Raw genomic sequence first — 53,745 nt, 5'->3', positions numbered from 1 at the left:
GATGTACTTGACCGCGTGTCCGGGAGAAATCGGGCCAGAACCGATCGAGGAGCATCGCGGCGTCGCTCATCTGGGCAAGGATATCGGCGCCCACTACCTATTTCACCACGGCGGCGTCGCGCCGGACTACGCCATCGCCGCGGAGGGCTGCGATTTCGGCTGGACCTCGGTCGGCTGCGGCTATGCGGTGTTCCGGTTGCGCCTGTGGGGCGAGGGGACCTTCACGCCGCTATTGCGCGCTCCGGAAGCAGCGGCGGACCACCCCAATCCGATCTACCGCGTCGGCAAGCTGACGGACGCGATTCACGCCTGGACCCGCGACTGGGAGGCGATCAGCCGTTACGAGAGCGCTGGCGGAATCGCCGAACCCAAGGTTCAGCTGTGCGCGATCCGGGGCGGCGTGCCGTTCCAATTCGGCGATGGGACCGAGGTGGTCAGCCTGTATCTTGAGGTCGGCCTCAACCCGAACCAGAAGGCCGCCGACGTCCAGCACGCCCTGGAGGCCATGGTCCGGGCGGCGGGTGTCGGTCGGGTGGAGATCGAGCCGATGGTCGTGCGCCACGGCTTCGAGGCCGACGCGAGCGCGGTCGCGCCGCTGATTGGGGCGGTGGACGCGGCCACCCAGTTGGGCTTTGGGCATCCGGCGGCCCGCGCCAATTCGGTCTATTCCAGCATGTGGCGCGACCACAATGTCTTCAACATGCACCGCGTACCGGCGATCACCACGGGACCGAAGCGTTGGCGGCCGACGCCGAAGGACCTAGCCGACAGCGCCCTGATCTACGCCCTGACGGCATTGGAGATTTGTGGACGCGCGGAGGGCGGCGAAGGCCCGCGAGGTTCCTCGGTCTATCCGGACAATCCGTTTAGGGCGTAGACCCGCGCGGCTCATCGCCGCGCGAACGTCGTCTTCCAAGATCCAGAGGCGTCCCGACTCCCATGGACCGTTTCGTCGCCGGCCCCCGCGGCTGGGCGCGTCTCGCAGGCGAGCGGCGAGGGCGTGCCTCCGTGACGGCGGCTGGATGACATCTAGCGGCACGATTAATGTCAATATATGCTCAAGCCAACGACAAGGGAGGGGCGAATGAAGGCCTGGAAGGCGCTTCTGGCGATCGTCATCGTGCTGGTCGTGGCCGGTGCGGCGGCCTGGCGTCTCCGGTTCGACCTGATCATCCTCATCGCGCGGGCCCAGCAGCCGAAGATCGAAGCCAACCATCCAGTGATCTGGGCTTCGGGGCCAGCGTCGCCACCCTCGGGGCGGCGACCGCCGAACGTGGTGTTCATCCTGGCCGACGACCTCGGCTTCAATGACATCACCCTGAACGGCGGCGGCGTGGCCAACGGGGCGGTTCCAACGCCCGCCATCGACTCCATCGCCCATGGGGGCGTGACCTTCGCCAACGGCTACAGCGGCAACGCCACCTGCGCGCCGTCGCGGGCGGCGATCATGACCGGCCGCTACGCCACCCGGTTCGGCTTCGAGTTCACCCCGACGCCGGTGGCCTTCTCGCGGGTGGTCGGCGGCCACGGCGGCGATCCGCTGCACCCGTCGCGCTTCAACGCGTCCGAAGTGAAGAACGCGCCCGGGGACGACAACACCGAGGCCGTGCCTTCCACCGAGATCACCATCGCCGAAGCGCTGAAGACGCGCGGATATCACACGGTGCATCTAGGCAAATGGCACCTGGGCGGCGTCAAGGGCTCGCGGCCCGAGGACCAGGGCTTCGACGAGAGCCTCGGTTTCATGGCCGGCGCGTCTCTGTTCGCGCCCGTCGGCGATCCGTCGATCGAGGTGTCGCGCCAGGACTTCGACCCGATCGACAAGTTCCTGTGGGGCGCGCTGCCCTATTCGGTGCAGTTCAACGGGAGCAAGCCGTTCGCGCCCAACGCCTACATGACCGATTACCTGACCGACGAGGCGCTCAAGTCGATCGACGCCAACCGGAACCGGCCGTTCTTCCTCTATCTCGCCTACAACGCCGTCCATACGCCGCTGCAGGCGCCCAAGGCCGACTACGATGCGCTGTCGCAGATCAAGGACCATCGCCTGCGGGTTTACGGGGCGATGGTCCGCAACCTCGACCGCAACATCGGGCGAGTGCTGCAGGCGTTGAAGGACAAGGGTCTGGACGACAATACCCTGGTGATCTTCACCACCGACAACGGCGGGGCCAACTATATCGGTCTTCCCGACATCAATCGGCCCTATCGCGGCTGGAAGGCGACCTTCTTCGAGGGAGGCGTGCACGTGCCCTTCCTGCTGCGCTGGCCCTCGCAACTGCCGGCTGGGGCAGTCTATCGCAGCCCGGTGGGCCACGTGGACATCTTCGCCACCGCCGTCGGCGCGGCCGGAGCCAGTCCGCCGAAGGACCGTGTGATCGACGGCGTCGACCTTGTTCCGTTCGTGAAGGGCAGGGGGGGCGGCGATCCGCACAAGGCGATGTACTGGCGCTCGGGCCGTTACAAAATGGTGCTGGCGAGTGGCTGGAAGCTGCAGGTCGCGCAGGAGCCAAACCGGGTCTGGCTGTTCGACCTGTCGACCGATCCGACCGAGCGCCAGGACCTGGCCAAGGCCCGTCCAGACAAGGTTCGCGAGCTGCAGGCGACTCTGGCCCAGTTAGACGGCCAGATGGCCAAGCCGGCGTGGCCGTCGCTGCTGTCGGGCGCGATCTATATCGACCATCCGGGCGGTCAGCGCGCTAAGCCCAGCGACGAGTACATCTATTGGGACAACTGACGTCGCTTCCCGCGCGCTACGCCCTTTTTGTCGGCGACGCAGCGAAATCCGGCCTCGCCTGTTTTTGGGGAAGGCGGCGAGGTCGGACGATGCTCGGAGGACGGTTAGTTCACCGCGTCGGCCTGCTCCGGCCGCCACATGCGCATCTCGTCGCGCGCGCCGAGCGGCTCAAAGCCCGCCGCGGGGCGCGTGCGGATGTTCAGCTGGCCGGCTAAGCCCGCCTTGCGGTGGTGCTCGATGGCGTGCATCTCGGGCGAGATCGCCATCGCCTGGAAGGCGGCCAGCGACGGATATTCGGCCAGCGCCACGGCGTCCCACAACTCCTCGACCTCGCCGAGCAGAAGGCCGGTGACCGCGCCGCTGTAGCGTATCCGGCCGCCCAGCGCCTCGATCAGTCCGCTGACGACCGCGCCGTAGCGGATGTAGGCCTCGCGGCCCGGGAGATCGGCGTCCGAACCGTCGGCATACTCGGCCTTGGCCTTGAACTTCAGCAGGTTGACCATCACGAACGGGCCGTCGTCGGGCGCGCCGAAGAAGTCCTGGAACTGTTCAGATGTCGGGAAGACGGTGTTGACGACCTTCATTCGGCAAGCTCCCGCTGGGGTAAGGACGCGACGAGGCCGTCCAGCAGGGCGGCGATCTCGCCCGGACTGTCCTCCTGGATGAAGTGCGAACCCTTGAGCGTTGTATGGGCGACGTTTCTTGCCCCCGGCACGCGAGCCTGGAACACTGCCTCACCGCCCCGGGTGATCGGGTCGGCGTCGCTGAAGGCGGTGATGAAGGGCTTGTTGAACCGCTCCAGCACCTGCCAGGCGGCCTTGTTCTCGGCGACCGAGGCGTGCTCCGGCGTGATTGGCACCAGGACCGGGAACCGCCGGGCGCCTTCCTTGAAGCGTTCGTCGGGGAAGGGGGCGTCATAGGCGGCCCGCTCGGCGTCGGAAAGGTCGCGCGCGGCGCCGCCGTTCAGGATGAAGCCGATCGGCAGTTCAGGCGCGTTCTGGCTGAAGTTCAGCCAGGCTTCGAAACCCTCGGACTTGCCCGCGCCGACCGGCAAGCCGGTGTTGGAGACGACCACGGCCGCGAACCGCTCCGGGAAGGCGGCGACCAGGCGCAGGCCGATCAGCCCGCCCCAGTCTTGGCAGAACAGGACGATGTCGGTCAGTTCGTTGCGGACCAGCCAGTCTTTCATCCAGGTCACGTGGCCTTCGTAGGTGTAGTCGGTGCGCAGGGCAGGTTTGTCCGAGCGCCCGAAGCCGACGAGATCGGGCGCGATCACCCGGTGGCCGCGCTTCACAAGGTCGGCGATCACGTGGCGATAGAGATAAGCCCACGACGGTTCGCCATGCATCAGCAGGATGGGCCGCCGGTCCTTGGGACCTTCGTCGACATGGTGGATCCGCATCGCCGTTCCGTCGGCGCCGAACACCGGCGTGTAGCGCGGCGCGTAGGGCCAGTCGGCCAGGCCCTCGAACCGTTCGTCCGGCGTGCGCAACACGTCCACGGCGACCTCCCCATCCGTTGGTCGGATTTATATTGGCATTATGAGTGCCATTATGTGCTTTCAGGGTCAAGCTCTGGAGTGACATCAGGTCCTAGCCGAAGGTCCGCTCGGCGACCTCCCTGACAGTCTGCAGGTGGGCCTGAGCGTTCTGGCGTTTTGAGGTGGTCGTCGGTTCTCTGGCGGTCTAATCAGGCAGAGCAGCAGGGAGAAGTCGGGCCGTGAGTTCCGCCGTGCGTCAACGTCCGCAGGCCGCGATCGTCGAGCCCGAGGCGCCGGCCGCCGACGGTCGCCGCCGCCGCTCGCAGGACAGCCGCGCCCGCATCATCAGGGCCATGCTGGAGCTGGTCCGAGAAGGCGATCTCTCGCCCTCGGCCGAGCTGGTGGCGGCCCGCGCCGATGTCGGCCTGCGCACCGTCTTTCGCCACTTCAAGGATCTCGAGAGCCTGTATCGCGAGATGTCGGCGGTGATCGAGACCGAGCTGATGGCCCTGGTTCGGACGCCGTTCAAGAGCGTGACCTGGCGCGAGCGCGTGCTGGAGCTGGTCGAGCGGCGCAGCTGGGCCTACGAGCGGATCGGGCCATTCAAGCGTGCGTCCGAGGCCCATCGTCACCAGTCGCCGGCCCTGGCGCTGGACAACGCCAGGATGGTGCAGATTTCGCGCGAGATCCTGCGGGGGCAGCTGCCGCCTGAGCTCGCCAGGGACCGCGTGCGGTTCGAGGCCATCGATATGCTGCTGAGCTTCGACGCCTGGAACCGCCTGCGGCGCGACCAGGAGCTCACGCCCAGACGCGCGACGGAGGTGTTGCAGGCCATGATCGGCGGGCTTCTGGACGCGCCGCCAGAGGGCTGAGGTTTCGGGCAAATTTCCGGAAGGTCGCCGGTCGGAGCTGCTCATTTTCCCCGACCGGCAGGCTCGCCGACGGTAAGGGGCAGCCGGCGTCCTCCATTTGGTAGACGCCTCCGTGAATGGTCTCCCGCCAGGCGCCCGGCCGACGCGACCGCCCATTTTGGGTTTCGTCTGTTTCAGGCTTGTGGGTGGCCTCCTGACATATCTTGTCAGCAGAGCGGGTGGTCGCGCCTTGTCAGGAGAGGGTGGAACACCGAAGTTCCGGGAACGTTGTCGTCGCTCGGGCATCACCATGGCCCCGCTCGACCAGGAGACGCCCATGACCCCGGACGATCTGCCCGCGATGGAACTCGTGGATGCCTCGGTCGACGCGCTCGTCGATCGCTACCGCCGGGTGCGCCGGCGCACCGAGGTCCTGGCCGCTCCGCTGTCGCCCGAGGACCAGGCCGCCCAGTCGATGCCGGACGCCAGTCCGACCAAATGGCACCGGGCCCATACGACCTGGTTTTTCGAGACTTTTCTGCTGACGCCGTTCCTGCCCGGCTACGCGGTCTATGACCAAAGCTTCGGCTATCTGTTCAATTCGTACTATGAGGCGGTCGGTCCCCGGCAACCCCGGCCACAGCGCGGGCTGCTGACCCGGCCCTCGGTCCAGGCCGTCGGCGCCTATCGCGGGCATGTTGACGCGGCCATGACGCGTCTGCTGGCCGGCCCGCTGACGCCAGAGATTCGCGAGCGGCTCGAACTGGGTTTGGCCCATGAGGAGCAGCATCAGGAGCTCATCCTGATGGACATCCTGCACCTGTTCGCCCAGTCGCCGCTGAGCCCTGCCTATCAGGCGGGCGTGGTCACGCCGCGGTCGGATCCGGGTCCGCAACGCTTCCATCGCTTCGCGGGCGGCCTGGTCGAGATCGGGGCGTGCGAGGCGGGCTTCGCGTTCGATAACGAGCGGCCGCGGCACAAGACCTATGTCGCCCCGTTCCGCCTGGCCGACCGCCTGACGACCAACGGCGAGTGGCTCGCCTTCATCGAGGCCGGCGGCTACGCCAAGCCCGACCTCTGGCTCTCCGAGGGCTGGGCCAAGGTCAAGGAAGAGGGATGGGAGGCCCCGGCCTATTGGCGGCGCGAGGACGGCGTCTGGACCACCATGACGCTGCGTGGCCGCCATCCGGTCGATCCCAACGCCCCGGTCGTCCACGTTAGCTATTACGAGGCCGCGGCCTATGCCGCCTGGGCGGGCCGTCGCCTGCCGACCGAGGCCGAGTGGGAGGCCGCCGCCACCGCGAGCGGTGTTTCGACCCTGCGCCAGCTTTACGGTTCGGCCTGGCAGTGGACGGCCAGCGCCTATAGCCCCTATCCCGGCTTCAAGCCCGGACCTGGCGCGCTGGGTGAGTACAACGGCAAGTTCATGGTCAGCCAGATGACCCTGCGCGGGGGCTGCGAGGCCACGCCGCCCGAACACACGCGGGCGACCTACCGCAACTTCTTCCATCCCGGCAGCCGCTGGATGTTCGGCGGCGTGCGCTTGGCCGACGACGATCGCCTGGCCGAGGTGACGCCCGAGAACGGCTTCCTGAACGAGGTGATCGAGGGTTTGTCGGCCTCGCCCAAGACCCTGTCGGCCAAGTACTTTTATGACGCCGAGGGCTCGCGCCTGTTCGAGGCGATCTGCGAGTTGCCGGAATACTACTTGACCCGGACCGAGACGGCGCTGCTGCGCCGGATCGCGCCCGAGATCGCCGCGCGCATCCCGGCCGGCGCGGCCTTGGTCGAGTTCGGCAGCGGGGCTAGCACCAAGACCCGCATCGTGCTGGACGCCGCGCCGCAGATCGCCGTCTACACCCCGATCGACATCAGCCCCAGCGCCCTGGACGAGGCCGCCGCCAGTCTTCGGGAGGCCTATCCGGTCCTGACCGTCGCGCCGCTGGTCGGAGACTTCACCAAGGCCATCCACCTGCCGGATGGCGCCCAGGGCCATACGCCCGTCGGCTTTTTTCCGGGCTCGACGATCGGCAATTTCGCGCCGGACGAGGCCGAGACGCTGCTGCGCCAGGCGCGCGAACTGCTGGGCGAGGGATCGCTGTTCATCGTTGGGGCCGACGTCGCCAAGGACCCGGCGGTGCTGATCCCGGCCTATGACGACGCCCAGGGCGTGACGGCGGCCTTCAATCGCAACGTCCTCGTCCACATCAACCGCGAATTGGGCGGGACGTTCGATCCGGCGGCGTTCGCTCATAGGGCGGTGTGGAACGCGGACGAGAGCCGGATCGAGATGCATCTGGAAAGCACGCGCGACCAGATCGTCATGGTTGGCGACTACGGCTTTCGGTTCGCCGCCGGCGAGACCATTCATACCGAGAACTCGTACAAGTACCCGGCCGAGGCCTTCGAGGCGATCGCCCGTCGCGCTGGCTGGGCCGTGGCCCAGCGCTGGATCAGCGAGGATCCGACATTCGCGGTCTACGCTCTGACGGCCTGAGGTCGACCAGCGAACCTACAGACGCGAAAACGCGCCGGTTCCGAAGGTTAGGGACCGGCGCGTCTCGGGTCGGGAGCATTGCTCTTTTCTAGAGCACGCGTTCTCCGGGGCGACCGCCGCGCGAGGACGAACCGCCCTTGCGTCCGGCGTTCGCCGCGAGATCGCGATCCTTGGCGAAGCTGCGCTTTTCGCTGGGCACGCTAGCTCCGCCCTTCCTGGCGATCTCGCGTCGGCGTTCCGGGTCCATGGCGGCGAAACCGCGACGGCCGCGGGGACGTTCGCTATCGGTGTCCATGTGGGGCTCCTAGTCGGACAGGTCACAGGCGGTACGGGCGAGATCAGGCGCCATAGGGACGGTCGTCCCCTGGATCGACCGGCGGCGAGGTGGGGGGCTCCTCGACGGGAATGACGCCGGGCTCGTACTCGGGCGGTTTAGGCTCGGGCGGAGGCGGGGCGTCTGGGTCGGTCACTGGCGTCGTTTCCTGCGCGTTCCGGTGAAGTAACCAGTGAAGTCGCTTTCGGTTCACCGTGCGATGACACTAATTACACCGCACCGGGACAAGCCGGCCCCAGAGGAGTCGTCCGAGAATGCCCCGCAAGACCAAGCAGATGGTGGATCGCGCCGCGTTCCATTGGCGTTTGGCGGCCGGTTTGGCGACGGGAATCGCGGCCTGGACGGCCGCGAAATATTTCGGCGCGCCGCGCGGAGCGCACCTGTTGCTGGGCTGGGATTGCGGCGCGATCGTCTATCTGCTGACCACATGGTCGTTGTTCTTGAAGGCCGACGAGGCCGAGGTGCGCTCGCGCGCCGCCCGAGAGGACGAGGGCGTTCCGGTGCTGCTGTTGATCGTGCTGGCCGCCATCGTCGCCAGCCTCGGGGCGGTGGTCGACGCCATGATCGCCGCCAGGAGCGCGCCGGGCGCCGCGCGGACGTTCATCGCCACCTGCGCCGCCGCGACCCTGGTGCTGTCGTGGCTGGTGCTGCAGTCGGTATTCGTCCTTCACTACGCCCATCGCCATTTCGGCGACGGCAAGGGCAAGCCCGGCATCCAGTTTCCGGGCGAGCCACCCTCCAGCTACATGGACTTCGCCTATCTGGCATTCAGCGTGGGGGCGACTTTCCAGGTCTCGGACAACAGCATCCTGACCGCCAAGCTGCGCAAGCTGGTCACCGCCCACGCGGCCGTCGCCTACTTCTACAACACCGCCATCCTGGCGCTGGGCATCAACATCATCGCCAGCCTGATCGGCGACTGACGTCAGCCGGGCCGGCCCATGCCGCCGCCCCCGGGACCGCGACCACCACGACGGCCCATGCCGCCGCCTTCGCCGCCGCGGCCCTTGCCGGAGCGCAAGCCGGTCTGCATCGGCGTCTTGGGCAGCTCGTCCAGCTTGAGAACCCCATCCTTGTTGGTGTCGAGTAGGGCGAAGCGGGTCTTGGCGGCCTTGATCGCCTCATCCTTGGTGATCCTGCGATCGAAATTGCCGTCGGAAGCCATGACCGGCTCCGGCTCGGCGATCAGGCCGAACAGGGCCGCGCCCTGCAGGACGTTGGTTCCCTGCGAACGCTGGCGCGGAGTGTCGTCATCGCCGCCCTCCTGGCCCAGGCCGCGAGGCCCGCGCCGCATCGATCCCGGGGCCGCCCCGCCGATGATCTCGGGCGCGATGCGGGTCTCGTAGGCCGAGACCTCGAAGCCGTCGACAACGCCGTTGTGGTCGGCGTCGACCACGGTGAAGAAGCGCAGCGAGTCGGCGACGAACTCGTCGCGGGTCAGGAGGCCGTCGTGATCGATGTCGGCGCCGTCGAACCAGGCTGCGACGGGGTAGGGCGCGCCACCCGGAGCGCGAAACGGCTCGCCGGCCGGGCTGATGAACAGCTGGGGGCCTCCCACCGCCCCCCCATCTTTCCGGGCCGACCCACCTTCGCCGCGCGGCCCACGGAGATCATCGTGGCCTTCAGGCGGCGCACTGGCGCAGGCGGTGAGCGTGGCGGCGAGAACGGCGGTCAGGCCGAGCGAGCGAAACATCATCCAGGAGATCTCCAATCAGCCAAGCTTTGAAGCTCAGCCGGATTGCTCCGCGATGTCAGGTTCGCCCCCGTTTGGCCGTAAAGGGCGTCGAAGCGGCCGTTCGCGACTAGGCGGGCAAGCGCACGCAGGCGCGCAGACCGCCCTCGGCGCGATTATGCAGAGCGACGTCGCCGCCGTGGGCGCGGGCCAGGGAGCGGACGACCGCCAGGCCCAGGCCGATGCCTCCGGTCTCACGATTGCGCGACGGTTCGCCGCGATAGAAGGGTTCGAACACCCGCTCCAGTTCGCCCGGCGGGACGCCGGGGCCGTCATCGTCTACCTCGATGATGGCCATGCCCTCCTCTGCGTAGACGCGGCCGCGCGCTGCGGCGCCGTACTTCAGAGCGTTGTCGACGAGGTTGGAGACAAGGCGCTTCAATGCCACCGGATCGCCCTCGATCACCACCTTCTCGGACCGCTCGACCGTGGCCTCGCCGCCGGTCTCGGCCGCTTCGTCCATCACGCTTTCCAGCAGGGAGGACAGCTCCAGCTTGGTGCGCTCGGCTGGGCGCTGGGTGTCGCGCACGAAGCCCAGGGTGGCGGCGATCATCGCCTCCATCTGATCGATATCGGCGGCCAGCTTGGGCCGGATGTCGTCCGGCGCGGCCTCGATGCGGAACTTCAAACGGGTCAATGGCGTGCGCAGGTCGTGGGCGATCGCGCCGACCATGGCCGTGCGGTCCTCGACATAGCGGCGCAGGCGTTCCTGCATCATGTTGAAGGCCGTCGCGGCGGCGACCACTTCGCCCGAGCCCGAGATGCTGAGCGGTGGGGTGCGAGGATCCTTCCCCAGGCGCTCGGCGGCGTCGGCGAAGGCGGTGATCGGCTGAGCCAGCCGGCGGGCGAATAGCCACGCCAACGGCGTCACAGCGGCCACCGATAACAGGAGGATCAGCAGGATGCGTTGCTGCCAGCTGTCGAAGCGGAAGGTGGGCTTCGGCTCGACGACCAGCCAGTGGCCATCGCTCTGGCGCACGCCCAGCTTGAAGTCACCGAAGATCAGCGGCTCGTCCTTGCCCTGAGGGCGGGGAGCGCCGGGAGCGCCCGGGCCGCCGGCGCCCGGCTCGCGGGCGAAAGGCTCGCGAGGACCTCCGCCATTGGCGCGCGGGCCGTCGTCGCGGGTCTTGGGTGGGGTGACAGGCGTGCGGCGCACGAAGAAGCGCGGACCGTTGTCGATCTGCAGCTCGATGCGGTTGACCGGCACGTCGATCGCGCGGCTGATATTGGTCTTGAACTCCACCCGGCGTGGGCTGTCGGGGCCGATCGCGCGGACCGAGCCGCCCTGCTTGACCACCAGCAGGCGGCCGTCGCGCGGCTGGACCGACTGGCCCGACTTCAGGGCGCGCGCGATCTCGGTGGACCGGTAGAACTCCGGTGGGGGCGGGGGAAGGTTGAAGATGACCGCGATCGAGATCAGCTGAGCGGCCACCAGGGTGATGATGACCAGGCCGAGCGCCTGAACGAACAGCGGCGCGCCGCGCCGGAAGATGCTCATGGGGTGCGGACGACCTTGGCGGTGAACATGTAGCCTTCGCTGCGGATCGTGCGGATCAGTTCGCTGCCGCCGCCGTCGTCCAGCTTGCGACGCAGGCGGCTGATCTGGACGTCGATGGCGCGGTCGTAGGCGTCGCTGTCGCGGCCCCGGGCCAGGTCCAGCAGCTGATCGCGAGTCAGCACCCGCTGCGGCCGCTCGACGAAGGCGCGCAGCAGTGAGAACTCGCCGCTCGAGAGGTTCACTATCACCGACTGCGGCGAACGCAGTTCGCGGCGGACCAGGTCGAGGCGCCAGCCGGCGAACTCGCAGGCCGCGCCCATGGCGTCGTCGACGGCGCGGGGCTCCTGGCGGCGGCGCAGTACGGCGCGGACCCGGGCCAGGAGCTCGCGGGGATTGCAGGGCTTGGGTAAATAGTCGTCGGCGCCCAGCTCCAGGCCGACGATGCGATCGGTCTCTTCGCCCATGGCCGACAGCATGATGATCGCCGGGCCGTCGCTAGCGGCCGACAGCCGGCGGCAGATCGCCAGGCCGTCCTCGCCGGGCAGCATGACGTCCAGAACGATCAGGTCGATCGGTCCGCGCGCCAGGACCTGCTCCATCGTGCGGGCGTCCTGGGCGCTTTCGACGGCGTAGCCATGGCGGGTCAGGAAATCCGAGACGACATCGCGGATGCCCGGATCATCATCGACGATCAGGATGCGAGGCGCCGCGCCGCGAGGAGCGTCGAGGTCGCCTTGGCCAATGGTCCCTGGGGCGGTGTTCTGGACGTTTTCCATACGATTTTCCTGTCACGCCCCCGTCACGTTCAGATTTCACGCCTGAAACAGCGGCGCAACCCAGTCATGCGATCTGCTGTCGCACGACGGTTGGCGTTCCCCCATTTGCCAGCCGGCGGCGTACGGGGCCTGGCCTGCTTCTTTCCCCCCTTGGCGGGCTAGGCCCCGACGATTTCAACCGGGCGAATGGTTCTTGGGAACCTGGTAAGCGTCGCCCTGGGCCTGCATCGCCGCGATCACCCGGTCGCCGACGAACGGATTATTCCGCCGCTCGGCCGCGAAGGTCGACATCGGCCCGTGCCCGGGCACGAACCGCACGTCGCCGCCCAAGGGCCAGAGCTTCTGGGTGATCGAGTCTAGCAGATCTTGGTGGTTGCCCAGCGGGAAGTCGGTCCGGCCGATCGAGCCCTGGAACAGCACGTCCCCGACCTGGGCGAAGCGCGCCTCGCGGTGAAAGAACACGACGTGGCCCGGCGTGTGGCCCGGGCAGTGGAAGACCTCGAACGCGGTCTCGCCCAGGGTGACGGTGTCGCCGTCCTTCAGCCAGCGGTCGGTAACGAAGATCCGCGCCTCGGGCACACCGTACATCTCGCCGGTCTGCTGGATGCGGTCGATCCAGAACTGGTCGTCTTCGTGCGGACCTTCGATCGGGACGCCGGTGCGGGCCTTCAGTTCGGCCGCGCCGCCGGCGTGGTCCATGTGACCGTGGGTGATCCAAATCTTCTCCAGGATAAGGCCCTTGTCGGCGATCGCCTTGAGCAGACGATCGACCTCGCCGCCCGGATCGATGACGGCCGCCTTCAGGGTCTTGGCGCACCAGACGATCGTGCAGTTCTGCTGCAGAGGGGTGACCGGGGCGATCACGGCGCCGATCGGCATGGTCGAGGCGCCTGGGGCCTGGGACATCGGAGACGCTCCAAAAGGAAAGGGCGGGAGCCGAAGCGCCCGCCCTCTTTGACCTAAAGCCTATCGGCTGGAGATCAAGAACGCTCTTCCTTCGAACCCGGGGCCGGCGCGCCCGGCATCGGCGGAATGGCGGTGCCCGGAGCGTTCGCGTCGAGTTCGGCGACTTCGATCACGCCGCGGCCGACGTGGCTCTTGCGGAAGCCGTAGGCGAAATAGAACACCAGACCGATGCCGGCCCAGATCGGCAGCAGCAGCTTGGCCTTCATCGGCAGGTAGAAGAACAGCACCAGGCAGCCGACGATGGCCAGCGGGGCGATGATCCAGACCAGCGGCGTCCTGAACGGACGGCGACGGTCCGGATCCTTGATCCGCAGCATCATCACCGCGACCGCCACCATCAGGAAGGCGAACAGGGTGCCGGAGTTGGAGATGTCGGCCAGCTGACCGACCGGGAAGAAGGCCGCGGCCACCAGGACCAGGCCGCCAGTGACCATCGTCACGATGTGCGGCGTCTTGAACTTCGGGTGCACCTTGCTCAGCACGCTGGGCAGCAGGCCGTCGCGCGACATCACGAAGAAGATGCGGGTCTGGCCGTAGATCATCATCAGGATGACCGAGGGCAGGGCCAGGCCGGCAGCGAGGCCAAGCAGGTTGCCGACGGCCGGATGGCCGATCTCACGCAGGACGTGGGCCAAGGCTTCCTTGGAGCAGACCAGCGGCATGGCGCCGGCGGCCGAGATTTCCTTGCATCGGGCGGCCAGCTCGATCGAGCCGGGTGACAGGACTTCGTGATTCAGGCCGAAGACCGGTTGAGCGCCGTAGGCGCCGATCGCGCCGCCGGCGACCAGCAGATAGAAGATTGTGCAGATGACCAGCGAGCCGATCAGGCCGATCGGCACGTTGACCTGCGGGTTTCGCGTCTCCTCGGCGGCGGTCGACACGGCGTCGAAGCCGACATAGGCGAAGAAGATCGAGGCGCCCGCCCCGATGACGCCGGCGGTGGCCAACGGCGCGAAGGGGTGGAAGTTCTCCATCTTCATGACCGGCACGGCCAGGAAGACGAAGGCGGCCAGGGCGCTGATCTTGATGGCGACCAGGAAGCCGTTGACCGTGGCGCTCTCCTTGGTGCCCAGCACCAGCAGCCAGGTGACCAGCAGCGAGATCAGCACGGCCGGCAGGTTGATGAGGCCTCCGGCATAGGGACCGGCCGTCAGCATGTCGGGAATGTCGATGTGCGCCAGGTGCTCGATCAACCCGACCACGTATCCGGACCACCCCACGGCCACGGCGGAAGCCGCCACCGCGTATTCGAGGATGAGGGCCCAACCGACCAGCCAGGCGAAGAACTCGCCCAGGACGGCATAGGAGTACGTGTAGGCGGAGCCCGCGACGGGAACCATCGAGGCCAGTTCGGCGTAGCAGAGGGCGGCGACGGCGCAGACGGCGCCAGCGATGATGAACGAGATCATCATGCCTGGGCCGGCCTTTTGGGCCGCTTCGGCGGTCAGCACGAAGATACCGGTGCCGATGATGCCGCCGATGCCGAGCAAGGTCAGCTGCACAGGCCCAAGCGAGCGATGCAGCGATTTCTTCTCGGCGGTCGCTAGGATCGCATCGAGCGATTTAACGCGCCACATATTTCCTCCTGAATACGCACGACTCCCCCCGGGGGTCGTCCTTGGATAAATTTTGCGGACCGTGACCCGTTTATGAGCATGGGGTCAAGGCCAGGCCGCGAAGGGGCGTAAATGCTATCCGCAGCCGTGACTCGTCCAGCCCTGCTTGGCGCGCATCCTTCCGACCGCTAAAGCGGGCGCGATGTTGCCCATTTTCGAGGCCCTTCCGGCGCTGAAAGGCGCCCTGAGCACGCGGGAGACCGCCGTTCTCGTCGCGCCGCCCGGCGCGGGCAAGACGACCGCCGTTCCCCTGGCGCTGTTGGAAGAGCCATGGGTCCAGGGCCGCAAACTGATCGTGCTGGAGCCCCGCCGCCTGGCCGCGCGCGCCGCCGCGTCCCGGATGGCCGCCAATCTGGGCGAGGCGGTCGGCGAGACCGTCGGCTTCCGTGTTCGCCTGCAGTCCAAGGTCTCGGCCAAAACCCGGATCGAGGTCGTCACCGAGGGCGTCTTCACCCGGATGATTCTCGACGATCCCGGCCTGGATGGCGTCGCCGCCGTACTGTTCGACGAGTTTCACGAGCGCAGCCTGGACGCCGACCTGGGCCTGGCCTTCGCCCGGGACGTCCAGAGCGTGCTGCGCGATGACCTGCGCCTGTTGGTGATGTCGGCGACCTTGGACGGGGCCCGGATATCGTCGCTGCTGGACGACGCGCCGATCGTCGAGAGCCAGGGGCGGATGTTCCCAGTCGACACCTGCTATCTGGGCCGCGACGAACGCCAGCGGTTGGAAGAGCGCGTCGGGCGCGCCGTCGAGCGCGCCCTGGCGGAGGAGGCCGGCAGCGTGTTGGTCTTCCTGCCGGGCCAGGGCGAGATCCGCCGCGCCGAGAGCTGGCTGAACGAGCGTCTGCGCCGGCCAAACGTCGACGTCGCGCCGCTGTATGGCGCGCTGGATCCGGCGGTGCAGGATCGCGCCATCGGTCCGGCCCCCGCCGGCCGTCGCAAGGTGGTGCTGGCCACCTCGATCGCCGAGACTAGCCTGACCATCGAGGGCGTCCGGGTGGTGATCGACGCCGGCCTGGCCCGTATACCGCGTTATGACCCGGCCTCGGGCATCACGCGTCTCGACACTGTCCGGGTCAGCCGCGCCGCCGCCGACCAGCGCCGGGGCCGCGCCGGCCGTACCGAGCCTGGCGTATGCTATCGCTTGTGGGACGAGCCCGAGACCCGGTCGTTGCCGGCCTTCGCTCGGCCCGAGATCCTGGAGGCCGACCTGTCGCGCCTGGCCCTGGACCTGGCTCGCTGGGGCTCGCGCGATCCCTCGGGCCTGACCTTCCTGGACCCGCCGCCTTCCGCCGCCTTCGCCGAGGCGCGAACCTTGCTGACCCGTATCCAGGCGCTGGACGGGCAGGGGGATCTCACCGCCCACGGCAAGGCCCTGGCCGAGATGCCGCTACCGCCGCGTCTGGCGCACATGGTCGTGCGCGCCGCCGCCTCGGGTCAGGCCCGCGAGGCCGCCGAGATCGCCGCCGTCCTCACCGAACAGGGTCTGGGCGGCAAGGACATCGATCTGCGTCGGCGACTGGAAAACCTGCATCGCGATCGGTCGCCTCGCGCCCGGGACGCCATGGCCCTGGTCGAGCGCTGGAGCCGCGCGGCGGGCCGCCCCCCAAGCGCGAAGACTGGCGGCGCCAAGGCGCTCGAGATCGGCCTGATGCTGGCCGAGGCCTATCCCGAACGGGTGGCCAAGGCGCGGGGCAAGCCGGGCGAGTTTCAGCTGGCCGGCGGGCGCGGCGTCTATCTAGAGCCGACCGATCCCCTGGCCCGCGAGGCCTGGCTGGCTGTCGGCGAGTTGGGGGGCGGCGACAGTCGCGACCGCATCCTCCTGGCCGCGGCCGTCGACGAGGCCGACCTGCGCGAGACCTTCGCCGATCGCCTAGTGGCCGAAGACCGCCTGGAGACCGCCGGCGGCAAGGTTCGCGCCAAGCGCCTGCTGCGCCTGGGCAAGCTGGTCCTGGCCGAGCGGCTGATCGAGAACCCCGACCCAGCGATGATCGCCGGCGCGCTGATGGACCAGGTCCGCGCCGACGGCCTGTCGGGCCTCAGGCTGGGGCAGGGCATCGAGGGTTTTCGCAGTCGCGTCGCCTTCCTGCGGTCCCTGGACGGCGAGGCCTGGCCTGACCTCTCCGACGCCGCCCTGATCGCGCGTCTCGACGAGTGGCTGGCGCCGCTTCTGCCGGGGCGCGCCTCGTTGGCCAGCCTCGACGAGAACAGCCTGGACGGCGCGATCCGCGCGCTGGTTCCCTGGGACCTGCAGCAGAAGGTCGAGCAGATGCTGCCAGCTCGTTTCAAAGCGCCGACCGGCACCACCGTGGCCATCGACTACGCCGCCGAGGCCGGCCCGCGCATCGATATCCGCGTGCAGGAGCTGTTTGGCCTGACCGAACACCCCAGCATCGCGGGCGGCAAGGTCCCGCTGGTGCTGTCGCTGCTGTCGCCGGGCCACAAGCCAATCCAGATCACTCGCGACCTGCCCGGCTTCTGGAAGGGCTCGTGGCGCGAGGTGAAGGTCGAGATGAAGGGCCGCTATCCTCGCCACGTCTGGCCGGACGATCCGGCAAATACGGCGCCGACCACGCGGGCCAAGCCCAGAGGGACGTGAGGCTCTGGCCAAGGAAGCCGGCGTCGCCGAGCCAAAGAAGCCGGGTACGAAATAGAGCCGACCTCTACCCGGTCACCGTATAGATCATGATCCCCGTGGCCACCGACAGGTTCAGGCTGTCGGCGCGTCCCCGCATCGGGATCTTGACGTTGACGTCGCAAGCCGCCGCCAGCTCCGGGGGCAGACCCTGCTGCTCGTTGCCCATCAGGATCAGCGACGGCTTCACATAGTCGGCGGACTTGTGGTCAACCGTGGCGGTCAGCAGGGTGCCGACCACGCTGCCGGGCCAGGTTTCGCGCCAGGCCAGAAACTCGGCCACCGTGGCCTTGGCGATCTTCACGGCGAAGATCGAGCCCATGGTCGCGCGCACGCCCTCGACCGAATAGGGATCGACACAGTCGCCGACCAGGATCACTCCGCCGCAGCCGGCCGCGTCGGCGGTGCGGATCACGGTGCCGAGATTGCCGGGGTCGCGGACGGCCTGCATCGCCACCCAGCACGGCGCGCTCGCTGGCACGATGGCCAACAGCGGCGTGTAGAGCTGCTTGAACACCGCCACCACCGCCTGGGGGTTGTCGCGGCGCGAGACCTTCTCGAGGATTTCCCGATTGACCTCAATGACTTCGCCGCCGTCCTTCAGGCACGCGGCGACAGCCTTCTTCAACATCGGATGGTCGGCGGCGTCTGGGCCATACATGACGATCTTGGGCGCGTGGCCGCAGTCGATCGCCTCGATGACGATTTTCAAGCCCTCAGCCAGAAACAGGCCGCTCTCCTCGCGCTCCTTGCGCATGTGCAGGGCGCGGACGGCCTTGACGGTGTTGTTGGTCAGGGAAGTGACGGTCTTGGTGTTCATTGACCCTGCCCTTCAGACGACCAGCGGGCGAAGAATGACAGGCCGATCTGACGGTCGCCCTTTTCCTCGACCAAGGACAGCTCGCCCCAGTCGATGACGCCCCCCCGACCTTGCAGCTCCTGGGCCAGCAGGCCCGACATCGCCGCGCCCGAGACCCGGGCGGCATAAGCGTTCATCAGCAGGAACGAGGCGTCCTCCGAGAGCAACTCGGCGCAGTCCTTGGTCAGGGCCGCCAGATCCTCGAATAGACGCCAGACCTCGCCGTCGGCGCCGCGGCCGAACTTGGGTGGGTCCAGGATGATGCCGTCATAGCGGTTGCCGCGCCGAACCTCGCGGGCCACGAACTTGCGGGCGTCCTCGACAATCCAGCGGATCGGCTTGTCGGCGAGACCGGCGAAGGCCGCGTTCTCGCGAGCGAAGCCGACCGACTTCTTGGAGGCGTCCACGTGGGTCACGGCCGCGCCGGCGGCGGCGCAGACCAGCGAAGCCACGCCAGTATAGCCGAACAGGTTCAGGATCTTGGGTTGCGGCCCGGAACCTTTCGAGAAGGCGCGTACCCGCTCGTCCTGCCAGGCCCAGTTGGCCGCTTGCTCCGGGAAGAACGCCAAGTGCCGGAACGGCGTGAACTGACCGTGGAACCTGGCCTGACCCCAGGCCAGGTCGAATTTCTCGATCGGCTTGCCCTTGAAGCGCCAGCGGCCGGCTTCGTCCTCGTCGGTGGGATCGAAGACGGCGTCGGCCTCGTCCCAAGCCTTGGCCGGCAGGCGCGGCGTCCAGAAGCACTGCGGCTCGGGGCGCACGACGGTATAACGGCCGTAGCGCTCCAGCTTCTTGCCGTTTCCGCTATCCAGCAGGGCGTAGTCCGCCCAGCCAGTGGTGCGCATGACGAGGGGGGTGGGGGCGATCTTCGGGGCCATCGCCCGCCCATACCGCCTTACGGCCCGGGGCGTCCAGAGCGGGGCGCATGCCGGGTCTTGTCCCAGTGGTGCGGAGCGGTGACGAATTGGTGCAAGGCCTTCACCGCCGCCACACTCTGCAGCAGCCAATAGAACGCCATGCCGAACAGGTGCAGGAACTTCGGCTGTCCGCCGGCCCGCATCACGCCGCGCGCTCCGGCGATCGCCGCCGAACCCCAGCCGAGGGCGTAGAGCAGAAGGTCCAGGGGCGGAATAGCGAAGGCGCCGTCGGGCATGTAGTCGAGCGTCGCCGCGACGATGGCGACCAGCATCACCGGACCGTGCAGGTGCGACGAGGCCACCGACTGGGCAAGGGTCAAGACCAGGGACAGAGCGTTGCGCGGCTGGCGCGGGACGCGGCCGCGGGCATGGACGGCCAGGGTCTGCATGTGGCCCTTGATCCAGCGGGCCCGCTGCGGGAGCCATTGACCCCAGGCGGTGGGCGCGGTCTCCCAGGTCGGACGGTCGATCACGCCCAGGCGATGGCCGGCGGCGACCAGCCGGAAGCCGACATCGGCGTCCTCGGTGACGTTGTAGGGATCCCACGCGCCGATCTCGCGCAGGGCGGCGACCTTGAAGTGGTTGCTGGTGCCGCCCAGCGGAAAGGCCAAGCCCCAGCGGGCCAGCGCCGGCAACAGCACCTCGAAGTGCGCCGCGTATTCCAGGCGGAATTGCGAAGGAAGGAACAGCGAAAACCCCGGATCCTCGATCCGCAGCGGCGCCTGCAAACAGGCCAGGCGTGGGTCCGAGACCGCGAAGCGGGCCGCCGCCTCGCGCAGCTGTCCGGGGTCGGGCATGTCCTCGGCGTCGTAGATCACCACCAGTTCGCCGCGCGCGCGCTCCAAGGCATGGTTGCAGGCGCGGGGCTTGGTCTTGGGCGTTCCCGGCGGCGCGACCAACACCTGGACGAAGGCAGGCAGGGCGATGGCCCGCACCGCCGCCTTGGTGATCTCGTCGTCGGCCTCCAGTACGATCAGGACCTGGAGCCGGTCGCGCGGATAATCCAAGGCCACCAAGTTCTCGACCAGTTCAGCGACGACCTCGGCCTCGCGATAGAGCGGGGCGATGATCGTGTAAGCTGGTAGGTCCTCGTCGATCAGGCTTGGTGGGCTTCTGCTCGGGAGCGGCGTGCAGGCCGCCGCCAGCCGGGTGAAGCCGCCTAGCAGGAAGACGGCGAAGAACAGGTGATGGACCAGCGTCATCGCGCTGGACGGGTCCAGCACCACGCCGAGTCCGGCCAGTAGGCCGGCTACGGCGACGAACGCAGCCTGGGCGCGCGAGAGAGTCTGATGCGCCCCGTCTCGCGTCCCGTCTTCCACGCCAAGCGTGATCGCCGCCGGGATGTCTTGCTCGACGGACACAGGTCCGCCAGCCGGCGCGAACGCCGGATCCAACCGTCTTTCCTCGCGCGCCATGGAAGCCCCTGAACGCCGTCGCCCCAACGGACGCAGATAACGGAATCGCAACCATGAAGTGTCAAACGGAAAAATGTGCGTTCTACGCACAATTCTCGCGCGCGCGAGATCGCTCGGCGCCGCGCGCGCACTCGAATTCTCCTGCGACGCACGTTCTTGCGACGGCTGGGTGATTCCCGTTTAGTGTCTGCCGGGGAAATGCAGGGGAAGCCAAGTCCGTGACGGTCGTTCTGAAGAAGCCTCACAAGTCCGCGCGAAAGCCCAAGGGTGACGGGCACTTGCGTCGGGGCGAGATCCTGGCGGCGGCCGAGAAGATCTTCATCGCCGAAGGTTATTCCGGCGCGACGATCCGCAAGATCGCCGACGCGGTGGGCGTGTCTTCGACCGCGCTCTACATGCACTTCCGCGACAAGGACCAGATCCTGATGGAGATCAGCAACGACGCCATCGAGCGTTTGCTGACTCTGAACATCGAGATCGCCGGTCGGCCGATCGATCCAGTTTCACGCGTGCGGCTGATGTTGGAGGCGTACATGCAGTTCGCCCTCGACAACCCCAACACCTACCAGTTGGTGTTCTGCACCACCGGCGATCACATCTCGCAGGACAAGATCGCCGACACGATGGCGCTGGGCGACCGTTGCTTCGAGAAGTTCAGCGAACCGGTGCATGAGATCGCCGCCCAGGGCCGCCTGCGCTCGGGCTCGGCCGTCGAGGCCGCCGAGGTGTTGTGGAGCGGCTGCCACGGCCTGGTCTCGCTACTGATCACCAAGCCCTCGCGCAACTGGTCGGACCCCGACCATCTGATGAAGGTGATGCTGGACGGCTTGCTCCACGGCCTGGTCACGGACTGATTTGGTGAACGCCGCCAAGGCTTTGCGCGCGCTTTTGGCGGTGATGGCGTTCGCGCCGGGCGTGGCCCTGGCCGGGCCACGCGTGATGTCGCTGGACTCTTGCGCCGACCAGTACGTCCTGGCCCTTGCCCCGCGCGACAGCATCGTCGGCCTCTCGCATCGGGCCATCTCGCGCGATAGCTACCTGCGCCGCGACGCCGCCGGCCTGCCACTGCGGCGAGCAACCTTCGAGAGCCTGGTGGCCGCCCGGCCCGAAGTCGTCGTGCGCCTGTGGGGCGGCGACGCGCGGCTGTCCAAGGCTTTGGAGAAGAAGGGCGTAACGACCGTGGCGCTCGACGACGCGGCCGACTTCGACGGCGTGCGCGCCAATGTCCGCAAGGTCGCCGCCGCCCTGGACCGCCGGCCGCAGGGCGAGGCGATCATCACGCGAATGGACGCCCAGCTGGCCCGCGCGGCCGGCGCGGGGAAGGGCAGGCCAGTGCTCTACCTGACGCCCGGCGGCTACACGGCCGGCCCCAGCACGCTGATCGACGCCCTGCTGAAGGCGGCGGGTTACTCGAATGCCTCGACGGCGCCGTACTTCGCACCGGTCTCGCTGGAGAGCCTGGTGATGAAGCCGCCGGCGGCCGTGGTGCTCGGCTTCTTCGACGGGACCCGCGCCGGCGCCGACCGCTGGGGCCCCGGCCGCCACGCCGCCCTTCAGAAGGCGGTGAAGACCCGCACCGTGGCCTCGTTGCCGGGCACGATGATCGGCTGTCCCGGCTGGTTCGCCGCCGAGGCCAGCGCGATCCTGGCGGAGGCGGCGCGATGAGCCTTTCTCGCCTTTGCCTGCTGATGCTCCTGGTCCTGGCGCTCGCGGCGACCGTGGCCGTGTCGCTGGGCGAGACGCCGTTGTCCCTGGCCCAGTACGCCCAGGCTCTGGTCCATCCGGCGTCGCAGCCCGGCGAGGTGTTGTGGACCATCCGCGCGCCGCGTGTGGCGGTGGCGGCCCTGGTCGGCGCGGCGCTGGGCCTGGCCGGCGCGACTATGCAGGGCTTGTTGCGCAATCCATTGGCCGATCCCGGCGTGCTGGGCGTCTCGGCCGCCTCGGGCCTGGGCGCGGCCCTGGCGATCTCGGCGGGCTTGGCGGTGATCCCCGGAGCGATCGAGCTGTCGGCCCTGATCGGCGCCCTAGTCGCCGGCGGCCTGGTGGTGGTTCTGGCGGCGCGGTTCCGCGAGCCCGAGGCGCTGATCCTGTTCGGCGTGGCCCTGTCGGCCTTCGGCGGCGCCCTCACGGCGCTGGTCTTCAACCTGTCACCGTCGCCGGTGACCACCGCCGAGATCCTGGCCTGGCTGATGGGCTCGGTCGAAAACCGCGACGCCATGGACGCCGTGCGGGCGATTGTCCCGATGGCCCTCGGCGCGGTCCTGTGCGTCCGGGCCGGCGTCGGTCTGCGCATGCTGACCCTTGGCGAGGAGGCCGCGCAGATGTCCGGCCTGCCGATGGCGCGGCTGCGGGTCTATGCCGTGGCCGGCGCGGCCTTGCTGACCGGCGCGGCGGTGGCCGCGGCCGGCGTGATCGGTTTCGTGGGCCTGGCCGCGCCGCACCTGGTGCGGGCCCTGGTCAAGGACGACCCCAAGCGGATCCTGTGGCCCTCGGCCCTGGCGGGGGCGCTGCTGCTGGTGCTGGCCGACTTGGCGGCGCGCGTCGTCCCCACCGAGCAGGAGCTGAAGTTGGGTGTCGTCACGGCCCTGTTCGGCGCCCCGGCCTTCGCCCTGCTGGCCTGGCGGGCCTCGCGGAGCTGGCGGTCGTGAGCGCCCTCTGGACCCTGGCCAACCTCGCGGCTCGTCACGGGCGCAAGGCCGTTCTCGAAGAGGCGTCGCTCACCGTGGCGGCTGGCGAGGTGATCGGCGTGGTCGGCCCCAATGGCGCGGGCAAGACCAGCCTGCTCCGCGCGGGCCTCGGCCTGCTGCCTCTGGAGGCGGGCGAGGCGAAGCTCTCGAACCGGCCCTTGACCGCGCTGAAGCCGGACGAACGCGCCAGGCTGGTCGGCTACTTGCCGCAGGACCGCCGGGTGGCCTGGAACCTGCCGGCTCGTTTGGTCGCCGCCCTGGGCGCGATCGATCTGGCCGACACCGCCGCCGACGCGCTGGCGCTGGACTGCCTCGCGCGCGTCGGCGCGGCCGAGCTGGCCGATCGCGGCGTGCTGGACATGTCGGGCGGCGAGCGGGCGAGGGTGCTGCTGGCGCGCTTGCTGGCCACGCGCGCGCCACTGCTGGTGGCCGACGAACCGGTGGCGGGCTTGGACCCCGACGCCCAGCTCTTGACCCTGGATCTGCTGCGCGCCGAAGCCACTAAAGGCGCGGCGGTGGTCGTAACGCTTCACGACCTGGGCTTGGCCGCGCGGTCCTGCGACCGGATCGTGGTGGTCTCGCACGGCCGTATCGTCGCGGAAGGCCTGCCGCGCGAGGCGCTGTCGCGCTTCATCCTAGGCCACGTCTTCCGGCTGGACGGCGAATTGGTCGAGACCAACGCCGGCCCGGTGCTGGCGGCGAAGCGGATCTAGGGGTTCGCCGTCGGCGTATAGGCCGCGGCCACGGACGGCGTGTAGACGTAGCCGCCGCGCTTGAGATCGCTGGACAGTGTTAGCGGGGCTACGCCGCCGTTCAGGCGGGCGCGATAGACCATGGTCGTTTCCAGGGTCCGCATCACGTAGTTGCGGGTCTCCGAGAACGGGATGCACTCGATGAAGTCGAGCGGGTCGGTCTGCGCGCCGCGCGGGTCGCCGCACAGGCCCGCCCACTGGGCGGGGCGACCGGGGCCGGCGTTGTAGGCGGCGGCGGCCATGATGTACGAGCCGCTGAAGCTGTTGATCATGTCGCCCAAGTACACCGAGCCCAGGCGCATGTTGTACGAGGCTTCCGACAGGCGATCGATGCTGTGGGCCTCGCCTAGCTTGCGGGCGACGATGGACGCGGTGGCCGGCATCAGCTGCATCATGCCGCGCGCGCCGACGCCCGAACGAGCGGCAGGGTCGAAATTGCTCTCCTGGCGCGAGATCGAATAGACGAAGGCCGTCTCGGCCGCGCCCGGGCCTGGCGTGAAGTGATGGTCCAGCAGCGGATAGCCACGCTCCGGCATGATGAAGCCACGCTGGGCGGCGGTGCGCACGGCGCGCATCGCCAGGTCCTGGTCGCCGTAGCCGCGGGCCAGATCGACCAGTAGGGCGCTTTCCTCGGCGTTGGGCAGGGTGTCGTCGATATAGAGCACCAGGCTGCGGAATAGGTCGCGATTGCCGGTATCGGCCAGGATCCGTGCGGCGCGAACCTGCTCGCGGCCGTAGAAGCGCGCGCGGTCCGCCTGGGTGATCACGGGGTCGCGGTCCAGGCGCAGCTCCTTGAGGCCCGCCTTCTCGGCGGCCAGCTGGCCATAGAAGGTTGTGATGTGACGCGCGCCCTCGGAATAGAAGGCCTGGGCGGCGATCAGATCGCCTTGCGCCTCGGCCGCGCGGCCCTGCCAGTAAAGGGCGCGGCCTTTGGTGATCGGCGAGGCGCCGACGGCGGCGATCTGGGCGAAGTGGGCGGCGGCCGCATCGGGGTTTTTCAGGCGGGTCAGGGCGATCCAGCCGGCGTAGAACTCGCTCTCGGCGATATCGGCCGGGGCCAGGGCCTGAGTGTTGTCGGCGGCGGCGTAGGCGCCGGCGCTATTGCCGGCCTTCAGCGCCGAGACGATCAGTTGTTTGCGCTCCTTCCAGATGGCGGTCGAGGCTTCCTCGGTCGGCGGGACCGGGAAGTTGACCACCATCGGTAGCGCCAGGGTGTCCATGCCATTGCGGCGCAGATAGGCGGCGCGCTCGAACACCACGCCGGGCGAGGCTTGCTGGTCGGGAGTCAGGGCGTTGTAGAGGCTGTTGGCGCTGGCGGAGTTCTGGCGATAGGCCATGCGCACCCGAGCCGTGGCCTGTTGGGTTTCGGACAGCATGGCGACCAGATCGCGGGCTGCAGGGCCTTGCTGTCCGTACAGCAGGATGTCGGCGCGGCGGGCGTAGTCGTCGGGGGTCAGCATGCCGCCGAAGCGCGCGATCATGCTGCGTTGAGCGTCGGCCTCGAACACCTTGTCGCGGAAGGTGCGGCGGATCAGGTCGGTGGCGTCCTTGTTCCGGCCGATCGCCTGGTACGCGCTTGCCAGGGCCATGGCGCCGTCAGCCGTCGCCGGCTGGGCGCCGCCGAACCAGGCGACGATGCGGGTGGGGTCCAGGCCAGAAGTGGACAAGGCCTTCTCGGCGGCGGCGTCGCGACGGGCGCCGCGCGGCCAGCCGGCCAAGTCGCGGCGGGCGGCATCCAGCTCGAAGAAGCTCATCGCTTCGGCGTTGTTGTCCACCAAGGCCCATTGGGCGATCTTCTTGGCGATCGGGTCCTGCAGGCTGTCCATCGCCAGGCGCGCGCCCGAGACGTCGCCGCGCTTGGCGGCGGCCAGCGCGGTCTGCAGGTTGGCCGAGTCGGTATCCGAAAGAGCGGCGGAGACGGCGGTCGGCGGCGTGGTGATCAGGCCGGGCGCGCTCTGGGTAGGATAGGCCGACGTCGTCTGGGCGTCCGCGGCCCCCACGACCACGGCCACGACGCAAGCTCCCCCAAGCAGAATCCGACGCGCCACTGAAGCCAAAACGCTCTCCTTAACCAAGTCTCCAAAGAGCCTTGTACTCGAATCTGAGGTCACGCCCTATGCGACGATTCAGGCCTCAATAGGGTTTAAAGTCCGGTTGCCGGGCTTGACCGGACGGCCTTCGCCCCTCAAATCCGCACCCTGCCTCTCGAACCGCGCCGGGGCGCCGGTTGCGGAACCGCGAGGCTGGGACATATTGTCCGCCCCCATCATCCTGCCGCAACACCGCGCGGCGTCTGCTCACGGCAATTTGCAAGTCATGGTCCAGTCTCACTTCAAGGGCGTCATTCCGGCCCTCGTCACGCCGTTCCGCGACGGTGAGGTGGACGAAAAAGCGTTCGTCGCGCTCGTCGAGCGTCAGATCTCGGGCGGCGTCCACGGCCTGGTGCCGGTCGGCACCACCGGCGAGACCTCGACCCTGTCGCACGACGAGCACAAGCGCGTCGTCGAGCTGTGCGTGAAGACCGCCGCCGGCCGCGTGCCGGTGATCGCCGGGGCAGGGAGCAACTCGACCGACGAAGCCATCGAGCTGGCCCGCCACGCCAAGACCGTGGGCGCCGACGCCTGCCTGGTCGTGACGCCGTACTACAATCGCCCCAGCCAGGAGGGCATGTACCAGCACTACAAGGCGATCAACGACGCCGTTGAGCTGCCGGTGTTCGTCTACAACGTGCCGGGCCGCACGGGCGTCGATATCTCCAACGAGACCCTGGAGCGCCTGTCCAAGCTGCCCAACATCATCGGCATCAAGGACGCCACTGGCGACCTGACCCGGATCAGCTTCCAGCGCCTGATGTGCGGCCCCGACTGGGTGCTGCTGACCGGCGACGACCCCACGGCCCTGGGCTACATGGCCCATGGCGGCCACGGCGTGATCTCGGTGACGTCGAACGTCGCGCCGGACGCCTGCGCGGCGTTCATGAACGCGTGCATGCAAGGGCAATGGGAGACCGGCCTCTACTGGCAGGACCGCCTGGTGCGCTTGCACAAGGCCCTGTTCCTGGATTCCTCGCCGGCCCCGACCAAGTTCGCCCTGGCGCATCTGGGCCTGTGCTTGGAAGACGTTCGCCTGCCGATCACGCCGTGCGCGGACGCCGTGCGTCCGGTTATCTTGGAAGCCATGCGCGAGGCTGGCCTCGAGTAATGACCAAGCCGATCGCGGAAAACCGGCGCGCCCGGTACGACTACTTCATCGAGGAGACCTTCGAGGCCGGCATCATGCTGACCGGCACCGAGGTGAAGTCGCTGCGCGTCGGCCGGGCCAACATCGCCGAATCCTACGCCTCGGTCGAAGGGCGCGAGATCAAGCTGATCAACGCCGACATTCCGCCCTATGGCCATGCCAACCGCTTCAACCATGAGCCGCGCCGCCACCGGAAGCTGCTGCTGCATCGCAAGCAAATCGACAAGCTGATCGGCGCGGTGCAGCGCGATGGTCGGACGATGATCCCGCTGAAGCTCTATTGGAACGAGAAGGGCCTGGCCAAGCTTGAGATCGGCTTGGCCAAGGGCAAGAAGAACCACGACAAGCGCGAAACCGAAGCCGCCCGCGACTGGGCTCGCGACAAGGCCCGCTTGATGAAGGGCGACCGCGGGGACTGACCCTAGCGGAACCGCGCCGAGGGCGTGGAAATGGCGCCTAGCCGAGCAACAGCTCGACTAGCGGCGCGGCGTCCCACTCGGCGGCGCGCGGCGCCGCGACGATCGGCGTCGCTCGCTCGAAGGCTCGCAGCATTTCGATAGTCTGGTCGAGGTTTGGCGCGTCAAGGCTCTCGCTAGTCACGATCGCCGCCACGGCTAGGCCGCGTGCGCGCACCACCTCGAGCGCGGTCAGCAGATGGCTGGCCGTTCCGAGATAGCTGCCCGCGACCAACAGGACGGGCAGGCCCAGCGCGACCATCAGGTCGAGATTGGTGGCCTCGTCGGTCATCGGCGACATCACGCCACCGGCCCCCTCGACGAGGGCGAGGTCGACCGCGCGACTTCCGAGCCAGGTCCGACAGTCGGCGACGAGGTCGGCCATCCGCAGGATATCGCCTTCCGCGCGTGCGGCCAGGTTTGGGGCCAGCGGCGCGCGATACCGGCGAGGCGACACCCGCGCCCAGTCGTTCGGACGGCCCAGGGCGTCCGCGAGGCGCGCGGGATCGCTGACCTCCGGCGCGGCCGGATCGAAGCCGCTGACGACGGGCTTGAAGGCGTCCACGCTAAGGTCGCGCGCCCGGGCGGCGCGGAGCAGGGCGCAGGCGACGTGGGTCTTGCCCAGGTCCGTGCCGGTTCCGGCGATGAAGAACGCGTTCACGCCGCCAGCTTCCGCAGGGCGGCGACGGCGTCGGCCAGACGGATCACGTCGGCATCGTCATGTTCGGCGCTGAAGGCCACGCGCAGGCGGGCCGTGCCTTCGGGCACCGTCGGCGGGCGGATGGCGACGACCAAGAAGCCTTGAGCTTCCAGCGCGGCGGAGGCGGCGAGGGCGGCTTCCGCGCTGCCCAGCACCACCGGCGCGATCGGGCTGACGGCGTCGGGCAGGCCGAGACGGCGGGTGAACAGGCGGGCCTTGGCGACGGGCTGGACGGTCAATTCCGGCTGGGCTTCGATGATATCCAGCGCCGCCAGGGCGGCCGCGGCCGACGCCGGCGGCAGGCCGGTGGCGTAGATCAGGGTGCGGGCGCGGGTCTTCAAGAGGTCGATCACCGCCTGTGAACCGCAAAGATAGCCGCCATACGAGCCCAGCGCCTTGGATAGGGTGCCCATCTGCAGCGGAATGTCGGCGTTCGGGAACAGAGCGCCCGAACCCCGGCCTTCCGCCAACACCCCGACCCCGTGGGCGTCGTCGCTGAGCAGCCAGGCGTCGTGGCGCGCGCAGAGGTCCGACAGCACGTCCAGCGGGGCGATGTCGCCGTCCATCGAGAACACGCCGTCGGTGGCGACCAGGGCGCGGCGCGCGAGCGGGCGCTCGGCCGCCAGCAGACGTTCCAGGTCGGCGGTGTCGTTGTGGGCGAACTTGACGATCTTGGCTCCGGACAGCTGCGCGCCAGCCCAGATGCAGGCATGGGCCAAGGCGTCGACGAAGATCGCGTCGCCGGAGCCGACCAGGGTTGGGATGACGCCGGTATTGGCCAAGTAGCCCGAGCCGAAGACGCAGGCCGCCTCAGTTCCTTTCAGTCGCGCCAAACGCTTTTCCAGGTCGGAGAGCAGTGGGTGGTCGCCGGTGACCAGGCGCGAGGCCGCCGCGCCCGCGCCGTAGTTCAGCGCCGCCTCGGCCGCCGCCGCGCGGACGGCGGGATGTTGCGACAGGCCCAGATAGTCGTTGCACGAGAACGAGATCAGCCGCTTGCCGTCGCGCTCGACCACGGCGCCGTCGTGGCGGCGCGTGGGCTTGAGGCGCCGCAGCAGGCTCTTGGCGTCCAGGGCCGCCAGCTTCTCGCCGGCGAAGGCGTCGAGGCTCTGCATGTCGTTTCCCTTTGCCGTGGCTGGTGCGCGGGAATAGGCAAGGCGCCCCGAGTCCGCAAACGGAAAGCGCCGTCATGTCCGATCCGAACTGGCTCACCCAGGGCGCCCCGCATGTCTGGCGGCCCTATTGCCAGATGAAGACCGCGCGGCCGCCGTTGCCGGTCGTGGCGACCCACGGCTCGCGACTGGTGCTGGCCGACGGACGCGAGCTGGTCGACGGCTTAGCCTCGTGGTGGACGGCCTGCCACGGCTACAACCATCCCCACATCGCCGAGGCCTTGCGCGAGCAGATCGGAAAGATGCCGCACGTGATGTTCGGCGGCCTGGCGCACGAACCGGCTTATCGGCTGGCGGCGCGTCTGGCGAAAATGCTGCCAGGCGACCTGGACCAGGTGTTCTTCGCCGAGAGCGGCTCGGTCTCGGTCGAGATCGCCATGAAGATGGCGCTGCAGTTCCAGATCAATCGTGGCGTGGCGGGGAGGACCAAGTTCCTGGCGTTCCGGGGCGGCTATCACGGCGATACGCTGGCGACGATGACGGTCTGCGACCCAGAGGAGGGCATGCACAGCCTGTTCGCCGGCGTCATGCCCGACCAGGTGATCGCGGACTTGCCACGCGATGGGGCAGGCGAGGCGGCGCTGGACGCCCTGCTGGCGGCGCGCGGCCATGAGATCGCGGCGATCCTGGTCGAGCCGCTGGTCCAGGGCGCGGGCGGCATGCTCCTGCACCCGCCCGAAGTGCTCCGAACCCTGCGGCGTCTGGCCGATAAGCACGGCGTGCTGCTGATCTTCGACGAGATCTTCACGGGCTTTGGCCGCACCGGGACGCTGTTCGCCATGCAGGCGGCGGGGATCGAGCCCGACATCGTCACCCTGTCAAAGGCCCTGACCGGCGGGACCCTGCCGCTGTCGGCGGCGGTGGCGTCGCGCAAGGTGTTCGAGGCCTTCTGGTCCGACGATCCGGGCGCGGCCTTGATGCATGGGCCCACCTACATGGCCAATCCGCTGGCCTGCGCGGCGGCCAACGCCTCGTTGGATCTGTTCGAGGATGGCGGCTGGGCTCACGACGTAGCGCGCGTGTCGGCCGCCCTGGCCGAAGGGCTCGAGCCTTGCCGGGCGGGGAAGGGCGTCGTCGACGTCCGGGCTCTCGGCGCGATCGGTGTCGTCGAGTTCGACGCGCCGGTGGCGGTGGGCGATCTTTGCGCGCGTTTCGCCGCGCGCGGCGCCTGGATCCGGCCGATGGGCAAGGTCGTCTATCTGGCCCCGGCCTTCACAACGGCCGATGCGGATCTCGATCTGCTGACAGCCGCCGTCCGCGAGGTGGTCGGCGTCAATTGACCTTGGGGACGGGGTCTGGTCCAAGCACGGCCATGTCCTCCAAGTCGTCTCCGCTCACGGTCCTGGAATATCTCGCCATCCTGGCGATCATCCTGACCTGGGGGATCAACAACGCCGCCGCCAAGGTGGCGACGGCTTACCTGCCGCCGATGCTGATGGGGAGCTTGCGTTTCGCCTCGGCGTTGGCGTTCCTGTTTCCGTTCATCAAGCCGCCGTTTCCCGAGCCCCGGAAACTGCTGGCCATCGTGCTGCTGACGGGGCCGATCCATTTCGGCGTGATCTATGTGGCGTTCAGCATGGCCGACGCCCTGAGCCCCCTGGTGGTGGCCAGTCAGCTGTGGATTCCGTTCACGGCGATCTTCGCCTGGCGGATGCTGGGCGAGACCATGCGACCGCCCGCGGTAGCGGGTCTGGTCGTCGCCTTCGTGGGCGTGGCGTGGATGAGCCTGGATCCCCACGGGGCCAGTGACTTGCCGGCCATTCTGCTGATCGTCCTGGCCAGCGCCTGCTGGGCCGTGGCCACGGTGCTGGTGCGCAAGACGCCTGGCATTAAGCCGCTGAAGTTGCAGGGCATGACAGCCTTGGTCGCCGCCCCGACCTTGCTGGCCATGTCAGCCGTGTTCGAGACGGATCAGGTCGCGAAGATGCAGGCCGCGCCGCCGATCGCCTGGCTCTGCGTGCTGTTCGCCGGGGTCGTCTCGACGATCGGGGCCAGCGCCCTGCTGTTCTGGCTTGTCCAGCGGCGCGAGGCCGGGCGCGTGACGCCGTATTTCCTGCTGACTCCGCTGGTTTCGTGCACGATTGGCGTGCTGCTGCTGGGCGACAAGCTGACCCCGCAACTGCTGATCGGCGGGGCGGCGACCATGCTGGGCGTGGCCCTGGTCGCCCTGACCGAAAAGCGGGCCAAGGCCCAGCAGGCCTTGGCCGAGACGGTTTAGGTTACTTCACCCCCCCGCACGCCGCCCGCGCGCCGGCGCCGCCGATCGGCTGGCTCCTGTGGTCGTCGGGGCTGGCGTGGACGACGATGGCCGAACCGTCGGTGTCGAGCAGGGCTGGACGGCCGCCCGCGCCCTTCAGCGACACCAGCGTCGAATAGGCCTCGGCCGTCGCCGCGCCGTCCGCGCCCGCGAACACGTTCGGCAGGTCGCCGCTGTCGTTGGAAGCCGGGTTCAGCAGGCCGTGGACCGTCGTGGCGGCTGTGTGGACGTGGGCCCCGGCCGACTTGAAGTCCGGCGCGCCGCAGTCACCTTTCTCGTGGAAGTGGACGGCATGCCAGCCCGGCGTCAGGCCCTTCAGTTCAAGCTTCAGCAGCACACCATGCGGCGCCTCGGTCAGCGTCACCACGCCGGCGTCCTTGCCGTCCCCGGTCTTGACCACGGCGGTCGCGGAGGTCTGAGCCCAGGCCGATGTGGTGAAGGCGGGCGAGGCGGCTAGCAGGGCGGCGAGAGCGGCGCCGACGGCGGTGGGGAGGCGGATCATGCGTTTTTCCTTCGAATTCAAGCGAAGAGGCGGGATGAAACGGCTGGAAAGGTGGCGCCTCCCACCTCCCAATGCTAACAGTTTCAGACTGTTCCGTGTCCGATTCTGACGGCGAAAAATCCCCTTGAGCGACGAACACACCACGATCCCCGCCGACGGTTCTCGCGGGGATATCGCCCCGATCAATATCGAGGACGAACTCCGCCGCTCCTATCTCGACTACGCGATGAGCGTGATCGTCAGCCGCGCCCTGCCGGACGCGCGTGACGGTCTGAAACCCGTGCACCGCCGAGTGCTGTTCTCGATGCATGAGCAGGGCCAGACGCCGGAGCGTCCGTACGTCAAGTCGGCCCGCGTGGTCGGTGACGTTATGGGTAAGTATCACCCGCACGGCGACGCCTCGATCTACTTCACCCTGGTCCGCATGACCCAGTCGTTCTCGATGGGCCTCGTCCTGATCGACGGCCAGGGCAATTTCGGCTCGGTCGATGGCGATATGCCCGCGGCCATGCGCTACACGGAATGCCGCATGGCCCCGCCCGCCATGTCGCTGCTGGCCGACCTGGACAAGGACACGGTCGATTTCGCCGACAACTACGACGGCAAGGAGCAGGAACCGACCGTCCTGCCGTCGCGGATCCCGAACCTGCTGGTCAACGGCGCGGGCGGCATCGCCGTCGGCATGGCCACCAACATCCCGCCGCACAATCTGGGCGAAGTCATCGACGCCTGTCTGCTGCTAATCGACGACCCGGAGGTCACCACCGATCAACTGCTGGATCTGGTGCCTGGCCCCGACTTCCCGACCGGTGGCGAGATCATCGGCCGCTCGGGCCCGCGCCAGGCGCTGCTGACGGGGCGTGGCTCGGTGATCATGCGCGGCGTGGCCAGCGTCGAGGAGCTGCGCGCCGGCCGCGAGGCCATCATCATCACCGAGATCCCGTATCAGGTGAACAAAGCCAATCTGGTCGAGCACATCGCCGAGCTGGTCCGCGAGAAACGCATCGAGGGCGTCGCTGACATCCGCGACGAATCCAACCGCGACGGCATGCGCATCGTGGTCGAACTGAAGCGGGACGCCTCGGGTGAGGTGATCCTGAACCAGCTGTACCGCTTCACGGCGCTGCAGACCTCGTTCGGCGTCAACATGCTGGCCCTGAACCGCGGTCGCCCCGAGCAGATGGGCCTGCACCAGCTGGTCAAGCTGTTCGTCGACTTCCGCGAGGAAGTGGTCGTTCGCCGGACGAAGTTCGAGCTGGGCAAAGCCCGCGATCGCGGCCACGTGCTGGTCGGCCTGACCATCGCCGTCGCCAATATCGACGAGTTCATCCACATCATCCGCTCGTCCAAGGATCCGACCGAGGCCCGCGAGCGCCTGGTGGCCAAGTCCTGGCCGGCCGGCGACATGCTGCCGCTGGTCGAGCTGATCGCCGACCCGCGCACCCTGCAGGAAGAAGGCGGCCTGATCCGGCTGACCGACGAACAGGCCCGCGCCATCCTGGCCCTGACGCTGTCGCGTCTGACCGGCCTGGGCCGCGACGAGATCGGCAACGAGGCGACGGCCCTGGCCGACGCCATCCGCGGCTATCTCGAACTCCTGTCGGACCGCGCCAACATCATGGCCGTGGTTCGCGAGGAACTGGTCGAGGTCCGCGAGAAGTTCGCCATCCCGCGCCGCTGCCAGATCGTCGACGGCGACGCCGATGTCGAGGACGAGGACCTGATCGTCCGCGAGGACATGGTGATCACCGTCACCATGAGCGGCTACGTCAAGCGCACGCCCTTGGCCGCCTACCGCACCCAGCACCGGGGCGGCAAGGGCAAGTCGGGCATGGCCACCAAGACCGAGGATGCGGTCACCCGTGTGTTCTCGGCCTCGACCCACGCCCCCCTGCTGTTCTTCACCTCGGGCGGCAAGGTCTACAAGATGAAGGTGTGGCGCCTGCCGCAGGGCGTCGCCAATTCGCGCGGCAAGGCGTTCGTCAACCTGCTGCCGATCGAGCCGGGTGAGACCATCACCTCGATCCTGGCCCTGCCGGAGGACGAGGCCACCTGGAGCGGCCTGGACGTAATGTTCGCCACCCGCTCCGGCAGCGTGCGCCGCAACAAGCTCAGCGACTTCGTGGATGTCCGCCGCAACGGCAAGATCGCCATGAAGCTGGACGCCAACGAACTGGGCGGGCGCGACGGCATCGTCGGCGTCGCGGTCTGCAACGCCGATCAGGACGTGCTGCTGACCACCGCGGCTGGCCGCTGCATCCGCTTCTCGGTCGACGAGGTGCGGGTGTTCGCCAGCCGTGACTCCACGGGCGTCCGCGGCGTCAGGCTGGCCGAGGGCGACGAAGTCATCTCGATGGCTGTTCTACGCAGCGTCGACGCCACCCCGGCCGAACGCGCCGCCTACCTCAAGCACCAGCGCGCCATGCTGCGCGCCGCCGGCGAGGAGGGCGACGACGCCCCCGCGGCCGTGGACGACGGCGACGAGGACGGCGACGAGACCACCCTGACGCCGGAACGCATCGCCGAACTGGGCGCGGCCGAGGAAATCCTGCTGACTGTATCGTCGGAAGGCTTCGGCAAGCGCACCAGCGCCTATGATTTCCGCCGCACGGGCCGTGGCGGCCAAGGCCTCGCCGCCCAAGATCTCAGCAAGCGCGGCGGCCGCTTGGTGGGCTCATTCCCGATCGACGACAGCGACCAGATTCTGCTGGTGACCGACCAAGGCCAGCTCATCCGGGTGCCGGTTTCGCAAATTCGTGTTGCAGCGCGGAATACTCAAGGCGTAACCATCTTCCGCACCGCGCAGGACGAACACGTCGTCAGCGTCGAGCGCCTCGCCGATTCCGGCGGAGACGACAACCAGGGCGAGGACAGCGGGGCGGAGACCCCGTAACCCTCGATCCCTTAGGACAGGGGGTTGCATGCGGGTCGGGCTTTATCCAGGGACCTTCGATCCGGTCACCAACGGTCACCTCGACATCATCGGGCGGGCCGTGAAGCTGGTCGACAAGCTGGTGATCGGGGTGGCGGTGAACATCGGCAAAGGGCCGCTGTTCTCGCTGGAGGAACGGGTCGCCATCCTGGAGCGCGAGACGGCGCACCTGACCAAGATCGCCGAGATCGAGGTCCGGCCGTTCGAAAGCCTGCTGATGCACTTCGCCCGGGACGTGAACGCGCAGATGATCGTACGCGGCCTGCGAGCCGTGGCCGACTTCGAATACGAATTCCAGATGACCGCGATGAACCAGCAGTTGGACCGCGAGATCGAGACCGTCTTCCTGATGGCTGACCCGCGCCACCAAGCGATCGCCTCGCGCCTGGTCAAGGAAATCGCGGCGCTGGGCGGGGATATTTCCAAGTTCGTGCCGCCCGGCGTGGCCGAGCAGTTGGTAGCGAAGGTCAGGCGTCCCTAGGCCGCCCCGATCCGGCCGGAATCATGCGCTTCAACAGCCGACGCACTTGTCGGGGAGGTCGTGGCGTTCTACGCCCACCTCGACCTATCTGTTCGGGGAATTTGATGAAGCTCGCCATGTCCGCCGCCGTGCTGGCGCTCGCCGCCGTGTCGGCTCCCCTTCAGGCGGCTTCGGCCCAGACCGTTGCCGCGGGCTCGGACTGGCGCACGCCCGACCCCAACAACGTCATCGTCGTGGAGACCAACAAGGGCCGGATCATCGCCGAGCTCTACCCGCAGGCCGCGCTGAACCATGTCGAGCGCGTGCGCGGCCTGGTGAAGAGCGGCTTCTATGACGGCCTGACCTTCTTCCGCGTCATCAGCGACTTCATGGCCCAGACGGGCGATCCGCAGAACACCGGCATGGGCGGCTCGGACCAGCCGAACCTGGCGGCGGAGTTCACCTTTCGCCGCGGCGCGGACACGCCGGTGGCCCAGAGCTTCAAGGCCGGGACCAACGAGTCGGGCTGGGTCGGCGTCCTGCCGGTGACCAGCCAACCCTCGGCCCTGGCGGTGATGACCGCCGACCGCAAGGTGGCGACCTGGGGCAACTTCTGTTCCGGCGTGCTGGGCATGGCCCGGGCCGGAGACCCCGACAGCGCCAACAGCCAGTTCTTCTTCATGCGCCAGCCCAACGCCTCGCTGGACAAGACCTACACCGCCTTCGGCCGCGTGCTGCAGGGCCTGGATGTCGTGCGGAACATCAAGGTCGGCGAGCCGGCGCCGGATCCGCAGGACAAGATGTTGAGCGTCAAGCTTCTGGCCGACCTACCGGCCGACAAGCGCCCCTCGGTTCAGGTGATGGACACCCGATCGGCCGCCTTCAAGGCGCTGGTGGCCAAGCGCCAGGCGGAATTGGGCGGCAGCTTCACCAACTGCGACGTCGACGTTCCCGTGCAGGTGAAATGACATGACCCGCTCTCACGCGCTGCTGGCCGGGCTCTGCCTGGCGGCGATCTGTACGCCGGTCCTGGCGGCCGCTCCGGCTAAGCCGACTGAAGCGGACTGGCGCACGCCGGCGCCCGAGACGGTGATGATGATCGACACCAACAAGGGGCGCGTGCTGGTCGAGTTGATCCCCGAGGTCGCGCCAAACCATGTGGCCCGCCTGCAGGAGCTGACCCGCGCTGGCGTCTATGACGGCCGCACGTTCTTCCGGGTCATCGACAAGTTCATGGCCCAGACGGGCGACCCGACCAACACGGGCGAGGGCGGTTCGGACAAGCCCAATCTGAAAGCGGAGTTCACCTTCCGTCGAACCGGCGAAAGCGGTTTCGTGCCGATGGCCGCTCCCGCTGGGCTGGAAGTCGGATACCTCAAGTCGCTGCCGGTCGTCAGCCAAGCCTGGGCCTGGAGCGACATGACCAGCGACAAGAAGGTCTCGGCCTGGGGGACCTATTGCCCGGGCGTGCTCGGCATGGCGCGAGACGAGGACAACAACTCGGCCAACAGCCAGTTCTTTTTGATGCGCCAGCCCTATCCGTCGCTGGACAAGCGCTACACCGCTTTCGGCCGGGTGATCAGCGGCCTGGACGCCGTGCGCGCCATCAAGACCGGAGAACCGGTTCCCGCGCCCCAGGATTCGATGCAAAGGGTCCGTTTGCTCTCGGATATTCCCGAGGGCGAGCGCCCAAGGGTCCGGGTCATCGATCCCAAGGGGGGCTGGTTCGCCGCCGAGACCAAGCGCCTGCGGGCGCTGAGGGGCGCTGACTTTTCGGTGTGCGACATCGACCTCCCGGTCGACGTTCGCTGAGCAATTCCGGTTTCCGAGACGCAACTTGGTTCACAGGCGGGCGTAAAGCACGCTAGAAGCGCGGTCACACCTTTTCCATCCAAGGGAAGACCATGTCGGCCGACCTCGAAAACACCCTGATCCTCACCCTCGAGACCGGTCCGGTCACCATCAAGCTGCGCCCCGATCTGGCGCCGGGCCATGTCGCCCGGATCAAGGAGCTGGTGCGCGAGGGCTTCTACGACGGTGTCGTCTTCCACCGCGTGATCCCGGGCTTCATGGCCCAGGGCGGCGATCCGTCGGGCAGCGGCCGCGGCGGTTCGGACAAGCCGGACCTGAAGGCCGAGTTCAACGACGAGCCGCACGTCCGCGGCGTTTGCTCGATGGCTCGCACGCCCGATCCCAACTCGGCCAACAGCCAGTTCTTCATCGTGTTCGACGACGCCACCTTCCTGGACCGTCAGTACACGGTGTGGGGGCAGGTCATCGAAGGCATGGAAAACGTCGACGCCCTGCCCAAGGGCGAACCGCCGCGCCAGCCGGGTAAGATTGTCAGCGCCAAGATCGCCGCCGACGCGTAAGCGTGGCGACTGAACTAGAAGGGCCCCGGAGCGATCCGGGGCCTTTTCATTTCTGGGTTCGGCGCAAGGTCACCACCACCGGCCTGTGATCCGAGCCCAACGCCGGCCCGCGCTCGATCTTCACCGCATGCCATTGGCTGCCCGCATAGACGTGGTCGATCGGCAGGAATGGGGCTGGGGCGGCCATGACGCGCGAGAACTTGCCCGCCGGCCACGAGGGCAGGGCGCGAGTCCAGCGACGCAGACCCAAGGCCCTGTCTTGACGCTTCAGGGTGAACGACCAGGGCGTGGAGTTGAAATCGCCGGTGAGGATCAGGCTCTTCCTGTCGAAAGATTCCAAGGTCTTAGCCAGCTTACGGCCCTGCGCCTGCTGAGGACCCGCCGGGACGGGCCAGGTATAGTGGACGCCGGCGACCGTGAACGGGCCTTTGGAGTCCGCCAGAGTGACCCACGCGCCCGCGAGATAGGGCATCTCCGGCCCGGCGGCGCCGCGCGCCAGCATCTTCTTGCGGGAGAAAATCCAAGTGTCGCACATCCCGAGCCTGTCGCAAGACGCGAACGGATAGGCCGCTTTCAACGCCCTCACGACCTGGAGAGAGTTTCCCGCGCCTTCTTCCATCACCACGACGTCGGCGTCCTGGGCCAGCACCCAGGCTAGGCTCTTCTCGGGTGTGCGGTTATCGTGCCAGACATTGAACTGTACGACCTTGAGGTCACTAGCCGCCACTGTCGCCGGCTTGAAGCGCCAAGCGGCCCACAGATCTGGCCCCATCAGGACGGCGCAGGCCAGCACCGCCGCGACGCCCAAGCCCACCATCACCCACCGCTCGGCGTCACGCGCGAACAGGGACCCCAGGATCACCGCCCCCAAGCCCATCATCAGCCACAGCGGCGCGGCGTGGGTGAAGGCGTCCAAGCGGTCGCTCCAGGCGCCGCCAAGGCAGGCGATAGCCATGCCGGCGCCGACCAGGCCCAGCATCAGAGCCGTGCCGCGAACGAGAAGACTGAGAAGCTGGACGATCAGGCGCATAGGTCGCCCATAGCACGCCTCGGCGACGGGTGGGGGAGATCACTCGCCCGGGTGATAAAAGAAGCTGATGTTGCGGATTCGCTCGGCGCCGACCTGCAGGCTCCCAGTGAACACGATCTTGGGCGGCCCGCCATTCGGGCCTGCGGCCCTGGCGGCTTTCAATAGAGTCAGATCCGGCGTGAGCTCCAGCACGACCTCTCCGACGCGGGCGTCCTGGGCGCGGAACAGCAGTTGCTTGCCATCGATGCGATAACCGGCCGGCTCGAGGCGGAAATTGACCTTGTGATAGGTCTGGCCCAGCTCGTTTTCGGCCGTCGGGCTGGTGACGTCGTCGAACGACAGGAAGATGGGGCCGCCGGGGTCGGTCATGTGACCCGCTTCCCAAGTGTCGAACGCGGCGTTGTCGCGAATGGAGAGATCAACCAGCTTCCAGTTTCCGGTCTGGACGGGGGTCTCGGTGAAATAGTAGCCCTCAAGGTTCACCGCCGGATCGTGCCGGAATCCGGTGACCGCGTCCTCGGCGGCTGTCGGCGCGACCGACATCGCCACGGTTCGGGTTTCGGCCGGCTGGGCGGGCGCGGCAGGGGTGGCGGTCTTCTGCTCGCAAGCGATCAGCAGCAACAGCGGCGCGAGCGCCGGGACCAGCAGGCGGTTCATTGACGGACGTCCCCCGAAGAATCTCGTTCTCCGGAACCCTGCGATGATCCCGTCCAGGTTGTCCACCGCACTCGCGCGACGGCGTATGTCTTGACGTTCCGGGTCCATCGTGCGCTTGAAGCCCGCCCATGCGCCTTTCCGACTTCGATTTCGACCTTCCCGAGGACCGCATCGCCCTGCGCCCGGCCGAGCCGCGCGACGCCGCGCGCCTTCTGGTGGTCCGCCCGGGCGAGGCGCTCGCCGACCACGTCGTCCGCGAGCTGCCCGACTTTCTGCGTCCGGGCGACGCTTTGGTCTTCAACGACACCCGCGTGATCCCCGCGCGCCTTTCGGGTCTGCGCGAGGGCCGTACGACCGGTGGGGCCGACGGCACGCCGGTGGCCGTCGAGGCGACCCTGCACCGCCGCGTCTCGCCCAGCCGATGGAGCGCCTTCATGCGTCCAGGCAAGCGGCTGAAGATTGGTGATCGCGTAGCGTTCGGCTCTCGCGAAGATCGCGCCTGCGAGGGTGACCGCCTCGACGCCACCGTCGTGGAAAAGCACGAGGGCGGAGAGGTGGTGTTGGCTTTCGACACCTCGGGCCCCGACCTGGACATCGGCATCGCCAAGCACGGCGACATGCCACTGCCGCCCTATATCGCCGCCAAGCGGGGCGAGGACGAGCGCGATCGCGCCGACTACCAGACCGTCTATGCTCGCGAAGACGGCTCGGTGGCGGCGCCGACCGCCGGTCTTCATTTCACGCCGGACCTGCTGGAGCGTCTGAAGAGCAGAGGGATCTCGCTACATTTCGTGACCCTGCACGTCGGCGCGGGGACTTTCCTGCCGGTGAAGACCGACGAAGTCTCCGAGCACAGGATGCACGCCGAGTTCGGTGAGGTAAGCGCACAGGTCGCCGACGCCCTGAACGCTGTTCGCGCCGCCGGCGGCCGCATCGTCTGCGTCGGAACCACGTCCCTGCGCCTGCTGGAAAGCGCCACCGGCGAGGACGACGTCGTGCGGCCATTCGCCGACGAGACGGCGATCTTCATTACGCCCGGCTACCGTTTCCGCGCCGCCGACGTGCTGATGACGAACTTCCACCTGCCCAAGTCGACCCTGTTCATGCTGGTCAGCGCCTTCGCCGGCCAGAAGACAATGCGCGCGGCCTACGAGCACGCCATATCGACGGGCTACCGTTTCTATTCCTATGGCGACGGCAGCCTGCTGTTCCGCGACGAGACGCTCTGATGGCCTTCCCCTTCGAGATCAACGCCACCGATGGCAAGGCCCGCACGGGCGTCCTGAGGACCCCGCGCGGCGACATCCGCACGCCGGCGTTCATGCCGGTCGGCACCGCCGCGACGGTCAAGGCCATGACCGTCGACCAGGTGAAGGACACCGGCGCCGACATCATCCTGGGCAACACCTACCATCTGATGCTGCGGCCTTCGGCCGAACGGGTGAAGCGCCTGGGCGGTCTTCACAAGTTCATGCGCTGGGACAAGCCGATCCTGACGGATAGCGGCGGCTTCCAGGTCATGAGCCTGTCCGGCATCAGCAAGCTCACCGAGGAGGCCGTCACCTTTTCCAGCCACGTCGACGGCTCCAAACACGTTCTGACCCCTGAGCGCTCGATCGAGATCCAGGCCGACCTGCTGGGCAGCGACATCGTCATGCAGCTGGACGAGTGCGTCGCCTGGCCGGCCGAGGAGGCGAGAGCGCGCAAGGGTATGGAACTCTCGGCGCGCTGGGCCCAGCGTTCGAAGGCTGCGTTCGGGACGCGAGACAGCCAGGTCCTGTTCGGCATCCAACAGGGCTCGACCTTCGAGACCCTACGTCGCGAGTCGTCGGACCGCCTGCGCGAGATCGGCTTCGACGGCTACGCGATCGGCGGGCTGGCGGTCGGCGAGGGGCACCAGGCGATGTGCGAGGTGCTGGACTACGCGCCGGGCCTACTGCCGGAGGACCACCCGCGTTACTTGATGGGCGTCGGTAAGCCGATCGACCTGGTGGAAGCCGTGGCGCGCGGCGTCGACATGTTCGACTGCGTGCTACCGACCCGCTCGGGCCGCCACGGCCAGGCCTGGACCTGGGACGGACCGATCAACCTGAAGAACGCCAAGTTCGCCGAGGACGAGACGCCGCTGGACCCCGACAGCGACTGCCCAGCCAGCCGCGATTATTCGAAGGCCTATCTACGCCATCTGTTCAAAGCCGAGGAGATCCTGGGCCAGGTGCTGCTGTCCTGGCACAACATCGCCTTCTTCCAGGCCCTGACGGCGGCCATGCGCGCGGCGATCGCGGAAGGCCGGTTCGAACAGTTCCGCCGCGATTTCGCCGCACGGCACCTGTCTCAATAACGCGGCCCCTGCGGCACCGTCGGCGCTTCCTCCTTGTTGATCGGGAAACGCGGTTTGCGTGGGCCGTAGGGATCGCGCGGCGGCGGCATGCCCGGATCGACCACTGGCGGCTCGGCCGGCGGCTTGTGCTGGGGCGTGGCCGGCGGATTGCAACCGCGCGCCTCGCCCAGGCCTTTCAGATAAGCACGCCGCACCGCGCCGGAGGCGACGGCGCTCTGCACCAGGCGATCGTGGCGCTCGGCCCCGGTCAGTTTCCGCACCCAGCCGCGCATCGGAATCATGTCCTGCGCGGCGCTGGCCACCGCGCCCAAGGCCGCGCCGCCGGCCGCCTTGCGGCCTCGGTCCATCAGGTCTTCGTTCTCGGCCGGAGGCGTGCGGTCGATGTCCTCGCCCAGCGCGACGTCCAGCGGCTGGACCAAGGCGATCAGGCTCGCGCAGTCGGCGTTCTTGGGGCGCTGATAGGGATCGTCCATCGCCTCCAGCAGCACACGTGGAATCTTGGTGCGGACGATATTCACGTCGCGCAACGGCGCCTGCATGGCCCCGGTGATTCCCTCTCTATTGGCGTCGGAGGTCGACTTGATGCGCCCCTCGTCGGTCGGCTGAGCTGGCGAATCTTGCGGTGACCTTGGCGGCGCCTGCTGTTCCGCGAAGGCCGTTCCGGCCAGGGTCGCGCCGCAAAAGACCGCCAAAAGCAAGGTTCCACGCATGACTCACCCTAACCCGCCCACAGCTTAGGCGTCATCCACCGGAAAAACGGCGAAACCATGCTTGCGACGCGGAGGACCCCCGACTATGGTCCGCGCCGCTTCCACCGGTCCCCGCCGGATCGTGAGCGGGCCGGTAGCTCAGTGGTAGAGCATTCGACTTTTAATCGAATGGTCGTGGGTTCGAACCCCACCCGGCCTACCAATCGAACACCAGACCTTTCAAATGGTTAGGTGGTTCAGCGCGGAGAACAAACCGCGCCCGTTAGACCTTCGGTAGACCCACCCGTTAGACTTTTTGATCGCGGTCTGTTCACCGGGCGGCCCAGGCTTGCTTGCAGGCCTGCCGAATCCAGGCGGCGATCTTCCGCGCGTCGGCCGATCCCGCGACCTGCATGCCCGACAACATGAAGGCGTTGTCGACCACTTTGGCTGTGGATGGATGTTTGCCGAGGTCGGACATGAGCGATGCGACCGCCTGGGCGCCGTCGTTCGCGTCGACGAGATCCAGCGCTCTCTTCCGCGCCCACCAGACGTGAGCCTCCTGGGACAGTTCGGCGGCCACCTGCTCCGCCGGCGCAGCGCCGCCACCACGTCGCGATCGGGACCGCGACCCATCCGGGGAAGCCGGGATCAGGCCGCGCTTGGCTTGCGCGTTCCACGCGACCTGATTGTCTCGGGGCAGATAGACAGAGAGGATGTGCTCGATCGAGGCGACGCTGTGGCCCGTGATGGAGGCGATCTCGGGAACCGTCGCTCCGCTCCGTGCCAGCTGGACGACGCAGCTATGACGTAGGGCGCGCAGGACCAGGTGACGGGCGAACGCGGGCGCGGCCGCCTTGGCCAGGCTGCGGATCCGCTCGAATTCATGGGATGCGCGCTGGCCATTGAAGGGCCGGCCGGTGGCGGCGTCACGGAATAGATAGAAGCTCTCCGGATCCCACGTCTCCTCGAGCATGTCGCCGAGGCGCTCGCTGACGGGGATGGTGACGTAGCTTCCGGTCTTGGCCTGCCAAAACCTGAAGGCGCGTCCGCGAAAATCGTACTCGGCCGCCTTGGTGCCGGGCTTCCATGACCAGGTGCCTCGGAAGAGAAGCCCGTCGCTTAGGCGCTGGCCGACCTCCCACTCGGTGAGCATGAGCGCCGCCATGCCCGGCTGACCGCAGACGGCGGCGGCGAACATGTAGAACTCGAGGTCGCCTTCCTCCCAGATCCGCACGCGCGACTTCGGCGCGGCCATCTTGATCGTGTCGACCGGGTTCTTGATGATCCAGTCCAGGGCCAGGGCGTGGTCCAGGAGCATGCCCAGCACGATCTTCACATGCCGGCGAGTGGTTGGCCGGTTATCGTAAAGCGCCAGGTAAGCCTCGATCTTGTCGAGCTTCATGGTCGAGACGAGCGGATGCTTGCGGCTCTCCGACCAGGCCAGGATCAGCCCCGCATGATAGACGTACCCCTTCTGCGTCGCGGGCTTGGTTCGCTTGAAGCGCTGGGTCTGTTGCCAGGACCTCACCAGCGCCGGCATGTCTCGGCGCGTCTCGACCTGAACGCCGCGGCGATCGCCTTTGAGCTTGGCGAAAAGGGCGGCGGCGTCCGCCTGTATCCGCGCGACCTCGTCGAGGTCCTGCAGGTTACCAGTGCGCGTCCCGGTCACGGGCAGCGGGATTAGAGACAACCAGCCTTGGGGGCGCAGGCGAGCCGGCACTTGGAAGAACACGCGGAACGTCCCGTCGGCGCGCGGCCGCAGGGTCACGTATCGACCGAGATCGAGCGTCACGGATGGCATCAGGGTCGACGTCCCACGAGTCGTCGGGTTGTTCTTGTTGGGCGCCATCCTTGATCATCCCGAGGGCTTTGAATACGGCGTCGCGGTCGAAGATCCCTTCTCCCCCGCGATCAATAGGGTCGGGCATCCGGCCGGCCTGGCGTTCGCGCCACAGCTTGGTCTTGCCATAGCGCGCCAAACGACAGACTTCGGAGGTGAAGATCCGGGCGGGCAGGGCGGCGACCTGGTCGGCGGTGAAAGGCTCAGCCATCGCCAGGCCTTGTCCATGGCCTCCAGCCGATCGGCCTGTAGCCCTTTGGCGTATTGGCCCATGCGAAAACGCCGAGGACGCCGCGCTCGGGCGCGTCGCAGAGCGTCCACCATGCGCGCTCGACGCGCTGGCCATCCGCGTCGATCAGGGAGACGCTCTTCCCGTCGCGCGGCGCGGTGTCCATGGGGTTCCACCACGGACCGTCTTCCGAGGGGAAGACGCATGGTCCGGGGCCGCAGACAGCGCAATCGCCGTCGGCTTCGAGCACGCGATTGCAGGCCGACGGGCCGCATTGGGCGCGTTTTGGCTGGGACGTCATGCCGATATCCCTTCGCGCGGCCCGAAGATGTCGTCGCGGCCGGCTATCGGCGACAATTGGCCGTCAGCGAGAAGCAGCTCGCAGAGCGCGGGTGGAAAGTGCCCTCCGGTGCGTGTCACTGGCGTCCAGCGGACGCCAATCGAGCCGCCGATCTGCTCGCGCTGAAGGACGCCCTTTTCCCGGAGGAACTTCATCAGCGGTCTAGAGGCGGCCGGATCGAATCTCAGGCCAAGCCGGCGGGCCCGGCAACTCGCGGCGCCTCGCGTGACCCCCATGCGCTCGGCTGAGTCACGGGTCGACAAGCCAGCCGCCGCCAGCTGGCGCAATCGGTCATCCTGGTCGGCCGTCCAGCGCATCAGGCGGCGCTCCGTTCGGAAGCCTCGAGGAGGCGCGCACCGTCGAGTAGGGCCTGCTGGCGGCGTCGGTAGAACGTCGCCGCATCGCGAGCCCGGCCGGCGGCGAGGACATGTTCCTGACGCCGCGCGTCCGTCGGCTGCGTCGCAGCGTTGCGGTCGTGCATCTTGGCGCGCTCCTCAGCGGCGCCCGCCGAGCCATCGAGCTCGTGGGCCATCGCCTTGAGGATCTCGGCGTGCGACTTCTCAGCCGGCATCGATGACCTCCGCCCTGAAGACGCGAGGAGGCGCGGGATTCCGATAGCCGGCGACGCCGGCGCTGTTGAGACCGTGCTGGAAGTACAGGTGGTTCTTGAAGCGCTTTCGCGACTTCGAAGTGGCGCGGCAGACGGGACAGGTGTAGCGGCGCTTGAGCTCGGGGATCATTTGCTCGGCCCCTGCAGCAGCAGCGACGTCGGCATCGCGCCGCTCTCGTAGGCAATCTTGAGCTGAGGCTTCGCCCAGTCGCCAACGGTCGAGCCGTCTGGAAGCACCGTGTGGGCCAGGAACTCGTCCTCGATCGTCGAGATCTCGGCGGAGACAGCTTCGAGCTTGGCCTTGATGACCAGGGCCAGGGCTCGCCACTTCTGGCGGCAGGCCTGTTCCCAGAGCTTTTCGGCCGCGGCAGGCTCGCGCTGATAGCGCACCGATCCGCGCATGTAGGTCGCGAAGTCGTCGGCCTCGCGGTCGGGCATGGTGAGTTCGAACCTGATCATGCGGCCCTCGATCCGGAACATGATCGTGAGCAGGTCCTTGTCCTGGGCGTACATGAACGCGTCCGCCTTGTAGCGGCGGAGCGTGCGCTCGATTTCGTCGCGGGAGGCCGACGTCGAGACCGTGGTGTTCTCAGCGAACTTAGACACGCTGGCTCCTATTGGCGGGGTTGCTGGGATGCCGGGCCCAGGCGGCGGTGTGATCCGGGCAAAGGTCCTTGCCGTTCGCCGGGCTCGTGCTGCAGGTCGTGCAGATCTTGCGGTCGCAGGTGGCGTTCTCGGCCGGGGTGACGATCCAGTCGCAAAGCAGGCGCGCCAGCAGGCCAGACCCGCAAGGGCAGCGCTGAACGCGCGGCGCCGACGTGCAGATGAACCCGCGCCCGCGCCCATCGTTGAACGGGATGCAGGGCATCAGACGGCCGCGGCAGCTGCGTCAGATGACGCGGCGGCCTTGCCATGCAGCTCGATGCGCATCGCGTTGACCTGGTCGGCCGCCACCTCGCGCCAATTGTCGCCGTGCTCGAGCGCTAGGCGCAGCAGCCATCGCATCGTGAAGGCCTGTTCGGCCTCAACCTTCGGCGGGATCTCCGCTCCGGCGTCGCGATGCATGAACGCAATTGGGCCGGTGTGGAAGTTCATCAGCGACAGGATCTGCTCAACGGCCGGGCTAGCGAGGAAGGCTTCGATCGCCTCCCTGGGGCTAGGGGGCAGGTCGCGGCCAAGCGTGGCCACGAACCGATGCAGGCCGGTGATAGGATCGAAGTCCTCGATGACGGATCCGTCCGTTCGCCGCCGGCGGCGATAGACGAAGTCGCCTTCGTCGTTCCAGGCGCCGTTCTCGAGTAGATCGTTCAGAAGAGGGCGTAGGCGACCGAGGGCCGCGCTGATGGCGCGTTCTTCGGCCAACATGACCTTGACGTCAGCGCTGTCCTCTCGCGCGTGCCAGGCGCGTCGGCTGAGTGCGTAGGCCAGCTGCTTCTGCTCGGCGTCCGTCAAGTGGTCGGCGTCGGGCGTTTTTTTGGTGGGCCAGGCATCGAGGCGATCGGCCTGCTGCAGGGCCTGTTCGACGATCGCCGACGGCGCGCCGGCGGTCCTCGCGAGTGATGCCCAGGCGCGAACAGCGTCGCCGGCGACCGCATCCTGGCCGCGGATCAGGAAGTAGGGTTCACCTGGCTGGATCTGGCGGAAGCGGACCAGCTGGTCATAGTCGTGCCGACCGGCGTTGTCGTTCATCGGGAGCTACCTTTGGTGAAGAGGCGGAGCCGGCGTCGTGTCGGCGGGATGGGCGGCGTCGCGCGCAAGCGGATTCGGGTGGGCTTGCGACGCGGTGCTGGAGCTGGCGCTTCGAGCAGGACTTCCGCCGTCGGCAACGCCGCCAGGCGCTTTCCGCGACGGCCGGGAACGAAGGGCTTGCCCGGAGGCAACGGCTCGGCGCCAGCGAGGGCGATGATGTCCTGAAGCGTCAGGACGGTCTTGCCGGCGCGGCGGAGGCGGCGCGGCTTTGCCGGGCGATCAGGGTCACTGAAGGACAGTCCCGTGCGCTTGGCCCGCTTATGGACAACGGCGACATCCCGTCCCATGGCCAGGGCTAAGTCCGTCAGGCTGAGGCCGCGTGCCCAGGCAACATGGATCGCAAGGTCCTCTTCGGCCGTGAAGTCGCGAATGTAGCCGTGGCGCAGCTTCAGCTGGTTGGCTCGGCTCTGCATCGCCGCGAGCGTCCGCCTCAGTTCCTTGGCCAAGTCGGGGCTCGGCATCTTGCCGTAGTGGTCGCGCAGGAACTGCTCGTCCTGTTCGGACCACACCGGTTCGGTGCGCCAGCCCGCCTTCTTGACGTGGGTGCCCTGGAGCTCGAGATATTCGGCGCGCCACCTGATGGAGTGCTGGGAGCGACCAAGCCGCTGCCTGAGCGGAACAAGGCTCGCCCCGTCTCGGTAGGCGGCGTGCAAAAGGTCGTCCTCTTCCGAGGTCCACGGCCGGCCCCAGCCGCGGCCGTAACCGACCTTGCGGATCGTCAGGCCGAATCCAATCTTCGTCCGCCGAGGGAAGCCCTCTGCGACCAGCGTCTCGATGATGGCGAGGTAGCGGTGACCTTCGTGGGCAAGGTCGAGCGCGCGGGAGACTTCCTCGGCCGACCAACCGGCAGGGTGATTGGCGTGCCGGATGCCTTCGCGCGAGGCATAGGTGTTCACGGCGCGAAGTGTCCGGCCGATTAACTGCGCGACCTGAGCGACGGGGACGCCGGCGGCGTAGCCGGCGCGGACCTGAGCGTCTTCCCACGCTGTCCACACCGGGGCACTGGGCTCGCTAAGGCCCAGCAACTGCGCGCGCGCGTAGATGGCGCTGCAAGCCCGACCGAGATCTAGGGCGATTGCCGCCGCCGGCTCAATGCCGTAACGGCGCACCAGCTCGCCGTCATCGAGGTCGTTCCACGGCCTGGTCGAGTTGCGGCGTAGCCCAAGGTCGTGAAGCTTGGTGGAGACGCCGGCGCGGCCGCGACCAATGGCGACCGCTATGTCGTCGATCGACACGTCCTCGGCGAAGAGGCGGCGCACCAGGGCGATCTCTTCGGGCAGCCACGCGTCAGGGCGGAACGCGATTTCGCGGAGAGGCGCGCCGGGCGCCTCAGGCACGAAGGCGGCTAGTTCGACGACGTCGGCGTCCAGGTCGAAGGTAATCATCGACATCAGGCCAGGCCCACGACGGGCGCCTCGGCGGCGCGCAGGCGCAGCTTCGCCGAGAGACGAGCAATGCGGGCGTCGCCGCGCGGCATAGTGTCGACCGCGCCGACGGCTCCCAGGAGATCAAGGGCGCGATCGACTGCGTCCTGCTCGAGGCGAAGATGCTCGACCAGGTTGGAGGCAGTCGTGGCGTTGGGTGCGATCTTCCGCAGGCTCTCCACGATCTTCATGGCCGCGCCGGCGGCGGGATCCATCAGGAAGCTGTCGAGCATGCGGCCGCCGCGTTGACCCGCCAGGGCGGGCCTGGCGCTCGCGCCTGTCTCGCGCAGCGCGTCCAGGTCCAAGAGCGAACGCGACTCATCCTGAGTCGCGTCGGCCGGCCCGACCAGTTCGGGCGTGGCGCCGAGGTGGGCCGTGACCGTCGGACCGATCTTTGTCAGGCGCGGCATGACGCTCAGCGCTGGCCCAATGCCATAGAACTCGCCCGGTGCCAGGCGTCGCAACTCGGTCGCGCGATCCCCTGAGAAGCCGAGGAGGTCGGCTGCACGAACGAGATCTCGATCGAACACGGTCAGACCGACCAGGGCGTTGTGAAGCTCGGAGGTTACCGAGCCCGAGAGCTTGGCCAGGCGCTGGGTGGCGATGACCGATGCTATGCCGCGCTTGCGGCCGCGCGAACAGAGGTCGGTCAGAGTGGCCACACCCAGGCGGCGGGTCTCGGCGTCGCGCGCCGAAGCGGCCAGGTGCGGCGCCAACAGGTGGGCCTCGTCGATCGCGACGAGAACCGTGTTGCTCCAGTAAGCGCGCGGGCAGCCGAGTAAGCCCGCGAAGAAGGCGGCCGCCTTCACGATCCGCTCGTCCGGGGCGAGGTCTGTGAGGTCGAGGTGCAGCGGGAGGCGATGCTGCCGAGCCCGGGATGCCGCCGCGGTCAGGCCGTCGGCGGCTAATTCGGAGGCCCGCAGCGTGGTGGCGCCGATATGTGCGGCCAGGTTCCCGAATTCGCCTTCCGGATCAACGATCATCGTCGTGACGAACTCGAAGGCTTCCTCAACTAGGCGGCGCAGCGTGTGGCTCTTGCCGGCCCCAGAAGAGCCTTGGATCAGCAGGCGGCCGGCCAGCAGCTTGTCGAGGTCCACTAAGGTGGTCGCGCCGTTGTACGAGCCGATCTCCAGCTTGCTGGTGACGGGGGATCTGGGCTCGCTGAGGGCTGCAACGGTCATGAAGTGCTCCATCGGGCGATGGAGCGGCCGGCTGTGAGGTGGTCGGCCGCCCGGGTTACGGGAAGCGCCGGGCATTGGGCCCGGGCGCTAGCTATTGGATGGTCGGGAGGCTCTGGCCGAAGATGACGGCGCTGGCTGTGACGCAATTGGCGACGACGTCGGCCAGGTCCTGCGCCTTGGTCGGCGGCACACAAGCATAAGAGTACACCGCGCCGGTTTTGTCGTGCAGGCGGATCCAGACACTGCCGACCTCGTCCGTGACGACGGAGACACCGGCAGCCTGGGTCAGGTCCTCTCGGGCCATGGGGGTTTCGTGGGCATGGTCCATCACGCGGCCGCCGCGACTTCGATCGCGTTCGAGTCAGCGATCGCGAGCAAGATGTTCAGGACAGCGACCCTCTGGCGCGGGGTAGCGCTGACATAGGCTCGGGCGATCTCGAGGCCGCCGTGGACGTGGGTGAGCTGAACGAGCGGGTTCGGGCCCTGCTGCGCGTCGCGAAGGTCCTGCAGGGCGGCCAGGTCCTCGAAGAAGTAGTTCGGGGTCACTTTCAGGAAGGTGGCGACCTGCCACATCTTCGAGGCGCTAATGCGATTGGTGCCGTTCTCGTACTTCTGGACCTGTTGGAAGGTCAGACTGAGGGCGTCGGCGAGTTGTTCCTGCGAGACGCCCTTGAGCTTGCGCAGAACGCGGATACGCGCTCCGACGTGGGCGTCAACAGGATGAATGCGACGGCCGGCGGGGGGCGTCTCGGATTGGATCGACATAGGCTTGACCTCCAGTGGAAGTGGGCGACCGCGCTGAAGGCGGCAGCCGTGGCGAGAAGCAAGTAGAGGGCGCGGTTCGACCGCCTGCGGTCGGTCACGGGACGCCCGGGTCCCAGCGGCGCTTGGCCTCGTCGACGACGTGCTCGGCCGTCGCGGCCGGCGAAGTCAGGGCGTACTCGCTGGCCAGGACGCCGATGGCGGCCAGGCGCAGCAGCTCGGTGACGACGGCAGTTGGATCGGCCGAGCCCTGCTGGAAGGTGACGGTCGAGCTGAGCCCGCGCGTCGACTGCAGGATCAGGCCCTTCTGCAGGTGCAGGACGACCAAGCCGGCGATGTCTTCCGACTTCATGGCAGCCACCCGAACAGGCCGAACCCGAGATAGCCGAGCACCCCGAAGGTGAAGCCGATCGAGAAGCAGCAGAGGCCGCCCAGGGCGACGCCGCCGAGCTTGATTTCGCGAGGCGCGCTCATCCGTGCCCCCGCAGGTAGAAGCCGACGACGCCGACGGCGAAAAACAGGGCGACGCCGGCGGCGATCGCCAGCAGCAGGCGCAAGCCTAGACGCCCACTCCGACGGCGGAGGATAGGCTGGAACTGGACGATCATGCCGCCGCCTCGCGGGTCTGGGGGAACAGCGCCGCGCCGGCGGGGGTCAGGCCGTAGAGCCCTTCGATGCCGGCCGGGCCGCCGTCCACGCGCATGACCCACCCGTTCTGGCGGAGCTCCCAGAGAAGGGCGCCGAGGTTCTGGATCTGCGGCGCCCGGGCCTGGATGGCCTTCACCGTGTGGTGGCCGTCGTGCAGCAGCTCGAGCACGCGGTGCATCTTGGAGCCCGGCTCCGGAGCATGCTTGCGCGAGCGCTGGCGACGCGGTCGGCCCGAGACGGGGATCTCCTGGGTCGCCAGATCGAGGTCCACGCCTTCCTCGGCGGCGGCCTGGGCCGCTTCCTCGGGACAAAGATCGTTGAGGACCGCCCAGCAGAAGCGGCGCAGCTCGGACGGATCGACCCGAAAGTCTTCCTTGTAGCGGCCGTCCATGGGCGTGACAGAGAGGATGACGACGTCGCCGCGAAGGGCGTGGCGAAGGCGCGCGGTCGGCTTGCCGCGAGGGGTCATGGCTGTTGCACCGCTGCTATGACGATCGCCAGCCAGCACATGAGCGCCACGGCGATCAGGGAGGCCACGGCGCGAGCGCCGCGGTAGACGAGGGAAGCGCGGGCCCGGGCGTTCATCGCGAAGGCCTCCGGTCCCAGACGTCCAGGGCGAAGAACAGCGACTTCGCGCCGGGACCGTCGAAGTCGACGGTGGCGAAGAAGCGGCCGTGCCGGCGCAGCAGCTGCCCCGTGGGCTGTACCGGCGTGCCGCCTTGCACGCGCTTGATCACCAGCTGCTGGATGATCGACGACGCCGGCAGGGCCAGCAGCACCTCGAGGGGCACGGACCACATCCCCGCGTCCAAAGCCGGTGCAAACCGGCGCTGACGCTGCAGGGCAGGCGAGGGCACGTCGACGCCCGCGTCGATCGAGATGGCCGCGAGGGGCGCGCTCATGTTCGCGCCTTTCTCGGCTGACCGCCGCGCGCCGCCTGGCAGCCGACGCAATCGCAGTGGTTCTTCATCGCCCCGACGTGGACCGCCGCCATGATCTCGCCGGCGGCGACCGGGATGTGCTCGGCCGGCAGGCGCTGGACGGACATGCCGGCCTTGTGGCCGACCATCTGAGCGACGCCGACGACGATGTCCGACGTCATTCCGCCGCGGAGCGCGCTGATCCGGAGGATCGCGTCGGCCGAGGCGAAACCGACGATCCAGGCCAGGGCATTGGCGATCGCTTGATCCTGGACGCCTTGCATTCGCGGATCGGTCTCGGCATGGGCGATGAACCGGTCCAGGAGGCCGGCGACCGCCGCGTCGAGGTCGGCCTTGGTCTCAGGCGCCGTGGTGACGTTGTGGCCGCCGACCAGCATCAGAGGCCTCCCTGAAGGGCGTATAGGGTCAGGGCGTCGAAACCCTGATCGTCGTCGTCCCGCCGCAAGGCGATCACTTTGCGCACGACGTCCAGGTTCCAGCCGTTCGCGACGGCCATCTGTTCGATGCGCGCGACGATTGCGTGCTGGGCCTCGAGGATCTGGACGATGTCCTCGATCTGGCGGCGCGTGCCGGCCATGCCCTCGCGCTGGGTCCATGCGACGGTGGAGGGGACGTTGGTGTTCGCGACCGCCATCAGATCTCTCCGATGGCAGACAGGTAGAGATCGAAGATCGCGTCCTCTTCCTGGCGCTTTGCGCGGTCCTGCTTGCGGATCCGGACCACCTTCTTGAGGATCTTGACGTCGAAGCCGTTGCCCTTGGCCTCGGCGTAGACCTCCTTCATCTGCTCCGTGATCTCGGCCTTCTCGACCTCGAGCCGCTCGACGCGATCGATGATCGATTTCAGCTGGCCCTGGGCAGTGCTGTTCAGGACGTCGGCGTGGGGGATGGCTTCCTCGGTCACGACAGCCGATCCACGACGAGCGGGCCAACCCTCGGGCCAACGAAGCCGAAGCTATCGGCCTGGATGTCGGCGATTTTGATGCCGTCATGGTGGAGGACGAAGGCGGCGCGCAGCTGCTCGCGCCTCCGGATCTCCGCCTCGACCTGGGTGATGACCTCGCGCGCCCGCTTGCGGCGTTCGAACGCACTGGCCATCCGCGTCGCGGCCTCCTCGATCGTCACGTCGTAGACGCGGACCTGGGCTTGCAGGCTCTCCAGCGAGTCCTTCAGGACGGTCTGGATGGCGTCCGGCTTGGCGCTGCCGGTGGCGCCGGGGCCGGTCACGCGGCGGCCTCGTGGCAATCGTCATGAACCAGGGGGGTCATCAGAGCCGCGCAGTCGTCGAGCAGGGTCGCGGCGCTCGACGGCAGGCCGGCCAATTGCATCGCCCAGCGCGGCGCGGGCGCATTGATCCGGAACGCGACCTCAAGCGCCGCCATCGCCAGCATCCGTGCCATCCTGGGCGAGGCCGCGATGAGCAGCGCCACGTCGCCGTCGCCGGGCGCGAGTTGGGCGTAGGC

The 53,745-nt window shown here is 68.1% G+C and carries 62 protein-coding genes and 1 tRNA gene (2 of these 63 only partly in view); 22 read left to right on the top strand and 41 right to left on the bottom strand.

Annotation, left to right across the window (positions count from 1 at the left end; genetic code table 11):
• Positions 1-877: the 3' portion of a zinc-binding metallopeptidase family protein gene (locus tag ABIC66_RS13220; protein WP_354070743.1), read on the top strand. It extends 473 nt beyond the left edge of the window; only the last 877 of its 1,350 coding nucleotides appear in the window; the start codon falls outside the window, past its left edge; its stop codon occupies positions 875-877.
• A gap of 207 nt (positions 878-1,084) precedes the next feature.
• Entirely contained in the window at positions 1,085-2,737 is a 1,653-nt protein-coding gene (locus ABIC66_RS13215) for a sulfatase-like hydrolase/transferase (RefSeq protein WP_354070742.1), read from the top strand.
• 104 nt (positions 2,738-2,841) lie between these two features.
• Here the strand turns inward: ABIC66_RS13215 and ABIC66_RS13210 are convergent, their stop codons facing one another.
• Together ABIC66_RS13210 and ABIC66_RS13205 are read right to left on the bottom strand one after the other, a co-directional pair.
• Positions 2,842-3,321: a DUF1330 domain-containing protein gene (locus ABIC66_RS13210; protein ID WP_354070741.1), complete on the bottom strand. Its 480-nt coding sequence runs from the start codon at positions 3,319-3,321 to the stop codon at positions 2,842-2,844.
• Complete coding sequence (locus ABIC66_RS13205; protein ID WP_354070740.1) at positions 3,318-4,238, bottom strand: haloalkane dehalogenase; 921 nt, start codon at positions 4,236-4,238, stop codon at positions 3,318-3,320. Before ABIC66_RS13205 ends, ABIC66_RS13210 begins: the two co-directional genes overlap by 4 nt.
• Before the next feature lie 218 nt (positions 4,239-4,456).
• Here ABIC66_RS13205 and ABIC66_RS13200 point away from each other — a divergent pair, with 218 nt between their 5' ends.
• Positions 4,457-5,089: a TetR/AcrR family transcriptional regulator gene (locus ABIC66_RS13200; protein ID WP_354070739.1), complete on the top strand. Its 633-nt coding sequence runs from the start codon at positions 4,457-4,459 to the stop codon at positions 5,087-5,089.
• A gap of 316 nt (positions 5,090-5,405) precedes the next feature.
• Entirely contained in the window at positions 5,406-7,565 is a 2,160-nt protein-coding gene (gene egtB / locus ABIC66_RS13195; protein WP_354070738.1) for an ergothioneine biosynthesis protein EgtB, read from the top strand.
• 88 nt (positions 7,566-7,653) lie between these two features.
• On the opposite strand, the gene ABIC66_RS13190 is transcribed toward egtB, so the two are convergent.
• Both ABIC66_RS13190 and ABIC66_RS13185 read right to left on the bottom strand, forming a co-directional pair.
• Positions 7,654-7,860: a con-10 family general stress protein gene (locus tag ABIC66_RS13190; RefSeq protein ID WP_354070737.1), complete on the bottom strand. Its 207-nt coding sequence runs from the start codon at positions 7,858-7,860 to the stop codon at positions 7,654-7,656.
• Between the two features lie 43 nt (positions 7,861-7,903).
• On the bottom strand, positions 7,904-8,035 hold the full coding sequence (locus tag ABIC66_RS13185) for a hypothetical protein (protein ID WP_156396246.1): 132 nt from the start codon (positions 8,033-8,035) through the stop codon (positions 7,904-7,906).
• A gap of 118 nt (positions 8,036-8,153) precedes the next feature.
• Between ABIC66_RS13185 and ABIC66_RS13180 the strand changes: the two genes are divergently transcribed.
• A complete protein-coding gene (locus tag ABIC66_RS13180; RefSeq protein ID WP_354070736.1) occupies positions 8,154-8,822 on the top strand; it encodes a DUF1345 domain-containing protein in 669 nt (222 codons plus the stop codon).
• Between the two features lie 2 nt (positions 8,823-8,824).
• On the opposite strand, the gene ABIC66_RS13175 is transcribed toward ABIC66_RS13180, so the two are convergent.
• The 5 genes from ABIC66_RS13175 to ABIC66_RS13155 form a co-directional block, all read right to left on the bottom strand.
• Positions 8,825-9,595 (bottom strand): EF-hand domain-containing protein, encoded by a 771-nt coding sequence (locus ABIC66_RS13175; RefSeq protein ID WP_354070735.1) that lies wholly within the window; start codon positions 9,593-9,595, stop codon positions 8,825-8,827.
• A 106-nt stretch (positions 9,596-9,701) separates the two neighbouring features.
• Positions 9,702-11,129: an ATP-binding protein gene (locus ABIC66_RS13170; protein WP_354070734.1), complete on the bottom strand. Its 1,428-nt coding sequence runs from the start codon at positions 11,127-11,129 to the stop codon at positions 9,702-9,704.
• Positions 11,126-11,905 (bottom strand): response regulator, encoded by a 780-nt coding sequence (locus ABIC66_RS13165; protein ID WP_354070733.1) that lies wholly within the window; start codon positions 11,903-11,905, stop codon positions 11,126-11,128. Before ABIC66_RS13165 ends, ABIC66_RS13170 begins: the two co-directional genes overlap by 4 nt.
• Positions 11,906-12,079: 174 nt before the next feature.
• Positions 12,080-12,811: an MBL fold metallo-hydrolase gene (locus ABIC66_RS13160; RefSeq protein ID WP_354070732.1), complete on the bottom strand. Its 732-nt coding sequence runs from the start codon at positions 12,809-12,811 to the stop codon at positions 12,080-12,082.
• A 74-nt stretch (positions 12,812-12,885) separates the two neighbouring features.
• Positions 12,886-14,448, bottom strand: a complete 1,563-nt coding sequence (locus ABIC66_RS13155) for an amino acid permease (protein WP_354070731.1) — start codon at positions 14,446-14,448, stop codon at positions 12,886-12,888.
• Positions 14,449-14,629: 181 nt separating this feature from the next.
• Here ABIC66_RS13155 and hrpB point away from each other — a divergent pair, with 181 nt between their 5' ends.
• Positions 14,630-17,086, top strand: coding sequence for an ATP-dependent helicase HrpB (hrpB, locus tag ABIC66_RS13150; protein WP_354070730.1), 2,457 nt, complete (start codon positions 14,630-14,632; stop codon positions 17,084-17,086).
• A gap of 64 nt (positions 17,087-17,150) precedes the next feature.
• Here hrpB and ABIC66_RS13145 read toward each other — a convergent pair whose 3' ends face one another.
• From ABIC66_RS13145 to ABIC66_RS13135, 3 genes are read right to left on the bottom strand one after another with little or no spacing between them, the layout of a single operon-like run.
• Complete coding sequence (locus ABIC66_RS13145) at positions 17,151-17,942, bottom strand: TrmH family RNA methyltransferase (protein ID WP_354070729.1); 792 nt, start codon at positions 17,940-17,942, stop codon at positions 17,151-17,153.
• Positions 17,939-18,859, bottom strand: a complete 921-nt coding sequence (locus tag ABIC66_RS13140) for an RsmD family RNA methyltransferase (protein WP_354070728.1) — start codon at positions 18,857-18,859, stop codon at positions 17,939-17,941. The genes ABIC66_RS13145 and ABIC66_RS13140 overlap by 4 nt, the downstream gene beginning before the upstream one ends.
• Before the next feature lie 17 nt (positions 18,860-18,876).
• The gene (locus tag ABIC66_RS13135) at positions 18,877-20,313 is read right to left on the bottom strand and encodes a glycosyltransferase (RefSeq protein ID WP_354070727.1); all 1,437 of its coding nucleotides are present in this window, start codon (positions 20,311-20,313) and stop codon (positions 18,877-18,879) included.
• Positions 20,314-20,531: 218 nt separating this feature from the next.
• Between ABIC66_RS13135 and ABIC66_RS13130 the strand changes: the two genes are divergently transcribed.
• Genes ABIC66_RS13130 through ABIC66_RS13115 form a run of 4 tightly spaced genes read left to right on the top strand, consistent with a single transcriptional unit; the run spans position 20,532 to position 23,713 of the window.
• Positions 20,532-21,167 (top strand): TetR/AcrR family transcriptional regulator, encoded by a 636-nt coding sequence (locus ABIC66_RS13130; protein ID WP_354070726.1) that lies wholly within the window; start codon positions 20,532-20,534, stop codon positions 21,165-21,167.
• Positions 21,168-21,171: 4 nt separating this feature from the next.
• Positions 21,172-21,978: an ABC transporter substrate-binding protein gene (locus tag ABIC66_RS13125; RefSeq protein WP_354070725.1), complete on the top strand. Its 807-nt coding sequence runs from the start codon at positions 21,172-21,174 to the stop codon at positions 21,976-21,978.
• Positions 21,921-22,961 (top strand): FecCD family ABC transporter permease, encoded by a 1,041-nt coding sequence (locus ABIC66_RS13120; protein ID WP_354070846.1) that lies wholly within the window; start codon positions 21,921-21,923, stop codon positions 22,959-22,961. The genes ABIC66_RS13125 and ABIC66_RS13120 overlap by 58 nt, the downstream gene beginning before the upstream one ends.
• Entirely contained in the window at positions 22,958-23,713 is a 756-nt protein-coding gene (locus ABIC66_RS13115; RefSeq protein WP_354070724.1) for an ABC transporter ATP-binding protein, read from the top strand. The genes ABIC66_RS13120 and ABIC66_RS13115 overlap by 4 nt, the downstream gene beginning before the upstream one ends.
• Here the strand turns inward: ABIC66_RS13115 and ABIC66_RS13110 are convergent.
• The gene (locus tag ABIC66_RS13110) at positions 23,710-25,809 is read right to left on the bottom strand and encodes a lytic transglycosylase domain-containing protein (RefSeq protein WP_354070723.1); all 2,100 of its coding nucleotides are present in this window, start codon (positions 25,807-25,809) and stop codon (positions 23,710-23,712) included. The genes ABIC66_RS13115 and ABIC66_RS13110 overlap by 4 nt on opposite strands.
• A gap of 259 nt (positions 25,810-26,068) precedes the next feature.
• Here ABIC66_RS13110 and dapA point away from each other — a divergent pair, with 259 nt between their 5' ends.
• Positions 26,069-26,953 carry a 4-hydroxy-tetrahydrodipicolinate synthase gene (dapA, locus tag ABIC66_RS13105; RefSeq protein WP_354070722.1) on the top strand — a complete coding sequence of 295 codons (885 nt, stop codon included), beginning with the start codon at positions 26,069-26,071 and terminating at the stop codon, positions 26,951-26,953.
• Entirely contained in the window at positions 26,953-27,411 is a 459-nt protein-coding gene (smpB, locus tag ABIC66_RS13100) for an SsrA-binding protein SmpB (RefSeq protein ID WP_047413377.1), read from the top strand. The genes dapA and smpB overlap by 1 nt, the downstream gene beginning before the upstream one ends.
• A gap of 37 nt (positions 27,412-27,448) precedes the next feature.
• On the opposite strand, the gene bioD is transcribed toward smpB, so the two are convergent.
• Both bioD and bioF read right to left on the bottom strand, forming a co-directional pair.
• Positions 27,449-28,108 (bottom strand): dethiobiotin synthase, encoded by a 660-nt coding sequence (gene bioD / locus ABIC66_RS13095; protein ID WP_354070721.1) that lies wholly within the window; start codon positions 28,106-28,108, stop codon positions 27,449-27,451.
• The gene (gene bioF / locus ABIC66_RS13090; protein ID WP_354070720.1) at positions 28,105-29,259 is read right to left on the bottom strand and encodes an 8-amino-7-oxononanoate synthase; all 1,155 of its coding nucleotides are present in this window, start codon (positions 29,257-29,259) and stop codon (positions 28,105-28,107) included. Before bioF ends, bioD begins: the two co-directional genes overlap by 4 nt.
• Before the next feature lie 74 nt (positions 29,260-29,333).
• Between bioF and ABIC66_RS13085 the strand changes: the two genes are divergently transcribed.
• Positions 29,334-30,596 (top strand): adenosylmethionine--8-amino-7-oxononanoate transaminase, encoded by a 1,263-nt coding sequence (locus tag ABIC66_RS13085; RefSeq protein WP_354070719.1) that lies wholly within the window; start codon positions 29,334-29,336, stop codon positions 30,594-30,596.
• The gene (locus tag ABIC66_RS13080; RefSeq protein ID WP_354070718.1) at positions 30,593-31,534 is read left to right on the top strand and encodes a DMT family transporter; all 942 of its coding nucleotides are present in this window, start codon (positions 30,593-30,595) and stop codon (positions 31,532-31,534) included. The genes ABIC66_RS13085 and ABIC66_RS13080 overlap by 4 nt, the downstream gene beginning before the upstream one ends.
• Before the next feature lies 1 nt (position 31,535).
• On the opposite strand, the gene sodC is transcribed toward ABIC66_RS13080, so the two are convergent.
• Positions 31,536-32,075: a superoxide dismutase[Cu-Zn] gene (sodC, locus tag ABIC66_RS13075; protein WP_354070717.1), complete on the bottom strand. Its 540-nt coding sequence runs from the start codon at positions 32,073-32,075 to the stop codon at positions 31,536-31,538.
• Between the two features lie 124 nt (positions 32,076-32,199).
• Here sodC and gyrA point away from each other — a divergent pair, with 124 nt between their 5' ends.
• The 5 genes from gyrA to ABIC66_RS13050 all read left to right on the top strand — a co-directional run bounded on the left by gyrA (position 32,200) and on the right by ABIC66_RS13050 (position 37,839).
• Entirely contained in the window at positions 32,200-34,968 is a 2,769-nt protein-coding gene (gene gyrA / locus ABIC66_RS13070) for a DNA gyrase subunit A (RefSeq protein WP_354070716.1), read from the top strand.
• Between the two features lie 28 nt (positions 34,969-34,996).
• Complete coding sequence (gene coaD, locus ABIC66_RS13065) at positions 34,997-35,488, top strand: pantetheine-phosphate adenylyltransferase (protein ID WP_354070715.1); 492 nt, start codon at positions 34,997-34,999, stop codon at positions 35,486-35,488.
• A 104-nt stretch (positions 35,489-35,592) separates the two neighbouring features.
• Positions 35,593-36,435, top strand: a complete 843-nt coding sequence (locus ABIC66_RS13060) for a peptidylprolyl isomerase (protein WP_354070714.1) — start codon at positions 35,593-35,595, stop codon at positions 36,433-36,435.
• Position 36,436: 1 nt separating this feature from the next.
• Positions 36,437-37,279 (top strand): peptidylprolyl isomerase, encoded by an 843-nt coding sequence (locus tag ABIC66_RS13055; protein ID WP_354070713.1) that lies wholly within the window; start codon positions 36,437-36,439, stop codon positions 37,277-37,279.
• Between the two features lie 92 nt (positions 37,280-37,371).
• The gene (locus ABIC66_RS13050) at positions 37,372-37,839 is read left to right on the top strand and encodes a peptidylprolyl isomerase (protein ID WP_354070712.1); all 468 of its coding nucleotides are present in this window, start codon (positions 37,372-37,374) and stop codon (positions 37,837-37,839) included.
• A gap of 46 nt (positions 37,840-37,885) precedes the next feature.
• Here ABIC66_RS13050 and ABIC66_RS13045 read toward each other — a convergent pair whose 3' ends face one another.
• Complete coding sequence (locus ABIC66_RS13045) at positions 37,886-38,869, bottom strand: endonuclease/exonuclease/phosphatase family protein (RefSeq protein ID WP_354070711.1); 984 nt, start codon at positions 38,867-38,869, stop codon at positions 37,886-37,888.
• A gap of 39 nt (positions 38,870-38,908) precedes the next feature.
• Positions 38,909-39,526 (bottom strand): hypothetical protein, encoded by a 618-nt coding sequence (locus ABIC66_RS13040; protein WP_354070710.1) that lies wholly within the window; start codon positions 39,524-39,526, stop codon positions 38,909-38,911.
• A 128-nt stretch (positions 39,527-39,654) separates the two neighbouring features.
• Here ABIC66_RS13040 and queA point away from each other — a divergent pair, with 128 nt between their 5' ends.
• A complete protein-coding gene (gene queA, locus ABIC66_RS13035; protein WP_354070709.1) occupies positions 39,655-40,755 on the top strand; it encodes a tRNA preQ1(34) S-adenosylmethionine ribosyltransferase-isomerase QueA in 1,101 nt (366 codons plus the stop codon).
• A complete protein-coding gene (gene tgt / locus ABIC66_RS13030) occupies positions 40,752-41,867 on the top strand; it encodes a tRNA guanosine(34) transglycosylase Tgt (RefSeq protein WP_354070845.1) in 1,116 nt (371 codons plus the stop codon). Before queA ends, tgt begins: the two co-directional genes overlap by 4 nt.
• Here the strand turns inward: tgt and ABIC66_RS13025 are convergent.
• Positions 41,861-42,577 carry a hypothetical protein gene (locus ABIC66_RS13025; protein ID WP_354070708.1) on the bottom strand — a complete coding sequence of 239 codons (717 nt, stop codon included), beginning with the start codon at positions 42,575-42,577 and terminating at the stop codon, positions 41,861-41,863. The genes tgt and ABIC66_RS13025 overlap by 7 nt on opposite strands.
• Before the next feature lie 127 nt (positions 42,578-42,704).
• Between ABIC66_RS13025 and ABIC66_RS13020 the strand changes: the two genes are divergently transcribed.
• Positions 42,705-42,779, top strand: a tRNA-Lys gene (locus ABIC66_RS13020).
• Between the two features lie 108 nt (positions 42,780-42,887).
• Here ABIC66_RS13020 and ABIC66_RS13015 read toward each other — a convergent pair.
• From ABIC66_RS13015 to ABIC66_RS12910, 22 genes are all read right to left on the bottom strand, one after another.
• Complete coding sequence (locus ABIC66_RS13015; RefSeq protein ID WP_354070707.1) at positions 42,888-44,408, bottom strand: tyrosine-type recombinase/integrase; 1,521 nt, start codon at positions 44,406-44,408, stop codon at positions 42,888-42,890.
• Between the two features lie 194 nt (positions 44,409-44,602).
• Positions 44,603-44,794, bottom strand: a complete 192-nt coding sequence (locus tag ABIC66_RS13010) for a hypothetical protein (RefSeq protein ID WP_354070706.1) — start codon at positions 44,792-44,794, stop codon at positions 44,603-44,605.
• A gap of 131 nt (positions 44,795-44,925) precedes the next feature.
• Positions 44,926-45,285 (bottom strand): hypothetical protein, encoded by a 360-nt coding sequence (locus ABIC66_RS13005; RefSeq protein WP_354070705.1) that lies wholly within the window; start codon positions 45,283-45,285, stop codon positions 44,926-44,928.
• On the bottom strand, positions 45,285-45,539 hold the full coding sequence (locus ABIC66_RS13000; protein ID WP_354070704.1) for a hypothetical protein: 255 nt from the start codon (positions 45,537-45,539) through the stop codon (positions 45,285-45,287). Before ABIC66_RS13000 ends, ABIC66_RS13005 begins: the two co-directional genes overlap by 1 nt.
• Positions 45,529-45,708 (bottom strand): hypothetical protein, encoded by a 180-nt coding sequence (locus ABIC66_RS12995; protein WP_354070703.1) that lies wholly within the window; start codon positions 45,706-45,708, stop codon positions 45,529-45,531. The genes ABIC66_RS13000 and ABIC66_RS12995 overlap by 11 nt, the downstream gene beginning before the upstream one ends.
• The gene (locus ABIC66_RS12990; RefSeq protein ID WP_354070702.1) at positions 45,705-46,184 is read right to left on the bottom strand and encodes a hypothetical protein; all 480 of its coding nucleotides are present in this window, start codon (positions 46,182-46,184) and stop codon (positions 45,705-45,707) included. Before ABIC66_RS12990 ends, ABIC66_RS12995 begins: the two co-directional genes overlap by 4 nt.
• The gene (locus tag ABIC66_RS12985) at positions 46,177-46,446 is read right to left on the bottom strand and encodes a hypothetical protein (protein ID WP_354070701.1); all 270 of its coding nucleotides are present in this window, start codon (positions 46,444-46,446) and stop codon (positions 46,177-46,179) included. Before ABIC66_RS12985 ends, ABIC66_RS12990 begins: the two co-directional genes overlap by 8 nt.
• On the bottom strand, positions 46,446-47,267 hold the full coding sequence (locus ABIC66_RS12980) for a hypothetical protein (protein ID WP_354070700.1): 822 nt from the start codon (positions 47,265-47,267) through the stop codon (positions 46,446-46,448). Before ABIC66_RS12980 ends, ABIC66_RS12985 begins: the two co-directional genes overlap by 1 nt.
• Positions 47,264-48,718, bottom strand: a complete 1,455-nt coding sequence (locus ABIC66_RS12975; RefSeq protein ID WP_354070699.1) for a hypothetical protein — start codon at positions 48,716-48,718, stop codon at positions 47,264-47,266. The genes ABIC66_RS12980 and ABIC66_RS12975 overlap by 4 nt, the downstream gene beginning before the upstream one ends.
• Complete coding sequence (locus ABIC66_RS12970) at positions 48,718-49,932, bottom strand: helicase HerA domain-containing protein (RefSeq protein ID WP_354070698.1); 1,215 nt, start codon at positions 49,930-49,932, stop codon at positions 48,718-48,720. The genes ABIC66_RS12975 and ABIC66_RS12970 overlap by 1 nt, the downstream gene beginning before the upstream one ends.
• A 91-nt stretch (positions 49,933-50,023) precedes the next feature.
• Positions 50,024-50,236: a hypothetical protein gene (locus ABIC66_RS12965; RefSeq protein ID WP_354070697.1), complete on the bottom strand. Its 213-nt coding sequence runs from the start codon at positions 50,234-50,236 to the stop codon at positions 50,024-50,026.
• Positions 50,237-50,259: 23 nt separating this feature from the next.
• Complete coding sequence (locus ABIC66_RS12960; protein ID WP_354070696.1) at positions 50,260-50,697, bottom strand: helix-turn-helix domain-containing protein; 438 nt, start codon at positions 50,695-50,697, stop codon at positions 50,260-50,262.
• Between the two features lie 94 nt (positions 50,698-50,791).
• On the bottom strand, positions 50,792-51,046 hold the full coding sequence (locus ABIC66_RS12955; protein WP_354070695.1) for a hypothetical protein: 255 nt from the start codon (positions 51,044-51,046) through the stop codon (positions 50,792-50,794).
• Positions 51,043-51,168, bottom strand: a complete 126-nt coding sequence (locus ABIC66_RS12950) for a hypothetical protein (RefSeq protein WP_354070694.1) — start codon at positions 51,166-51,168, stop codon at positions 51,043-51,045. The genes ABIC66_RS12955 and ABIC66_RS12950 overlap by 4 nt, the downstream gene beginning before the upstream one ends.
• Positions 51,165-51,302: a hypothetical protein gene (locus ABIC66_RS12945; RefSeq protein WP_354070693.1), complete on the bottom strand. Its 138-nt coding sequence runs from the start codon at positions 51,300-51,302 to the stop codon at positions 51,165-51,167. The genes ABIC66_RS12950 and ABIC66_RS12945 overlap by 4 nt, the downstream gene beginning before the upstream one ends.
• Entirely contained in the window at positions 51,299-51,811 is a 513-nt protein-coding gene (locus tag ABIC66_RS12940) for a hypothetical protein (RefSeq protein ID WP_354070692.1), read from the bottom strand. Before ABIC66_RS12940 ends, ABIC66_RS12945 begins: the two co-directional genes overlap by 4 nt.
• 112 nt (positions 51,812-51,923) lie before the next feature.
• Positions 51,924-52,244, bottom strand: coding sequence for a hypothetical protein (locus ABIC66_RS12935; RefSeq protein WP_354070691.1), 321 nt, complete (start codon positions 52,242-52,244; stop codon positions 51,924-51,926).
• Positions 52,241-52,660: a hypothetical protein gene (locus tag ABIC66_RS12930; protein WP_354070690.1), complete on the bottom strand. Its 420-nt coding sequence runs from the start codon at positions 52,658-52,660 to the stop codon at positions 52,241-52,243. The genes ABIC66_RS12935 and ABIC66_RS12930 overlap by 4 nt, the downstream gene beginning before the upstream one ends.
• Positions 52,660-52,917 (bottom strand): hypothetical protein, encoded by a 258-nt coding sequence (locus tag ABIC66_RS12925; RefSeq protein ID WP_354070689.1) that lies wholly within the window; start codon positions 52,915-52,917, stop codon positions 52,660-52,662. The genes ABIC66_RS12930 and ABIC66_RS12925 overlap by 1 nt, the downstream gene beginning before the upstream one ends.
• Positions 52,917-53,186 (bottom strand): nucleoid-associated protein GapR, encoded by a 270-nt coding sequence (gene gapR / locus ABIC66_RS12920; RefSeq protein ID WP_354070688.1) that lies wholly within the window; start codon positions 53,184-53,186, stop codon positions 52,917-52,919. Before gapR ends, ABIC66_RS12925 begins: the two co-directional genes overlap by 1 nt.
• Positions 53,183-53,509, bottom strand: a complete 327-nt coding sequence (locus ABIC66_RS12915; protein WP_354070687.1) for a hypothetical protein — start codon at positions 53,507-53,509, stop codon at positions 53,183-53,185. Before ABIC66_RS12915 ends, gapR begins: the two co-directional genes overlap by 4 nt.
• Positions 53,506-53,745, bottom strand: partial view of a hypothetical protein gene (locus ABIC66_RS12910; protein ID WP_354070686.1) — the 3' portion only. 93 nt of this gene lie beyond the right edge of the window; the window shows 240 of its 333 coding nt (coding positions 94-333); its start codon lies off the right edge, out of view; the stop codon is at positions 53,506-53,508. The genes ABIC66_RS12915 and ABIC66_RS12910 overlap by 4 nt, the downstream gene beginning before the upstream one ends.

This window comes from Caulobacter sp. 1776, from assembly GCF_040545685.1.
In the GTDB taxonomy this organism is placed as follows: Bacteria; Pseudomonadota; Alphaproteobacteria; order Caulobacterales; family Caulobacteraceae; genus Caulobacter.
Note: the sequence above shows the minus strand (reverse complement) of the source record. Positions and strands in the feature narration are given on the sequence as shown.

Coding starts and splice junctions, on each gene's coding strand:
- ABIC66_RS13215 (WP_354070742.1), top strand. CDS start 1,085: ATGAAGGCCTGGAAGGCGCTTCTGGCGATCGTCATCGTGCTGGTCGTG.
- ABIC66_RS13210 (WP_354070741.1), bottom strand. CDS start 3,321: ATGAAGGTCGTCAACACCGTCTTCCCGACATCTGAACAGTTCCAGGAC.
- egtB (WP_354070738.1), top strand. CDS start 5,406: ATGACCCCGGACGATCTGCCCGCGATGGAACTCGTGGATGCCTCGGTC.
- ABIC66_RS13190 (WP_354070737.1), bottom strand. CDS start 7,860: ATGGACACCGATAGCGAACGTCCCCGCGGCCGTCGCGGTTTCGCCGCC.
- ABIC66_RS13180 (WP_354070736.1), top strand. CDS start 8,154: ATGCCCCGCAAGACCAAGCAGATGGTGGATCGCGCCGCGTTCCATTGG.
- ABIC66_RS13175 (WP_354070735.1), bottom strand. CDS start 9,595: ATGATGTTTCGCTCGCTCGGCCTGACCGCCGTTCTCGCCGCCACGCTC.
- ABIC66_RS13170 (WP_354070734.1), bottom strand. CDS start 11,129: ATGAGCATCTTCCGGCGCGGCGCGCCGCTGTTCGTTCAGGCGCTCGGC.
- ABIC66_RS13165 (WP_354070733.1), bottom strand. CDS start 11,905: ATGGAAAACGTCCAGAACACCGCCCCAGGGACCATTGGCCAAGGCGAC.
- ABIC66_RS13160 (WP_354070732.1), bottom strand. CDS start 12,811: ATGTCCCAGGCCCCAGGCGCCTCGACCATGCCGATCGGCGCCGTGATC.
- ABIC66_RS13155 (WP_354070731.1), bottom strand. CDS start 14,448: ATGTGGCGCGTTAAATCGCTCGATGCGATCCTAGCGACCGCCGAGAAG.
- hrpB (WP_354070730.1), top strand. CDS start 14,630: ATGTTGCCCATTTTCGAGGCCCTTCCGGCGCTGAAAGGCGCCCTGAGC.
- ABIC66_RS13145 (WP_354070729.1), bottom strand. CDS start 17,942: ATGAACACCAAGACCGTCACTTCCCTGACCAACAACACCGTCAAGGCC.
- ABIC66_RS13140 (WP_354070728.1), bottom strand. CDS start 18,859: ATGGCCCCGAAGATCGCCCCCACCCCCCTCGTCATGCGCACCACTGGC.
- ABIC66_RS13135 (WP_354070727.1), bottom strand. CDS start 20,313: ATGGCGCGCGAGGAAAGACGGTTGGATCCGGCGTTCGCGCCGGCTGGC.
- dapA (WP_354070722.1), top strand. CDS start 26,069: ATGGTCCAGTCTCACTTCAAGGGCGTCATTCCGGCCCTCGTCACGCCG.
- smpB (WP_047413377.1), top strand. CDS start 26,953: ATGACCAAGCCGATCGCGGAAAACCGGCGCGCCCGGTACGACTACTTC.
- bioF (WP_354070720.1), bottom strand. CDS start 29,259: ATGCAGAGCCTCGACGCCTTCGCCGGCGAGAAGCTGGCGGCCCTGGAC.
- ABIC66_RS13085 (WP_354070719.1), top strand. CDS start 29,334: ATGTCCGATCCGAACTGGCTCACCCAGGGCGCCCCGCATGTCTGGCGG.
- sodC (WP_354070717.1), bottom strand. CDS start 32,075: ATGATCCGCCTCCCCACCGCCGTCGGCGCCGCTCTCGCCGCCCTGCTA.
- coaD (WP_354070715.1), top strand. CDS start 34,997: ATGCGGGTCGGGCTTTATCCAGGGACCTTCGATCCGGTCACCAACGGT.
- ABIC66_RS13060 (WP_354070714.1), top strand. CDS start 35,593: ATGAAGCTCGCCATGTCCGCCGCCGTGCTGGCGCTCGCCGCCGTGTCG.
- ABIC66_RS13055 (WP_354070713.1), top strand. CDS start 36,437: ATGACCCGCTCTCACGCGCTGCTGGCCGGGCTCTGCCTGGCGGCGATC.
- ABIC66_RS13050 (WP_354070712.1), top strand. CDS start 37,372: ATGTCGGCCGACCTCGAAAACACCCTGATCCTCACCCTCGAGACCGGT.
- ABIC66_RS13045 (WP_354070711.1), bottom strand. CDS start 38,869: ATGCGCCTGATCGTCCAGCTTCTCAGTCTTCTCGTTCGCGGCACGGCT.
- ABIC66_RS13040 (WP_354070710.1), bottom strand. CDS start 39,526: ATGAACCGCCTGCTGGTCCCGGCGCTCGCGCCGCTGTTGCTGCTGATC.
- queA (WP_354070709.1), top strand. CDS start 39,655: ATGCGCCTTTCCGACTTCGATTTCGACCTTCCCGAGGACCGCATCGCC.
- ABIC66_RS13025 (WP_354070708.1), bottom strand. CDS start 42,577: ATGCGTGGAACCTTGCTTTTGGCGGTCTTTTGCGGCGCGACCCTGGCC.
- ABIC66_RS13015 (WP_354070707.1), bottom strand. CDS start 44,408: ATGGCGCCCAACAAGAACAACCCGACGACTCGTGGGACGTCGACCCTG.
- ABIC66_RS13010 (WP_354070706.1), bottom strand. CDS start 44,794: ATGGACACCGCGCCGCGCGACGGGAAGAGCGTCTCCCTGATCGACGCG.
- ABIC66_RS13005 (WP_354070705.1), bottom strand. CDS start 45,285: ATGCGCTGGACGGCCGACCAGGATGACCGATTGCGCCAGCTGGCGGCG.
- ABIC66_RS13000 (WP_354070704.1), bottom strand. CDS start 45,539: ATGCCGGCTGAGAAGTCGCACGCCGAGATCCTCAAGGCGATGGCCCAC.
- ABIC66_RS12995 (WP_354070703.1), bottom strand. CDS start 45,708: ATGATCCCCGAGCTCAAGCGCCGCTACACCTGTCCCGTCTGCCGCGCC.
- ABIC66_RS12985 (WP_354070701.1), bottom strand. CDS start 46,446: ATGCCCTGCATCCCGTTCAACGATGGGCGCGGGCGCGGGTTCATCTGC.
- ABIC66_RS12980 (WP_354070700.1), bottom strand. CDS start 47,267: ATGAACGACAACGCCGGTCGGCACGACTATGACCAGCTGGTCCGCTTC.
- ABIC66_RS12975 (WP_354070699.1), bottom strand. CDS start 48,718: ATGTCGATGATTACCTTCGACCTGGACGCCGACGTCGTCGAACTAGCC.
- ABIC66_RS12970 (WP_354070698.1), bottom strand. CDS start 49,932: ATGACCGTTGCAGCCCTCAGCGAGCCCAGATCCCCCGTCACCAGCAAG.
- ABIC66_RS12965 (WP_354070697.1), bottom strand. CDS start 50,236: ATGGCCCGAGAGGACCTGACCCAGGCTGCCGGTGTCTCCGTCGTCACG.
- ABIC66_RS12960 (WP_354070696.1), bottom strand. CDS start 50,697: ATGTCGATCCAATCCGAGACGCCCCCCGCCGGCCGTCGCATTCATCCT.
- ABIC66_RS12955 (WP_354070695.1), bottom strand. CDS start 51,046: ATGAAGTCGGAAGACATCGCCGGCTTGGTCGTCCTGCACCTGCAGAAG.
- ABIC66_RS12950 (WP_354070694.1), bottom strand. CDS start 51,168: ATGAGCGCGCCTCGCGAAATCAAGCTCGGCGGCGTCGCCCTGGGCGGC.
- ABIC66_RS12945 (WP_354070693.1), bottom strand. CDS start 51,302: ATGATCGTCCAGTTCCAGCCTATCCTCCGCCGTCGGAGTGGGCGTCTA.
- ABIC66_RS12940 (WP_354070692.1), bottom strand. CDS start 51,811: ATGACCCCTCGCGGCAAGCCGACCGCGCGCCTTCGCCACGCCCTTCGC.
- ABIC66_RS12935 (WP_354070691.1), bottom strand. CDS start 52,244: ATGAGCGCGCCCCTCGCGGCCATCTCGATCGACGCGGGCGTCGACGTG.
- ABIC66_RS12930 (WP_354070690.1), bottom strand. CDS start 52,660: ATGCTGGTCGGCGGCCACAACGTCACCACGGCGCCTGAGACCAAGGCC.
- ABIC66_RS12925 (WP_354070689.1), bottom strand. CDS start 52,917: ATGGCGGTCGCGAACACCAACGTCCCCTCCACCGTCGCATGGACCCAG.